Source organism: Limnohabitans sp. Rim8 (genome assembly GCF_945901735.1).
Lineage (GTDB): Bacteria > Pseudomonadota > Gammaproteobacteria > Burkholderiales > Burkholderiaceae_C > Limnohabitans_A.
In genome coordinates, this window is sequence record NZ_CAMDLM010000005.1 from 1 (window position 1) to 57671 (window position 57671).

Consider the following 57671-nt stretch of genomic DNA (forward strand, 5'->3'; position numbering starts at 1 on the left):
CTGGCTGGGCACCAAGCTCACCAAGTAGTTCTTGCCGTTGTTGCCGTCCACAATCTGGTAGCCCGACTGAACGCTCAAGGTTTTGCCAGTGCCCGGGTTGGCATCTGCATAAGCTTCACTCAAATTGATCACCGCATCGGGCCCCTTCAAACCGCTCACCACAGGCACGGCCTGCGCCTGGACATTGCCATCAAAGCTCTTGGTGTTGGTGACTGCCGTCACCGTCAAAGGCGCCGGGGCGACCGACAAACTGCCATCTGTGAAGTTCACCGCGTAGTTGCTGCTGGTCAATCCCGCTGGCCTGATCACATAGCTGCCTGCGTTGCGCGCGCCCTGGCTTGAGCCCGTGTAGGCCAGAGTGCCGCCCAGCACGCCAGCCGTCTCGTTGTTCACAAAGCCGCTGTAGGCCACGCCGTTGCCGCCCGTGTAAGCGGTCCCATCGTAGGTTTTGTTGGCACTGGCCGCGCTCACCGTCAGAGGCGCAGGCGTCACAGCGCCAATGCTGCCGCTGGCCGAAGTGGGCAGTGTGTAGTTGCTCAGCTGCGTTCCGCTGCTCGCTGCAAAGTCGCTGCTGCTCAAAGCCGCGGTCACGGTCTTGCTGGTGCCTACGTTGGCAGTGTCCAAGGTGCCCGAGGTTTTGCTGACGCTGGCGCCCTCTGCGTTGACAAAGCCTGTCAACGCAAAGTTACCTGCGGCCAACGTGGCTGCCGTACCGCCGTCGTAAACCTTGCTGCTGGTGCCTGTGAGCGCTGCGCTCAATGGTGCAGGCGTCACAGCGCCAATGCTGCCGCTGGCCGAAGTGGGCAGTGTGTAGTTGCTCAGCTGCGTTCCGCTGCTCGCTGCAAAATCGCTGCTGCTCAAAGCCGCGGTCACGGTCTTGCTGGTGCCTACGTTGGCAGTGTCCAAGGTGCCCGAGGTTTTGCTGACGCTGGCGCCCTCTGCGTTGACAAAGCCGGTCAAAGCAAAGTTACCTGTGGCCAAAGTGGCAGCTGTGCTTCCGTCATAGACCTTGCTGCTGGTGCCTGTGAGCGCAGCGCTCAATGGCGCAGGCGTCACAGCGCCAATGCTGCCGCTAGCCGAAGTGGGCAGTGTGTAGTTGCTCAGCTGCGTTCCGCTGCTCGCTGCAAAGTCGCTGCTGCCGAGCGTGGTCGTGAGGGCCTTGGTGCTCCCAACGTTCGCGGTGTCCAGCGTGCCACTGGTTTTGCTGACACTGGCGCCTTCTGAGTTCACAAAGCCTGTGACTACAAAGTTGCTTGCCGTCAAAGCGGCAGCTGTTGTGCCGTCATAGACCTTGCTGCTGGTACCTGTGAGGGCAACGGCCAGCGGCGCAGGCGTCACCGTGTGGGTGCTGTCCACGTAATTGAAGTTGTAGTTGCTGACTGTGCCCGTGCTCAGGACCGCTGCCCCGGGCGTGACGGTGAACGTGCCCGCCTGCGCAGCGCCTGAAGCAGAACCGCTCAAGCCGGTCGGGGTTTGGGTGATCGAAGCCACTGCGTCAGGGCCCACCATGGCGCTCACGCTGTACGTCGTGCCCAAAGCCAGCGCAGCGTAGCTTGTGCCGTCATACACATTGCTGCGCGCTGCATTGGTCACGGTCACGGTCTTGGGGCTGATGACGCCCACATTGCCGGAAACGGCTGTGGGCAAGTTGTAGTTGCTCAGCAGCGTGCCGTTGGTGGCGCTGAAGTCGCTGCTGGCCAGCGTGACACTCACCAACTTGTTGGTGCCGGCATTGGCGTTGTCGTAGGTGCCCGTGGTTTGGGTGATGTTGGCGCCATCGCTGCCTTGCCAGCCGGTGATCAGATAGTTACTAGAGGTCAGCGTGGCCACGTTGGTGCCGTCATACTCCTTGCCCACGGTGCCCGTCAGGGCCACGTTGGTGGCGCTGACGCGCACATCCGCCGGGCTGATGTTCAGCGCCCCATCGCCAAAGCTGATGGCGTAGTTGCTGCTGGTCTGCCCACTGGGCGTGATCACGTAATTACCAACGTTGACCGCGCCAATGGCCGTGCCACCAAAAGCCAGCGTGCCGCCTAAATCACTGACCGTCTCGCCGTTGACAAAGCCGCTGTAAGCCACGCCTGCCGTGGCCGCGTAAGCGCTGGCGTCATAGGTCTTGCTGTCGTTGTTGGCCTTGATCAACAAAGGCGCTGTGGTGACCACCCCGTTGGTGGCGCTGAGCGTGTTGGCTGCCAACTTGTAGTTGGTCGCATCCGTTCCGCCCAAGCCGATGCCCGAGACTGTGAACGACTTGGCATTGCCCGCGTTCGCGTCGGCATAGGTGCCCAAGCCAGTGGCCCTGACCGCGTCGGCGCCCACCACACCGGACAGGCCAAAGCCCAGGCTGCTCATGCTGGTCGTGCCGTCGTAGCTTTTGCTCAGGCCAGAAGTGGCCGTTGGCGTCAGCGTCTTTTGTTCCACCGCGAGCGAACCCACAATGTTGACCGTGTTGCTGTAATTGGCACTGGTGTTGGTGATGCTGCTGGCACCCACTTGGTAGCTGCCTGCAGCGACTTGCCCGGCACTGCTCAAGCTGGCCAACTGCGGGCCCAAGTTCAAAGCCGTATTGCCACCTGCGCCATCCGTGAGAGTAAAGGCGGCTGTGTTGATGGCCGCGCGGCTGGTCAAGTCCACCACCGCGTTGCCGGTGCTGCTCTTGTACTGCACAGAACTGACGGTGTAGCTGGGCGCGGTGCCGTAGGTGGTGCTGGCATCGTTCAGGCGAATGAGCAACTGGTCTGCAGGCACGATGGTGTAGCTGCCCGCCTCGTAGATCAGGTTGTAGTTGTTGCTCGACAGTGTCGAGTCCGCAGCACTGAGCACCCCGGCATAGGTGCCCGCCGCGCCTACGCTGGCGTTGCTGCGAGCCACGGTGGCCGAGCCGCTGAGCACGCTGGCCGTCTGCCCTGCCACAAAGCCCGTGTATCTGACCCCAGCGAACCCGCTGACATCGGCTTCACCGATGAACTTGGCATCGTCTTTGGCGGTGACCTTCAGGTCGGCTTTGTTTACCGTGGCCGTGGCGGCCGTGTAGCTGAAGGTGTAATTACTGGTTTTACCCGTGCTCAAGACCACCGAGCCGGGCGTGACCGTGAAACTGCCCGCATTGGCCACCTGGCTGGCCACCAAGCCGTTGCCGCTGGGGGTTTGGGTGAGCGAGCTCACGGCGTCGTACCCCACCAGGCCGCTGACGGTGTAAGTCATGGCGTTGGCCAGGTTGCTGTAAGTGCTCAAGCCATCGTAGGTGGTGGTTTGGGCGGTGTTGGCAATGGTGACGGGTTTGGGGTCCACCACAATGTTCACCGCATTACCCGCTACAAAAAAGTACCCTCTCACATCCGGCGCAGGCGGGGCGATCTGGAGGGGATAGCTTCCCACGTCCGGGGCACCGCTAGCGGCTACAACTTGTGTGGTGGAAGGGACACCTGTCACCGAGACGGGCGAGCAGTTGCTGGCACTGGTGGAATAGCAATAGTTCAGCGATGTGATGGGCGTGCCGTAGGTGAACCGCTGGTTGGGCAAATACAAGGTGTAAAGCGTGGCGGGCGACTCGCGGAAGAGGGTGAAATAAGCCGCTGCAAACGACGTAGGCACGTAGGTGCTGTCCGTGTTGATCGAGTAGTAAGTCAGCTTGGGCGCAAAGCTGGCATTGAGGGTAAGGGCAGCACTTGTGGTCGCATAGCCCGAGTAAATCAAGGCCACACCGCCTGTGCCCACACTCACCGTGGGTGTGCCGCTGAGCACCACGTCGCCACCCGTGGGGGTGCCCGCTGCAGTAAGGCTGCCCGCACCGAGCCTCAAGGCCGGTGTGGTGTAGCTGGTAGCGGCACTGGTAGTGACCACGTTTTGCGACACGGTTAGCTCGCCTGTACGCGTCATGACCGACACCGTGTCTGTGGAATTGATGCCGCTGTAGGTGCTGCCGCCAGCAGTCACCTGCCCAATGGTCATGGCCGCGTTGTTCACCACACTCAACGCACCCACGCCAGTGCCGGTGGCGATGGTGTGGAGGGTGTTGCTGGTGCTGCTGAGGGTTTTAGCACCGGTCCCTAAGATGGCCAAGCCATTGCTGTTGCTGGTGATGGCACCGCTCAGTGTCAAGGCGCCCGCGCCACTCAAAACACTTGCGCTTGTGAGGTTGACAGCACCCGACAAACTGCTGGGGCCGGTGCTGGCGGTCAAAGTGCCGCCGTTGAGGGTGATGGCCTCTGCGCCGACAGCTGCGCCGCGCAAATCAAGCGTAGCACCGTTGGCCACAGATGTGCCCGCGCCCGTTCCGCCCAAACCAGAGGCATGGCTGATGGCCAAGGTGCCGTCCGATACGGTGGTGGCACCGGTATAGGAGTTGGCACCGGTCAATATCAGCGTACCTGTTCCTAATTTGGTCACACTGCCACTGCCACTGATCACGTTTGAAACACTGTGTGTATCGGTCCGATTGAATTCAAGCGTTGCATTGTTGATGACGTTACCTGTACCCAGGGTTCCTGCGCTGGTCGGGCCCACTCTGACTGTGCCGGCGGTGATGGTCGTGGACCCGCTGTAGGTGTTGGCGCCCAACAGATTGGTGGTCACTGTGCCGATGTTATTGATGCCGCCGGGCCCGCTGATCGCGCCCGTGAAGCCAATGCTGTTAGCGCCAGCGATCGACAAATCACCCAGCAGGGACACTGCTCCCGAGTAGGTGCCACCAAAACCATTGTTGTCTCTGACTGTGCCCCCGGAGATGACCATGCTGTTGCTGAATGTTGTGCGTTCGCCAACCAGGGTGCCACCAGAATTGATGGTGATGGTGCCACTTCCGAACGGGTCTGTCCGTTCTGCCACGCCGTCTTTCAAACTTCCGCCGTTGATGGTGGTGCCACCTGTGTAGGTGTTGGTGCCCGACAAAGTCAGGGTATTGGCTGCCATCTTGGTCACCGCCCCTGTGCCGCTGATCGCGCCTGCATACGTCACGTCATCGCTGCGGTTGAAGGCCAGCGTGCCGCTGTTGCTCACATTGCCCTCTATGCTGCCGGTCGCGCCGCCCGCACCCAATTGCAATGTGCCGAGATTGATGGTGGTGCCGCCACTGTAGGTGTTGGTGCCTGTCAGCACCAAGGTACCGAGAGAAGTCTTGGTCAGGACACGGTCTGTGCCGGAGACAACGCCCGACAAGGTCAATTGCGCACCTGAATCCACACTGACGGAACTGTTGGCACCCAAAGTGACTTGACCAGACAAGCTGGTGGTGCCTGATTGAAGTCGAAGTGTGCCGCCATTCAAGGTGATCGCTTCTGCGCCAACGTTGACACTCACGGGGAAAAGCAGTGTGGCACCACTGTCCACAGATGTGCCTGCGCCCGTTCCGCCCAAACCCGATGCATGGCTGATGGACAAGGTGCCAGCTGATACAGCAGTTTCTCCACTGTAGGTGTTGTTGCCAGACAGCACCAAGCTGCCGCTGCCGGTCTTGGTCAGACCGAAACCAGTGCCCGACACCACGCCAGACAAGGTCAATTGTGTACCCGCCACACTGACGGAGCTGTTGGCGGTCATGGTCACACCGCCCGACAAACTGCTGGTGCCCGTGGAGGTGGCCAAGGTGCCGCCTTGGAGCGTGATGGCTTCAGCGCCCACGGCAGCACCTCGAAGGTCGAGCGTGGCGCCGTTGGCCACCGTGACGCCGCCAGCTGTTGTGCCCAAGCCGTTGGCGTGGCTAATGGCCAAGGTGCCTGCGTTGATGGTGGTGCCGCCGGTGTAGGTGTTGTTGCCGCCGAGTATCCAAGTGCCGCTGTCCTGCTTGGTCAGGCTGCCGGTGGTGGTGCCAATGATGGCGGCGATGCTGCCACCCTGGGCGCCGCCCAGTGTCAGTCCAAATGTGGCGCCAGTGATGGTGCCGGTATGGGTCAATTGAATGGGGCCACTGCCTGCGATGATTTTGGTAATACCCGCCAAGACAACTGGCCCAGCGTATGTGGCTGTGGCTGCGGTGGGACTGCTGTTGCGCAATGCACCTAATTCCGAGACACCCGTGCCATTTAAAGTGAGGGTGCCTGTGCTGGTCATGGTTTGACCTCTGAGGTCAAAGGATCCACCTGAGGCCACCGTGATAGCGCCTGAACCCAGAGCAGTGGAGCTGCCGGCCCTTAAAGTACCGCCATTGACCGAGGTCCCCCCTGAATAAGTGTTGGCGCCATACAAGTTCCAAGCGATTGCGTTACCACTCTTGATGACACTGGTGGTGGTGGTGTCAATGACGCTGTAAAGAAAACTGTCTCCACCCGCAGTCGACACACCACCCAAGGTCAGGGTAAAACCACCGCCGACCAGTGCGTCGGTATTGGTCAAGCTGATCGTCGAGGTGATGCTCGTACCACTCATGATGCTGCTGTTGGCACCCAAAGCCAAGGCGCCAGCGTAAGTGGCCGCAGTGCTACCACTGTTGAGCAAAGCACCAGTAGCGCTGACCCCTGTACCCTGAAGAGTCAACACGCCTGTGCTCGTCATGGTTTGGCCATTGAGGTCCAGCGCTGCGCTATCACTCACCGATATGGCACCTGTGCCCAATGCCGTTGCGCTGCCAGCTTTCACCGTTCCTTCCGAAATGGAGGTGCCGCCGCTGTAAGTGTTGTCACCTGTCAAAGTCAGCGAATTGGCTGCCATCTTGGTCACCGACCCTGTTCCGCTGATCACATTGGCATACGTCAAGTCATCGCTGCGGTTGAAGGCCAGCGTGGCGTTGTTGGTCACATTGCCCTCAATGCTGCCGGTCGCGCCGCCCGCGCCCAATTGCAAAGTGCCGGCCGAAACGGTGGTGCCACCGGTGTAAGTGTTGGTGCCCGACAAGGTCAAGGTGCCCGCGCCCGATTTGACCAAGCTGGCAGCATTGGCTCCGTTGTTAGCAATGGCGCCGCTCAAGGTGGCAGCACCCGAGTTGCTGATACTGATTGCTCCGCCTGCCGAAATAGAAGTCGCATTCAAAGTGCCGGTGCTCACTGTTAACGCACCGCTGGCGGTGGCTGCTTGGTTGAACGTGATGGTGCTGGGCGTCAAAGCAGCGCCATACATATTGATGGCATTGAGAGCAAAGCCGGTTCCATACGAGGTGTGTATACCGGTTGCAACATTCATGCCGCCATTGTTAGCGCCGTTGCTTGAGTTAAATACAAGTTCGTAATAACGATAGGTTGCTGAATTTGAAAACGAAATGGTGTTGCTCAGGGTGGGGCTGGAGGTTCCGCCGTTGCTGAAACTGAGGCTGCTGCTGCCAATCAGGCTGAAGTTGCTCTGCTGATAATCCGTTCCGAGAACTGATAAGTTTGAGAAGTAATTAGTACCACTCGGATGGAATTTATTGGCGCTGGTGAATGGCGTATTGGAGCCGTAAACGCTGACGGCCGTGGGCACCCTGTTGGACATGCCATCACCTCGGGTGACAACGGTCAGGCTGTTAAGCAGTGTGCTTTGTCCGGCATCTACCAAAACCGGATAATTGATGCAACACCAATTGTTGTTAGTACCTGCACCGTTCATGGTGCCGGTGTTGTTGTAAAACATGATCCCAAGCTTACTGTTGGTCGCCGATGTGATGGCTGCCGAGCTGCTGCCGCCCGAGACAATGTAATGGTTACTTTCTATGATCGACGAACTGGTCAAGCCCGTGACGCCAAATGCGTAGTAGCTGTCGTTGTTGTTGCCGTTGGTGATGATGCCGGATGTACCCGCTAAAGGGTTGGCTGTCATCGTGACGCCCGCAGCGATGCTCACGGGACCGAAATAACTTTGATTGCCCTTGGTGCTGACGTTGCCCCCAAGGGTGATGGTGCCTGTGCCATTCACGGTCAGTGCGCCGATGGCTTCGGTCGCGCCGATGGCCCCCGTGAAAGTGGTGGCCCCACCTCCGTTGCTCAAGGTCAGCCCATAACTGGTGGCGCTGAGACTGTCCACTGTGGCGCCAAAGGTGATGGCGCTGTTGGTGTTGGCCAGTGTGACGCCAGAGCTGTTCTTGATCACCACCGGGCCGCCATAGGTCTGCGCGCCGACGGTCGTGACGTTGGCACCCAAGGTGGTGGTCCCGGTGCCGGTGCTCAGCGAAGACAGTGCGTAGCTGGCGCCGACAGCGGCGTTGAACACCAGGTTGCCTGCGCTGGTGCTGCTCAAGGCATAAGCGGCAGACGATGCGCTGTTGACCGTCGAGCCGAAGGTGATGGCACCCACGCCACCGTAGCTTGAGTCAGACGCGAGGGTAACGGCGCCGGCGTACGTGCCTGCGCTGCTGCTGGAATTGACCAGTGCACCGCCATTGGCCACACCCGTGCTGTTCAAGGTGAGCGCGCCGGTACTGGTGAGGGTCTGGCCATTGAGGTCCAGCGCCCCGCCAATGCCCACACCGATCGCACCTGATCCGGCCGCCGTGGCAGAGCCCAGTTTGAGGGTGCCTGCACTGATGGTGGTGCCGCCGGAGTATGTGTTGGCGCCGCCGAGTATCCAAGTGCCGCCGTCCTGCTTGGTCAGGCTGCCGGTGGTGGTGCCAATGATGGCAGCGATGCTGCCACCCTGGTCACCGCCCAGTGTCAGTCCAAATGTGGCGCCAGTGATGGTGCCGGTATGGGTCAATTGAATGGCGCCAGTTTGTGCAATGACGTTGGCGTTGCCAGTCAAGACAACCGGCCCAGCATAGGCGGCTGCGGTGGCATTGCTGTTGCGCAACGCACCCAAATTAGCGTAACCCGTACCATTTAAAGAGAGCGTGCCTGTGCTGGTCATGGTTTGACCTCTGAGGTCAAGGGATCCACCAGAGGCCACCGTGATGGCGCCTGAACCTAACGCAGTAGGGCTGCCCGCTCTGATGGTGCCGCCATTGATGTCTGTTCCACCAGAGTAAGTGTTGTTGCCATAAAAGGTCCAAAAGACCGAACTGTTCTTGATGATCTTGGCGGTGGTGTTGTCAATACTGCTGTAGAGATGGTTAGCAGACGACACCTCCGGACCATCCAAGGTCAGGGTAAAACCACCACCGGCCAGTGTGTCGGTGCTGGTCAAGTTGATCGACGTGGTGGTCGAACCACTCATGATGCTGCTGTTGGCACCCAACGCCAAGGCGCCAGCGTATGTGGCCGCAGTGCTACCGCTGTTGAGCAAAGCACCCGTACCACTGACGCCTGTACCCCGAAGAGTCAACACGCCTGTGCTCGTCATGGTTTGGCCATTGAGGTCCAGCGCTGCACCATTACTCACTGATATGACACCTGTGCCCAATGCCGTTGCGCTGCCAGTTTTCAGCGTGCCAGCGGAAATGGTGGTGCCGCCGCTGTAAGTGTTGTCACCTGTGAAAGTCAACGTATTGGCTGCCAACTTGGTCACCGACCCTGTGCCGCTGATCACGTTTGTATACGTCAAGTTATCACTGCGGTTGAAGGCCAGCGTGGCGTTGTTGGTCACATTGCCCTCAATGCTGCCGGTCGCCCCGCCCGCGCCCAATTTCAATGTGCCGAGATTGATGGTGGTGCCGCCACTGTAGGTGTTGGTGCCTGAGAGCGTTAAGGTGTCTGTGCCTATCTTGGTTAAGGCATGGGCACCGCTGATTGCCCCACTTGCGGTGATGTCGCCACTGGAACTGCCCACAGAAGAGGCCATGCCCAAAGTAATATTTCCCGCATAGGTACCGGCGGTGCTGCTGGAGTTCGTCAACGCGCCGCCACTGCTGATACCCGTGCCATTCAAAGTCAGCACACCGGTGCTGGTCATGGTCATGCCATTGAGGTCCAGCGCTGCACCATTACTCACTGATATGGCACCTGTGCCCAATGCCGTTGCGCTGCCCGTTTTCAACGTGCCTGTGCTGATGGAGGTGCCACCGCTGTAAGTGTTGGTGCCTGTGAAAGTCAACGTATTGGCTGCCATCTTGGTCACCGACCCTGTGCCGCTGATCACGTTTGCATACGTCAAGTTATCACTGCGGTTGAAGGCCAGCGTGGCGTTGTTGGTCACATTGCCCTCAATGCTGCCGGTCGCCCCGCCCGCACCCAATTGCAAAGTGCCCGCAGAGATGGTGGTGCCGCCGGTGTAGGTGTTGGCACCCGACAGGGTGACCGTGCCGTTGCCCGCCATGGTCAAACTGCCCGCGCCGCTGATCACGCCGGATAAAGTGACATCGCTTGATCCGGTGAACGAGATGGTGCCGGCATTTCTAATATCAAAGCCAAGACTGCCCACATTGGCGGTGTCGAAATTCACCGTCGAACCGCTGTTGATGATCGCCTCGCTGACCGTCGAGCCTGCCACGGGGGCAATGCCGCCCAGCCAATTGGTGCTTAAAGACCACAAACCCCCAGAAGCACCGTTGTAGGTGGCCGCGACCACGGATGATTCAAAACTGGTGCACAAACTCACAGTACACAGGACCGGCAACCCCCCGTTCACCGAACCGGCATAGCCAAAGCCCGCACTGCCAAAGGTAAAGCCTGCGATATTAGTGGCTGCCTTTAAGTTGGCGGTTGTGATGGAGGACACATTAGATGCAGTGCTACCAGACCCATAGGCCGTATTGGTGTTATTTCTGAGAAGTGAGCCAACACCTGTGATTGTTGGGTTTTTGCTGGAGTCCCAGTACAAATAGGTCAGTGTCGTGCCATTGGCGTACGTGTTCGTATTCAAGCCATTTCCAATCTGCCCGATCAAGCCGCCTGTTGAGTTTTGGCTTGAAAATGCAGGCCCTGTCACCGTGTTAGATGCATACGCATAGGACACTGTTCCGCCACCGTTGTTGTACATGTTGGCTATCAACCCGCCGACAAATCCGGTAGCCGTTGAGGCTTGAACGTTACCGGTTGCATAAACATTGGAATACAGAGAAACGTGAGCTGAGTGACCTACCAAGCCGCCGGTATCCCCGCCACCAGCATTGGTCACATTTCCAGCGGCATACGAATAAGTGATACTGCCGCCATCCAGTTTGCCTACCAAGCCACCAATGCTATTGGTTAAAGTATTGTTGGCATTGACTGCACCGGTTGCATAGGAATAGGAAATGTCGCTGTTTCTGATATATCCGATGAGGCCACCCACAGAATTGTTTCCGTTTGCCACAGAAGTAGCCGTAACTGCGCCCGATGCGTTGGCATAGGACACTGTGGCACGTTCTCCAGCTCTACCGATCAAACCACCTACGCCACCGCTCGCAGTGACTGCACCCGCAGCAGAGACATTCTTAATCGTCACGTATTCAGCATAGCCAATCAGACCCCCCACATAACGTTCATTGGTGGTATTCACAGCAGTGATGACGGTTGTCGAATAGGCATTGAAAACTGAGCCGTAGCTGTCTCCACCCAGTTGGCCTATCAAGCCACCGGTGTGCGAGTTTGTGTTCGTACTGGTGGTCGTAATACTTCCGGCAACGCCGATATTGGAAATATTTGTCGATTCTGCGGATGCATAGCCAAACAAGCCTGTATTGGATGAGGCTGTTGAGTTGTTGATGGACAAGCCACTGATTTCATGGCCAAAACCATTGAAATTACCCTTAAATGGGGTGCTGATTCCAGGGGCAACAACGGCTTGCGAATAAGACGTCGTGAAAGCCAAGTTGCTACCCAAGATGTACCGCACAGCGGTACTGTTAAGGGTCATATTTCGAAAGTCAGTTTCGCTGTTGATCACCGTATAAGTATTGTTATTGATCTTGATGGTTCCGCCAGAGGCCAAATTGACATTGATCTGGCCATTGAATCCGGTGGCAGCACCGGTGCTAAAGGCAGTGCCATTCCAATATCCGGTATTCAATCCGCCCGTTGGCGTGCTGGCCATGCCCATGAGCACGGCGCCGCCCGTGGTGTAGCCCGTGATGGTGCTGGTGCTCGGGTTCAAGGCCAGCGAGCCTGTCCCCGTGACCGTGAGCGAGCCGGTGGCAGACGTGGTGCCCACATAAATGTTGTAGCCCGAGTTCAAGGTCAGGGTGTTGGCGGACCAGCTCACCGCGTCGATGACGTAGATATCACCCATGGTGCCCGTGGACGTGACCGTGCAAGTGATGCCCGCGCAGGTATTGGGCGCGGTGATGGTCACCGAGCCGTTAGCCAACGCGGTCGTCAGCGCGGCCCCGGTGATGTTGCCGCCGTTTGCGCTGATGGTGAAGTCGTAGGGGTCTAGCAGCCAGTTGCCGGCTTGCCCTTGGGGCGCCAGCGTACTGACGCGGGCCGTGTCGGCCACGTTCAAAGTCGCTGCAGACGTATCCACAAACCCGCCATCACCGCCCTGCTCTCCGCCCTTGGCGCTGATGGTGCCGTCCACCTGCGTGATGCCGCTGGCGTTGCCCAAGTCGGTGATGATGTCGATGCGCCCGCCCTTGCCTACACTGTTGGGAGCCGCATCGGCGCTGATGCTGCTGGTTTGCGCCAGTTCAATCTTGTGGCTGGCACTCAGGCGGATGGTGCCGCCGTCGTTCACCAAGCCGGTGGCCGATATCGATCCGCTGTTTTTCACCACACCGCCGAGCAATCCGCTGGCCGCTTGCGCCGACAAGATGATCAAGCCGCCCGGGGCTTGCACCGCTTGGCCGTTGTCCACCAGGGTTTGAAGGGTGGCTGGTGTGACCAGCACATTGGTCAACTGCTTGTTGCTGTTGAACTGCAGCTCAAAACTTTCACCCGCCGCCAAAGCCACCGTGCCGCCCATCTGGGCCAGCACCACGCCAAGGTTGCGCACCTCGGGCGCCAGCAGCGCTATGTAGCCACCCAGGCCTGACGTGATGTGGCCTTCATTGAGGATGCTGCCAGTGGCCCCGTTGCGGTTGAACTGGTGTTTGCCGTTTAAAAAGTCTGCATCGCTGATGCTGTGCGTGCTGGCGGTGAAGCTGCCCACATCCACCCGCGAGCCGGGTGCAAAGTACACGCCGTTGGGGTTGAGCAAGAGCACTTGGCCGTTGGCATTGATCTGCCCAAAGATCTGGCTGGGGTCGCTGCTTTGCACACGGTTGAGCAGCACGCTGGTGCTGTTAGGCTGCGTGATGTTGACCTTGGCGTTGGCCCCCACGTTGAAGCTTTGCCAGTTGACGATGGCCTGGTTGGAGCTTTGCTGCACGGCCATGCTGGCGGCGGTGGCGGTTTGGGTTTTGCTGAAGCTGACGGTGCCTGCAGCGACTTGCGCGCCGGTGGGCAACTGGTTAACGGCAGGCGGCGTGATGAGCGGCGGCGCCGCCAAGGACGGACCGGTGCCCACAGCACCACCGGCCATGAGCGCTGCTGCAGTCACCAAACGCAGGGCGCTTTTTTTGCCGCGGGCACTGACGTGCTCGGCGACCGCCACCCAGGTGTTGAGGATTTCGCTGTAGACCAGTTTGTAGTTGCTGTTCATGATTTAAAACGCCTGTGAGACGGTGATCCAGATGCGGTTGGTTTTCAAGGTGCCGTCTTGGTCTGCACCGCGATTGACTTCGGTGGTGATGGCATTGGGGTTGGTCCCGACGCGCCGGGCATAGGTCGTTTGCACCGAGGTGCCCGAACTGTTGCGCCAGCCCAAGGACAGGCCAGCGCCCTTGAGCGCGTAGGCGTTCAGGGCGGACGCGCCTTCAAAGTCGTTGAGTTTGTTCACACGGATGCGGCCATGGTCATAAAAGCCCGTCAGGCTCAAGCCGTCGGCCACTTGCCAACGCAGTTCCAGGGTGAGCATCTGGCCCGAGGTGCCGCCCCCTTCGCTGCTGGGGTAGGCGCGCACGCCGCTGCTGCCCCCGAGGTAAAACTTTTCTGAAGAGTCCAGGTTTTTGTTGGCCAACTGCCCAGTGAAAGCGGCGTAAAACGACAAGCCAGAGGCGAGTTGTTGCTGTCGGCTGATGGCGTAGCGGATCTTCTTGTAGCCACCCGCGGTTTGGGTGGTGCTGGCATCGCTTGACTGCGTGGGCGAGCCGTCCAGGTTCAGTTTGCCCGCCGTCAAGGTCAAAGAAAACGCGTTGGCGCCACCTTGGCCCAGGCTGTCAAAGCTGTTGCCGCTCAAGGCCAGCGACACCGGTGTGCTTTGGTAGGCCGACGCAGAAACACCGCTGGCGATGTTGTCATAGGTTTTTTTCTCGGCGCTCAAACTGGTGTTCAGGTTCACACTGCGGCTGCGCAACCAGGGGTAGCTCAGCTCCAGGCCGGCCGTGCTGGCATCGCCTTGGGTGGGGTTGCCTTGCCGTTTTTGGCTGGCGTAGGGTTCAGTGATCAACTCGTAATCCAAGCGCGAAGCATTGAGCCCCAAGCGCCAGCCGTCTGTGCCCAGGGGTAAGCCGTAGGCCAATCGGGCGTAGCGCGTGCCTTTGGACGCCATCGCATTGAGGCTCATGGCGTCGCCCCTGAAGGTGGGGCTGTTCAGATTCAACGCGGCCATGACGCGTGAGGTGCCTGTAGAAACGGCGCCTGTGTTGTCGGCCGTGACATTGGCGTTGAGCCATGGCTCATCGGCCAGTTGCAAGACCAGATCGGTTTGCCCCGCTTGCGCGCCTTGGGCCAATGCGCCCGAGACGGTGATGCCTGGCAGGTCGTCGGCCAAGAGCAAAGCGCGGTCCACCGCATGGATGTTGAAGAACTTGCCCACTTGTTGCTGGCGCGCAAAAATCTGCAACACGTCTTCTTTGGGCACCCGGGTCGCTGTATCGCCGGCCACCAGGGTTTGGCCAAAGACCGCCTCGACGATCTCAATGGTCACACTGCCTTGGTCGATTTTTTGCTCGGGCAAAAAGGTTTGCACCACCCAGCCTTTGTCGCGGTAGAGGTCAGCCACCAACACCGGGCTACTTTGCAGCCGCGCAAAGTCAAGCGGGCGGCCCAGCAGCGGGGCCAGTGCGGCGCTCAATGCTTCGCTGCTCAGCAAGGTGTTGCCCTTGAATTTGAATTCTTGGACCACGATGGTCTGGCCCTGCAGCGGTTCTTCTACAGTGGGCTTGGGGGCTTGTTGGATCTGCACACGCTGTTTGTCGGCCTGTTGGTCACGCTCGATTTGCTGCTGCAAGGTGCTTGCACTGGGCAGTGTTTGAGCCACGGAAATGGCGGGAAACAAGCTAAAAGAAAGCAGGGTTGCCACCGCCAAACGGTCTGTAAAACCGAGGTGTTGGGCCGTTGGGCTTGGGGTGCAATGGTTGTTCATAGTTTGGGCGCTTTTGAAGAATTCGATGTTTTTATCAGTCGCATATCTCCAAAACTTGCAGTGCGCTGCAAGGTTTGCAGGCCCCCGCCGCTAAGATGCCTGACATGTTTCGATTGAAGGTTCACTCACCCACCAACCAACCCAGTGCCTGGCGCTGGTTGCTTGGGGCGTGCTTGGTGATGCTTGTTTTTGGGAGTGCCTTGGCCCAAAGTGCTGCGCCCACAGAGGGCATGTCAGCCCAGCGCTTTCAGGTTCAGCGAACCCTCTTTGTGGATGAAAGCGGGCGCTTGGATTTTGAAAGCGTACGCACACAAGATTTCAAGCCTTTCAACCCTCTGGAGCGATTGGCGATTGGTGACAAGGTCGCGTGGCTGCGTCTGCACATTGAGCAAGCCAATGGTGCAGATGCGCCGCTGTTGATGCAACTCATACCACCCCATCTGGGTAACGTGTCTGTGTACTCACCCTCTGGCACTGGTCAATGGCGAGAGAGAAGCTTGACGCCGCAAGACTTCATTTCAAAGACTGAACTTGGGGCAGCGGGCCAGGGTGAGGATTTCTATCTCAGAATCCATTCACGCCACAACGCAGCGGTGATTGCTTTTGTGGGGAGCAAAGAAGAACTGAATTTGCACGACAAGAAAATGGCCGTCATGACGACCATCATCAGCACGTTGGCACTGGTATTTTTTCTGGTCATGTTGTGGCGAACTTTTCACCATTTCAGCTTGTTGAACGCCTTGATCTGCAGCTTGTTGGTGTTATCGCAAATCCAACATTGGCTGACCTCGGGCCTCGCCATCACCCTGTTGGACTTGTCTTTGGCTGTGATCATGGGCCTAGCGACGCCCATCATCATTGCCAACGTTGCCATCGCCGGGGGCATCTTCACCGTGTTCTTGACAACGCTTTTCTCCGAGCAAGGCTGGCTGCGCTGGATGTGGTTGTGGTCTATTTTCCAGCTGGGCATGGTCGTTTATGCCTTTTTTGAGCCCAGCGCAGCCTCCAATTTGAGCATGTTGGCTTGGCGATGCGGCCCCCCGATCTTTTTTGCTTTTCTGCTGACAGCCGCGATTCGGGACCCCCGCACCCTGCGACAGCTTTCCAATAAAGTGGCATTTGGCGTCTTGTCGTTGTCATCTGCGATGTTTGTGGCGGTGTCTTGGAAGTCCGGGGGGGTTTTGGGTGGACATGCTGTCGAGTTGACATCGGATTTGTTTATCCAAAACGTCCTCAGCAGGACGGTCCCGCTTTTGGTGATCATGGGCTTGGCCACTTGGTTTTATGAGCGCCTCAAAGCCAATCAACTTCACGTTATCCAAAATGAACTGCAGTTGTCCCAAGAAAGCTTGGATTTGGAGAGCAAACGCCTGGAGCGTCAACGCAAGTTCACCGCCATGCTGGCACATGAACTCAAAAACCCACTGGCCGTGAGCCACTTGGCGCTGTCGGGCATCAAGGCGCGCATCGGTCAAGATGACCCTTTGCAACAACGGTCGGCGGCCATCGAGCAGTCGCTGCAAGAGATCGACGCCATCATTGACCGCTGCTCTGAAATGGACGGTTTTGAGCAAGGCCAGTTGCCCATGCGCATCGGGGCCTTCACGCTGAACGATTTGATGGCGGCCCTCAAAGCGACGCACCGCAGCGATCGGATTTATATCTTGGTGCAGGGCATTACAAGTGAGACGGTTCTGGTATCAGACATGCATTATCTGAAGATCATTTTCAGCAACTTGCTGACCAATGCACTCAAATACTCACCACCCGACACCTTGGTCGAGCTGGCTGTGCAAGCGGTGCAGCGCGACGGACAAGCGCCCATGGTGTCGTTTTGCGTGTCCAACGAAGTGGGCGAAGCCGGTACGCCCTCGCCCGATTTGGCGTTTGAGCGCTTTTACCGGGCTGAATCTGCGCGCAACCAATCAGGCGCAGGACTTGGCCTGTGGCTTTCCCAATCCTTGGCACACGCTTTGGGCACCGAAGTGGTGATGCAAATCCAATCACAAAAAATCAGTTTCACACTGGTTTTGCCATGCAAATGAAAACTGATGCCGCCAATGCCCCGCTGGGTGATCTGCTGGTGGTCGACGACAACCTGCGACTGAGCGGAGAATTGTCTGTCGTGCTTCATGCCGCGGGCTGGTCTGTGCGCTGTGCCGACGACGGCGAGAGCCTGCGGGCTTGCATGGCGCAGCAAGCGCCCGACATTGTGGTGCTTGACTTGAACTTGCCCGGTGAAGACGGTATCAGCCTGTGCAAGTGGTTGCGCAGCACCCATCCGCGCATTGGCATTGTGATGCTCACGGCCCGAGTCATGGGCATTGACCGCACCGAAGGTTATGTGGCGGGCGCCGATATTTACCTGACCAAGCCCACGCGGGCTGAAGAGTTGCTGGCGGTGGTGCGCAACTTGCGCCGGCGCTCGCAATTTTGTGCACCAGCGGTTGCGCCGCTGCCTGACCAACCTTGGACCTTGCACATCAAAGACCAGCGCTTGCTCTCGCCAAAATTGGACATGCTCAGCCTGACACCCAGTGAATGTTTGCTGCTGGAAACCTTGTCTACGGTCAATGGCCTGTGCACCTATGAGCTGTTGACCGACAAAATGGGCCACACCGGATTGAGCGACAAACAGGCCAAAGCGCGATTGGAAGTCATCGTCAGCCGATTGCGCAGCAAATTGGCCAAGTTCCCAGTCGATCGGCTGGAGATCAAAACCGACCATGGCACCGGCTACAGCCTGCCAAAGCCTTTGGCCATCAAAGCCCAAGAAACCAAATGGGGTCAATGACCCGCTGCGCAGTTCCACCATGCACAGCACGATGGCACCCAAGATAGTCGGTTTTCGGTCAGCGGCAACAGTCCCCGCTTGCCCACCCGCCTGATGGTCTCGCTCCTAAACCTCAAAAACGCCTTCAAAGAAAGCGACGAAGACTTGGTTCAGCGCTCAGATGCTCAGGTCCAGCCGGTTGTAGTCCTTCATCGTCGCGCGCACGGTCTCGTCCCAGCTGAAACGCTCGCCAGATTCGGCGTGCGGCCGATAGACGAAGGGCGTCTCCTGTGTGAAGCGCTGCCGCCGGGCGTCGATACCGTAGCCGATAGCGCGGGCCCGCTCGCGGATGCGGGCGTCGTCGAACACCGCCGGCGTCGCATGGATGCCGCCGCCCATCACGCCGAGCACCGAGCGTCGCCGGTGAAAGCCAAGGTTGAGCGTGATCCGCCAGTCGGGGCTTGTGTTGGCGAACGAGCCGTGCACCGCCTGCCGGTTGGTGATCGCCACGTCTCCGGGCTGGCAGATGATCGGTACCGCCTCGGGCAACCGGTCGGAGCCGGCCCGCGCCACCATCGCCTTGATGTCGACGCGGCGCTGGGCGTGCGACCCGGGCACCACCCACACGCCGTTGGCGGGCGTGCAGCCGTAGACCTGCGCCATGAAGTTGAAGCCGTGCGAGCCGGCGTCCCAATCGGGGCTGTCCCAGTGGGTGAGGCCGTCACGGTGCCAGGCCACCGATGCGCCCAGGCCGGGCTCCTTGATGAACAGCGCCTCGTTGAAGGGCACGAAGTCGTCGCCGTTGACCGCGGCTGCCACGGCGAGCAGGTCGGGATGCCCGTAGACCCGAAGATGTGTCTCGGAGAACTGCAGCGAGCCGAGGATCAAGTAGACGATCTCGTCGGGTGCACCAGCTGCCGCCGTCGGTTCATGCATCTTCACCGGATGGCGGCCCCCGGCAAGCGCGGTGCCGCCAAACGGATCGGCCAGGGGCTTCGACCAGAACAGGGTCGGTGCAGTGTTGTCGACCGCCAGCGCGGGCCGCCCCAGGGCATCCACCGCGGCGCCGCGATGGACGGGCAACCGGCCGAGCACGTTGTCGCGCAGGTCGGCCTCGATGTCGGCCAATTCCTCCGGGCCCAGCACGCCTTCAAGCACGTAGAAGCCGCAGCGCCAGTAGGCGTCGAGAATATTGGGGTGGATTCGGCCGTCCGCGGTGCGGCGAATGGGGCCACGGTTGCCGAGCGCGAAAGCCCGGGCCTCGCCGTCGCGCAGGTAGGACTGCATCGCGGCAGCATGCGCTTCTTGCGTCTCGTCGGCCGCGCTGACCGTGTCGGCGGCAGATGACGTGGATGAAGCGGATACCGCCGTTGTTTCTTGCAGCTTGTTCGGATGTTTCATTGCCTGGTCTCCTGACGATCGCGATCGGTGTCGCGTTGCCGATACCCTGAAGCCGTCCGCAGTTCAGTCCGGCAGAGAAAATCGGTCCTAGCGCGCCAGCGTGACTTGGCGTCTTTGATGCGCTCGCTGGTGCTTATCATAAATTCATTCCACACGAAGTCACTACCGGTAACTCATATAGATTTTGTTGCGCATGCAAAACTGCACCGTGCGATCGGCAACAACCCAGACGGCCAGATGCTGAACAACAAAGTGTTTTCGGGGGTCAAATTACGGCCGAACAGGACATCGATTTAAAAGCAGTTTCCCGTTTGGATTCCGTGCGGCCAAAAAAAAAGCACCGGGCGTTTCCGCCAAGTGCTTGATTTTCCTACCGAATTTGGTAGGCGCGACTAGATTCGAACTAGCGACCCCCACCATGTCAAGGTGGTGCTCTAACCAACTGAGCTACGCGCCTGCTAAGCCTTGAATTATAGCGAGAAAAACCCCCCATTTGGGCGGCGTTTCAATTACGGGTGCTTACCGCCTGCGGGCCGCCCTCACCCCTTTGACGCCGCGCACGCTGCCCAGAACTTTGTTCAAAGTGCCCGCATCGCCAATTTCCACCGTGAAGGTCATCCAGGCCGTGCCCTTGACCGACTGGGTCTGCACGCCGATCACGTTCATCTTCTCTTTGGCAAAAACTTCGGAGATGTCGCGCAGCAAGCCTTGCCGGTCAAAGGCTTCCACCGCCACATCGACCGGGTAAACCGAGGCATCAGAGCCTTTGTGTTCGCCCCAGCGAACATCGATCACGCGCTCGCCGTGGCGCGCAGCCAGTTCGCGGAAGTTGCTGCAGTCTTGGCGGTGGATGCTGACGCCCTTGCCGCGGGTGACAAAGCCACCGATCGCATCGGGTGGCGCGGGTTTGCAGCAGCGCGAGAGTTGCGTGAGCAAGGAGTCCACCCCCACCACCAGCACGCCCGATGCCGACTTGCGGGTGACTGCGCCCTTGAACTTTTTCTGAAAGTACTCATCAGCCTCCAGCGCGGGCTCGGGGGGGTTGAGCAACACCTCGATGTTGCGCAGCGAGTACTCGTCCTTGCCCACCACCTCAAACAAGCCGTCGGCCGATTTGAAGCCCAATTGGCTGGCCAAATCGTCCAAGCGGATCGCGGTGCGGCCCAGGCGCTGCAGGGATTTTTCGACCGCCTCACGGCCACGGGCGATGGTCTCGGCGCTGACTTGCGCATTGAACCAGGCCCGCACTTTGGCGCGTGCGCGTGGGCTGGCCAAAAAGACCAACTCGGCGTTGAGCCAGTCACGAGATGGCCCGCCCTCCTTGATGGCGGTGATCTCCACCGTCTGGCCATTGCTAAGCGGGGTGTTCAGGGGCACCATGGCCCCATCCACTTTGGCACCCCGGCAGCGGTGGCCCAGGTTGGTGTGTACGGTGTAGGCAAAGTCGATGGGCGTGGCGCCTTGCGGCAGCTCGACCACGGCGGCGTCGGGCGTCAGCACATAGATGCGGTCGTCAAACAGGCCACTGCCTTGCGCACTGGCTTGGGCAGCCCCTGACAGGTCGCGCTCCCAGGCCAGCAACTGGCGCAGCACGGCAATCTTGGTGTCGTATTCGCTGGTGGCCGACACCCCCGCGTAGCCTTTGGCCCCGGCTTCCTTGTAGGCCCAATGTGCGGCCACCCCGTTTTCGGCGTGCTCGTGCATGGCCTGGGTGCGGATCTGCACCTCAATCGGGCCCCCATCGGTGTCGCGCACCACAGTGTGCAGCGATTGGTAGCCGTTGGCTTTGGGCTTGGCGATGTAGTCGTCAAATTCTTCGGCAATGGGGGCAAAGTGTTCGTGCACCCAACTGAGCACTTGGTAGCAATCGGCCACGCTGGGCACCACCACACGCAGCGCACGGATGTCAAACACGCGGTCAAACGCCAGCAACTTGCCCCGCATCTTGCGCACGATGCTGTAAATGTGTTTGGGTCGTCCCGCCACCGTGGCCGCAATGCCCTGGCTGGCCAAAGCTTGCTGCAGTCGCTCGCGCAGGGCCACCATGTAACGTTCGCGTTCGGTGCGTTTTTCATCCAGCAGCCGGGCAATGTCCTTGTAGGTGACAGGCTCCAAAAAACGGAAGGACAGGTCTTCCATCTCCCATTTGATTTGCCAGATGCCCAAGCGGTTGGCCAAGGGCGCAAAGACCTGCAGGGATTCGCTGGCCAACTCGGGGGGCACGGTCAATTTGGTGGCGGCGAAGTGGCGCAGGGTTTGCAAGCGCGAGGCCAGGCGCAGCATGACCACCCGCAAGTCGCGGCTGAAGGCCAGCAGCATCTTGCGCACGTTTTCTGTCTGCAAGCGGGGGCTGAGCGGTGCGTTGTCAGTCCCCCGGGTGTGGGCCTCGGCCGCCCGGGACATGCGCTGCACCAGCACCAACTGGTGGGTTTGCATGGCCAGTTGCGCCAGCGGCAGACCAAAGGCCTTGGCCATCACTTCTTCGGGCTTGTTCAGGTGCGGGCAGGCATAAACCAAGTAACTGGCCGCCTGCATGGCCACCGAACCGCCAATGCCGGCCAAGATCGCGGCCACAGCCTCGGCATGCGCCAGGATGTTTTCGCCCGTGTCCAGCGTTTCGCCCGCGATCAACGGCTCGGCAAAAGCGCGGGCTTTGGCCAGGGTTTCGCCGTGTTGGGCACTTTCGGCGGCATCGGCCGTGGCCAGCATGACGGGCGGAAGATGCGCGGCATGCATACGGCTGGAGGCCGACATCGGCCTGGCCGAATGGCTGGAAGTGGGGCTGCCCATGGACTCAATCGCCCAGCAAGAGCTTGGCCACCACCGCAATTTGGGCATCGCCAGTCAAGGTGGGGGCATGGCCAAAACCCGGCCAAGTGTCCAGCTGGGCGCGGGGGCCGCGCTCGGTCATGGCGGTGGCGGTTTCGGGGGTGAGCAAGTCAGAGTCTTGCCCGCGGATGAGCAAAGTTTTGGCCTGAATCTGGTCGTACAAAGCCCACAACAGGGCTTCACCCGCCGCGGCCGCTTCGGGTGTCAGGGCCCGCACCGGCACGCCAATGGCCGGGTCGTAATGCAAGGTCACGGCGCCGTCGGTGCCGGGGCGCAGCATGTGCGCAGACATCTCGCGCCACACATCGGCAGGCACGGGCCCAAAACCGGTTGACAAGGCCCACAAAGCGGCAGCCGCCTCATCCAGATCGCGGTACTGGCCGTATTGGCCCACATAGGTTTGCATGCGCTGCACCGAGCCCCAGACGATGGCTGGCCCCACATCGTTCAGCACCAGACGGCGAATCGGCACAGGCAGCGGCAAACCAGCCTGCCCCGCCAGCACCATGCCGATCAGCCCGCCCATGCTGGTGCCCACCCAATCCAAGGTTTGCAGGGGGTTTTCTGGACCCATTTGCTTTTGGACCTGGGCCAGCAAGGCCAGCATGTCGGCGGCATATTGCGCCATCTGGTAGCCGGCAGGGTCAGCCAGCCAATCGCTGCGGCCACGCCCCACCACATCGGGGCAAATGACCTGCACGGGATGCGGGCTTTGGGCGACCAAGGCCTGGGCCAGTCGGTCAAAATCCCGGCCCTGACGCGTCAGGCCATGCACACACACCACCACATGGGCCGCTTGCGTGTCACCCCAGCGCCAAAAAGCCATGCAGTGCTCGCCTTCGGGATGGGGACAGGCCACAAATTCAAGTTGAGGTCGGGAGTGCGCAGGCATCGTGGCGGTCATGACAAAGGGTAACAATCAAAAAGCGCTGCGGCTCTAACAGAGCTTTGGCAGCGCCATAATGGGTTTTTTGATCATCCTAATTCATCTTTCGGAGTGGACATCATGTTGCAAGGTAAAACAGCGTTGGTCACCGGCTCGACCAGCGGTATTGGTCTGGGCATTGCCAAGTCTTTGGCCAAACAAGGCGCCAATATTGTGCTCAACGGCTTTGGCGATGCCGAAGGCCCCAAGGCCGAAATTGCCGCACTGGGCGTCAAGGTGGTTCACCATGGCGCCGACATGAGCAATGCCTCTGAGATCGAAGCCATGATGAAGTTCGCGGCCGACACCTTTGGCCGCGTGGACATCCTGGTCAACAACGCCGGCATCCAACACGTGGCCAAAATCGAAGATTTTCCGGTCGAGCGCTGGGACGCCATCATTGCCATCAACTTGACAAGCGCTTTCCACGCCACCCGTTTGGCCTTGCCCGCCATGAAAGCGGCCAATTGGGGAAGGATCATCAACGTGGCTTCGACCCATGGTTTGGTCGGCTCTGCCGAAAAATCGGCCTATGTCGCTTCCAAGCACGGCGTGGTGGGTTTGACCAAAGTCACCGCCCTGGAAAACGCCACCACCGGCGTGACTTGCAACGCGATTTGCCCCGGCTGGGTGCTGACCCCCCTGGTACAAAAACAGGTGGACGCCAAAGCCGCCGCCATGGGCCTGTCCAACGAAGAAGCCAAAAAAGTCCTGTTGCTGGAAAAAGAACCGTCCATGCAGTTCACCACCCCCGAAGAGCTGGGCGAACTGGCGGTGTTCTTCTGCTCTGCAGCCGGCAACAACGTGCGCGGCGCAGCCTGGAACATGGACGGCGGCTGGACGGCTCAATAAAACCATGAGCCACTCCCCCCGCTTGGACAAAATTGTCATCGTCGACGATGACGCCCGCATTCGAGACTTGTTGCGCCGATTTTTGTCGCAAGAAGGTTTTGACGTGTTGTTGGCCGAAGACGGCCGGGCCCTTGACCGCATCCTGCTGCGCGAGACCATCGACCTGATGGTGCTGGACCTGATGCTGCCCGGGGAAGACGGCCTGAGCATCTGCAAACGCTTGCGGGCCAGCGGGGTCAAAACGCCCGTGATCATGCTGACCGCCAAAGGCGAAGACGTCGACCGCATCAACGGCCTGGAGATTGGGGCCGACGACTACTTGGGCAAACCCTTCAACCCCCGGGAGTTGCTGGCCCGCATCCATGCGGTGCTGCGCCGCAGGCCGGTCATCGAGCTGCCCGGTGCGCCCTCTGCCGAAAACGAGGTGATCAACTTTGGCCACTTCAAGCTCGACTTGGGGGCCCGAGCCCTGAGCAAAGACGGCGTGGACATGGCGCTGACCACTGGTGAATTTGCCATGCTCAAGGCCTTGGCCAGGCACCCCCGTCAATCGCTCACCCGCGACAAGCTGGCCCAACTGGCGCGTGGCCGCGAGTTCGAGCCCTTTGACCGCAGCCTCGACGTGCAAATTTCCCGTCTGCAAAAAATGATCGAAGTCGACCCCGCCACGCCCAAAATCATCCAGACCGTCTGGGGTGTGGGCTACGTCTTTGTGCCCAATGGACAACCGTGAACCAGCGCCCATTGACGCAGACAAGGTAACGCCCACGACATCCGCTGGCCCCCTGGTCACGCTCAGTCTTTTTTGGCGCACCTTTATTTTGTTGGCCTTGCTGATTTTTTTCAGCAGTGTGGCGTGGTTGCTGATGTTCAAAACGCAGGAATACGAGCCCCGCATCCTGCGCAATGCCCACCAAATCGCCACGGTGGTCAACCTGACCAAAACCGCGCTGAAAAACAGCGATGAAATAGCGCGCTTGTCTCTCATCACCATGCTGGCCGACGAGGAGGATGTCAGCATCCAGCTGCGCGAACCCACGGATCGCATTGCGACCTTCACCGATTCCGGCATGGACAGCCGACTGGTCAATGAGATGATCAACCGACTGGGGCCCGGCACGGTTGTGGCCTCCAGCGTGAACGATGAAGAGGGTTTGTGGATTGGCTTTGCCATAGAAAGCGACAGCTATTGGTTGCAAATGGACCCCTCTCGCCTCAGGCCTCTAGGGGGGACGGCCTGGCTGATCTGGCTGAGCATCACCACATCGCTGTCACTGTTAGGGGCGGCCGTCATGGCTGGCTTGATCAACCGGCCGCTCAAGCGACTGTCCTACGCCGCCAGTCGCGTGCGGGAGGGGCATTTTCATGGCGCAGCCTTGGACGAGGGGGCCGCGACCAGCGAAATACGTGAAGTCAACATCGGCTTCAACCGCATGGCCGAGCGCTTGGCCAAAATCGAAGCCGAACGCGCTTTGATGCTGGCCGGGATCTCGCACGACCTGCGCACGCCCTTGGCCCGCTTGCGCCTAGAAACAGAGTTGAGCGTGAGCGACCCGCAAACCCGCGAACTGATGGTGGCCGACATCGAACAACTGGACGACACCATTGACAAGTTCTTGGACTATGCCCGCCCAGAACCCACCGAGTTGGGGCCTGTCCTATTGACCGGCGTGATCAGCCGATGCATCACCCCGTGGCGTAACAACACACGCTTGCAAATCACGGTGGACGTCGGCGAAGACCTGCAAATTCAAGCCGAACCTGTGGAACTGGGACGGGTGCTGTCAAACCTGCTGGAAAACGCACGGCGCTACGGACAAAGCCCCGCGGACGGCATCACACGCGTCGAAATCGTTGCTCGCGTGCACGAAGGCTGGGTGCTGCTGCGCGTGCGAGACCAAGGCCCAGGGGTGTCTGTCGAAACCCTGAAAAACCTCACCCAACCTTTCTTCAGAGGCGATGCGGCCCGAACATCGGCCACCGGCTCTGGCCTGGGCCTGGCCATCGTCGAGCGCGCCGTTCAGCGCATGGGCGGCACTTTTTCAGTGTTCAACAACAGCGCTGGCGGCTTGATGGCCTTGATGAAATTCAAGCAAGCCGACAACGACTGACCCGTTCCCACGGGGCCAGTTGGCCAAGCCCCATAAAAATTCAGGTAGAATAGTGGGTTTTCGGCAAGCGCGACAGCAGCACCTCCGGCCAGACCACCGCCTTCAGCGCGACGCCCCCAAGCGGGCAGGTCACCGTTCCGCAAGGACTGCATTCCAAATGTTCGCCCAACCTCTTGCCCATGCAGATTCAACGCTCAACTGATACTTTGATCTGTGCCTTAACCCACGCCCGCGCCGGGATGTATTTGGCGCTGACTGTGTCTGTTTCCTTGTCCCTTTTTGTGATCTGAGGTTGTCCATGCCCGCTCAAAAGCCCAAGAAGCCTGCCCAGGCCCCTGCCAAGTCCAAAGCCGTTGCCCAGACCCCTGTCACCGCCAAAGCCAAAGCGCCCGTCGCCAAGGCCCAGGCAGCAGTGAAAGCGCCAGCCAAAGCACCTGCCAAGGTGTCCGCCCCGGCGGCGGCCAAAAAATCTGCCCCACCGGTGGGCAAATTGGCCCCCAAGGCAGCAGCGCCCAAAGTCAAAGCCACGCCACCCCCAGCCGCCTCTGCTCAGCCTGTGAAGAAAGCCGCCTCCGTGCCCGCCAAGAAATCCGAAGTCATCGACAAGAAACCCGCTGCCAAAGCCAAAGAGGCTGCAGCCGACGTACCACTCAAAAAACCAAGCAAAGTTGCCAAAGCCGCAGCGCCCGCCGAAGACAACACGCCGGCGGCCAAAAAAGTCGTGGTTGGCGCCAAACGCGGACCCAAGAAAAAAGGCAGCATTGCCGAGCCAAGCATCGACGATGAATTGGCCGAACTCGAAGCCGAACTCGACGAAGAACCGGTGGCCCAGGCCGATTCGGGCACCACTGAAAAGGTCAAGCCCCTGCGCATGAAGATCAGCAAGGCCAAAGAACGTGCCTTGATGAAAGAATTTGGCCTGGACGAGACCGTCCTGACCGAAGCCGAAATGAAGCAGCGCCGCGACCGTCTGAAAGCGCTGATCAAACTGGGCAAAACCCGCGGCTACCTGACCAACGGCGAAATCAGCGACCACTTGCCCGACAAGCTGGTCGACGCCGAAACCCTGGAAGTGGTGATCGCCACCCTGAACGACCTGGGTGTGGCGGTGTACGAGCAAACGCCCGACGCCGAGAGCCTGATCATCACCGACAACGCGCCTACCGGCTCAACCGAAGAAGAAGCCGAAGAGGCCGCCGAAGCCGCCCTGTCCACCGTGGACAGCGAATTCGGCCGAACCACCGACCCCGTGCGCATGTATATGCGTGAAATGGGCACGGTGGAACTACTCACACGCGAAGGCGAAATCGAAATCGCCAAGCGCATCGAAGGCGGTTTGATGGACATGATGGCCGCGATCAGCGCGTCTCCTGCCACCATCGCTGAAATTCTGCGCCTGGCCAACGAGATCCGCGAAGGAAAAATCGTCATCTCCACCGTGGTGGATGGTTTCGCCAACCTGAACGAGGCTGACGACTACGTGGCCGAAGAAGACTTCGACGAATTCGACGAAGCCGACGACGACGATGGCAAAGGCGGCTCCAAAGCCCTGACCAAGAAGCTCGAAGAGCTGAAAAATCAGGCCTTGGAACGCTTTGACCGCATCACCGATTACTTCGAAAAAGTGCACAAGATTTACGACAAGGAAGGCTGGGGCACCCCCGCCTACGTCAAGGTGCAATCGGTCCTGTCCGAAGAACTGATGACCATCCGTTTCACCGCCAAAACCATCGAAAAATTGTGTGACATGGTGCGCGGCCAAGTGGACGATGTGCGCAAAAAAGAGCGCGAATTGCGCCGCATCATCGTAGACAAATGCGGCTACCCGCAAGACAACTTCATTGCCGACTTCAGCGGCCGCGACAAAAACGGCAAGCGCATCCCCTCCAACTTGCTCAACCTCAAGTGGATCGAAAAACAAGCCGCTGCGGGCAAGAGCTGGAGCGCCGTCATGGGCCGCAACATTCCGCCCGTGCAAGATCTGCAGCAAAAACTGATGGACTTGCAATCGCAAGTGGTGGTGCCGCTCGATGAGCTGAAAGACATCAACAAGCGCATGAACGCCGGTGAGCGCTCGTCTCGCGATGCCAAGAAAGAGATGATCGAGGCCAACTTGCGCTTGGTGATCTCGATCGCCAAGAAGTACACCAACCGCGGCCTGCAATTCCTCGACTTGATCCAGGAAGGCAACATCGGCTTGATGAAAGCCGTGGACAAGTTCGAATACCGCCGAGGCTACAAGTTCTCGACTTACGCCACTTGGTGGATTCGCCAGGCCATCACCCGCTCGATTGCGGACCAGGCCCGAACGATCCGCATCCCGGTGCACATGATCGAGACCATCAACAAGATGAACCGCATCTCGCGCCAGCACTTGCAGGAATTCGGCTTTGAGCCCGATGCCTCGATCTTGGCCGAGAAGATGGAAATTCCGGAAGACAAGATCCGCAAGATCATGAAGATCGCCAAAGAGCCGATCTCCATGGAAACGCCGATCGGTGATGACGACGACAGCCACCTGGGTGATTTCATCGAAGACAGCACGCACACCGCGCCCATCGATGCCGCCCTGCAAGCCGGTCTGCGCGACGTGGTCAAGGACATCCTGGACAGCCTCACGCCCCGCGAAGCCAAAGTGCTGCGCATGCGTTTTGGCATCGAGATGTCCACCGACCACACCCTGGAAGAAGTGGGCAAGCAGTTTGACGTGACCCGCGAACGCATCCGCCAGATCGAAGCCAAGGCGCTGCGCAAGCTCAAGCACCCTAGCCGCTCTGACAAACTGCGCAGCTTCATCGACACGATGTAAACCTGCCGGTCTGTAAAAAAACCAAAGCCTCCCGACTGCAAAGTCGGGAGGCTTTTTTCCGCGCTTCGCTCGCGATGACAACCCGTACCCGTCACTGCAAGGCCGCAGGCCGTGGCAGTCCATTCATAAAAAAAGATCACAAAGCGCTAAAGACAAAAGCTTTGAAATCAAAGCCCGGTTGTGGAACGAATCGGCCTGGTTGCCCGCCATGGCTGCAGGCATTCGTGACCTGGGCGGCACCGGTTTGTTTGGCTCTGAATACCTGGTGGCCAGCAAACGCTGGGGGCGTCTTGATTTCAGCATGGGCATGGCCTGGGGCTATTTGGGCAGTCGGCAAAACTTGTCCAATCCCCTCAGCGTGGTCAGCTCACGCTTTGACCAAAGACAAAACGATGTGGGCTCTGGCGGCACCGTGAGCACCCAAACCTTTTTCAGGGGCCGTACCGCCCTCTTTGGCGGCGTCGAATACCAAACCCCCTGGGGCCCCGTGCTCAAGGCCGAATACGACAGCAACAACTACCAGCACGAACCCTCCGCCAACACCCAAGCACAAAAGACGCCCCTGAACCTGGGCCTGGTGTACCGCTTGGCCCCAGGTCTGGATGTGTCCGTGGGCCGCGAAAGGGGCACCACCTGGTCAGTGGGCTTCACGCTTGACACCGACCTGTCGCGCCTGGCCATACCCAAACTGACCGACACGCCTGCGCCAACCGTCGCACTGCAAGCCCCGTCCGCAGCACCGCACTGGCCAAAAACTGGGCAAGACATTCAAGCCCTGACCCAATGGCAAGTCCAACAAATCCAGCGCCGGGACAACACGCTGATCCTGGAGCTGACGGAATCGGACTCGGCCTACCACCCGCCACGCATCGACAAAGCCATGGCCGTGCTGCAGCGCGATGCCCCGGCCGACATCACGCACATCGAACTGCGCCACCGCGCTTTAGGCGATGTGCTCACCGTGGACCACATCGACCGCTCAGCCTGGCTGCAACCCTTTGCACAACCTGCACGCACCAGCACACCCGCACCGGCCGTGACGCACAGCTACCCGCCAGCGCACAGCCTGACGCCAGGCAGCACCCTGATGACCCACACGCCAAAGCCCTACAGCCTCACGCCGGGCATCCACCTCAATCATTCCATAGGCGGTCCCGACGCCTTTGTGCTGTACCAGCTCAATTTAAAGCTCAACGGTCAACTGGCGCTGCCGGCCGATGTGCAACTGAGCGGCAGCCTCAATGCCGGCCTGCTCAACAACTACGACCGCTTCAAATACACGGCCCCATCGGACCTGCCCCGGGTGCGCACCTACATGCGCGAATACCTGACCGAGTCCAGGATCACCCTGCCCAACCTGTACCTCAGCCGCGTCCAAAGACTCTCTACCCACTGGACCAGCGCCGTCTATGCGGGCTATCTGGAAAGCATGTTTGCCGGTGTGGGCGGCGAAATGCTCTACCGCCAACCCGGCAGCCGCTGGGCAGCAGGCCTGGACATCACCCAGGTCAAGCAACGCGACTTTGCACAAAACTTCTCATTCAGAGACTACAAAGCCAAAACAGGGCATGCCAGCCTTTACTGGCAAACGCCATGGCAAGACGTCAACATGGCCCTCAGCGTGGGGCAATACCTGGCACAAGACCGCGGCATGACCCTGTCCATGAGCCGAACCTTTGACAACGGCGTGACCATGGGCGCATTTGCGACCAAAACGAATGTGTCAGCAGCGCAGTTTGGCGAAGGCTCTTTCAACAAAGGCGTTTTCTGGTCCATCCCGTTTGACGCCTTCATGACCAGCTCAAGCCGGCAAACAGCCTACTTCAACTGGACCCCCCTGACCCGGGATGGCGGCGCCATGTTGAACCGACCGGTGCAACTGATGAACGCCACACGCCTGCTCGACCCCCGCCTGCTCACCCAGCGCCCCGCCGAATTCCCAGAAGACCAACGCATCCCGGATGACCGCAAACACTGAGCTTGGGCACCAGGGTGCAGCCCAGAGGCCACCCCACTAAAAACGCCGCCAACATGGGGCGGCGTTCGTTGCACCGACCGTGCAAAACTCAATCCAATTGATCTGCCAACGCCAACAATTGAACAAAAGCAAATTGGCAGCCAATTGATGTCGTCAGACTCAAGGCCTCACAGCCGGCTCTTCCACATCCAAGCATGGGACACGATGCAGCCAGATCGCTTCGTTCCTCGCGATGACTGGACCGGGGGGCGATGACGCGACCGGTGAAAGCCTGTCACAGCGCCGGCTTAACGCGCAAAGGGCTGGACAGCGGCTGGCTTGTGACTGGTGTCTTGTGGGCTGCGGGCCGTTGTCGCGTGATAGAGCGAAAAATCTCTGTTCAGGCGGGCGCCGCCGTCCCGGGTCAAGGGGCTGTAGACCAAATTGGCAGTGTTGCCGCTTCGGGTGGTGGTCATCACGTCAAAAGGAATTTGCAAGTACAAACCTTTGTCAAAACTGCCTTCGCCAAATTGCTGCGCTGACACATTGGTTTTGGTCGCCCAAACGCCAACTTTGACGCCGTTGCCAAAAGTTCTGCTCAAATCGATGGTCGCGCCGACATCACCCGCCAAATACTGCCCTGCACTCAATCTGACGTGGGTAGACTTCCAGCCCGTGTCCCAATAAGCCGTGACATGGCCTGTGGTCACTTGGTAGCCGGTTTGACTGCCTGCACGGTCAAAGCCGAGCAGTTGGTCAAAACTGCGTTGTTGAACTCGGTTCACATCAATACCCAGCGCAAACGGGCTGTGCCAGGGGCGGTACAACCATTCGCCACCCACCCCGGCGTACATGCTCTCCAAATAGCCCGCGTACATGCTGTAAAACTGGTTGGCCGAGGCCTGTCCAAAGTGCGTGATTTGCAGGTTGGGAATGTTGACGCGCGAAGTCGTCATGTATTCGCGCATGTGCGTGCGGACACGCGGCATCTCACTTGGACCGGTGTATTTGAAGTTGTCGAAATTGTCCACAAGGTTCAGGCTGACAGCACCAGAGATGGACGTGTTTTGGCTGAGCCTGAGCCGCATGGGCAAAGACACACCGGCTCGGAACAAGAAAAACCCATCCGGTCCGCCAATGTTTTGCTGCCAGCTGGGCACCACCGCAAACCCAAATTTGGCGGGTGTGGGCAGCCAAGTGGTTTCCGCTGGCGCGTCGCTCTGACGGCTGACCGGGGCAAAGGCCTGAATGGATGGGGCCGCAGCCGAGGGCGGAACCCGTGACGTTTGCTGCCGAACCCATGAGTCTCGGTCCACCGATCGTCCGGACAACAAGGCCCCTTGTTCGGTGAAGACCAAATCAAAGCGGTCGATGTGCGCAGGGGCATCGCGGTGAAGCACGGCCACCATGCGGTCAATGCGCTCATCCCAATGAGCGCCTGATGCGCTCTCTACAAAAACCTTCATCACTGGACCGTGGGTCTCAACGCGCTGAATGCCCCAGTTGGCCATGGCCTGCAAATCGGCGGCCGTTCCAGTCATGTCGACCGTTGTGCTTGGGCGTGCCGCTTGAACCTTCGGCGTCGCCAAGTCAGACACCTTGGGGGTGCTCATGTTGGCAAGCGACGTGTGCAGAGTCAGGGCGAGCGACAACTGGTTGCCCCGCTGAACACCCAAAGACAGGTCCACCGAAGGGTTGTACCGGTAAACCAAGCCCAGGTTGAATGGCGATCTTTGAACCTGCTGATTGCCTTGAGGCTCGCTTTGGTAGTGGTTGCCATCGTATTCGGCCTTGAGAAGCAAAGACTCCCAAGGCGTCTGGTATTGCACCCCCCCAAACAGCGCCGCAGGACCGCGGAAAAACGACTGCGTGTTGGGCGTTCCGCCCATGGCCACCATGCCACCACGGGTATTGAAGCGCGGGCTGATGGCGGACAAAGGGTTCCGGATGTTGCCACTGGCCCCCAAGTAGCCCCAGCCCACACCCAAACTCCAGTCAAAAGCGCCAAACCGCTTGTTGCCCACCAGATATTCACCAGAAAAAAGACCTGTTCCCCCGGCATCGACTAGACCCACAGCCAATTGCGGTAGGTAAGCACGCTCTTGTAACAGCCTGACTTTCAGATCAATGCTTTTGTCTTTTAGCGTTTGATCACCAGAAAGTTCTTGTGGGCCATACAAACGGTTGAGAACATTGGAGTACCTGAAGCCCGCTTCCAAGCCGTCAAAGGGTTGCACAAAAACGTTGTAGCGCTCGTAGGGGTAGACCCGACTGAAGCTCAAGCGCACATCCCCCGCAGGCGCCATGCGCGCAGTGGGCGTCTGCATCAGCCCTATGACACCCCAGTCGTTGGCACTCAAACCTTGTGAGCGGGCAACTGACAAGGGCTGTGTTGGCGCCGCTTGTGCAAGTCGCGGCAAATCAAACGACGACACCAGTCTGTCGTAAGTCTGTGTGGCCAAAAATTGGGCCACCAGTGCAGATGTCGGTCGGCTCCAGACGCTGCCGCGTGGTGGCGCCCAAACCAGGGCGCCCGGGGCCAACTCGGTTTGTGTCTGCTCGTTCCATGAAGCGATGTTGAATTCAAAAACCTGCCCATCGGGTTGAATCACCCATGCCGTGTCAATCGGGTCAGCGCGCTCAGTGGCGCAAGCCCGCAGGTAATGCCGCGCCTGCGCCCCTGGCGCATGATCGACCAGGCACGGTCCACCTGTCGGGCTGATGACAGCAACCGACGTGGGCCGATGCGGCAACAACAGCACATGATCGGCCTGCAAAACAGGGTCTTGACCGGGGTGGGCCTGCAGCCAACGTGCGTCTGTCATGGGCAAAGCCACCCGGCCTGTCACAGGCAAAGACGTCACCCATTGGAACCATGCCGCATGAACGCCGTTGGGCCCATGGCCTGAATCGTTCAAAGCCGTCAGCACATCGTTTTTTAAACGCAACTGCGCTGGGCGCTCTGCGGGAACCTGCCAGCTCAGGCCAGGGTGATAAGCCCGAGCATCAGAGGGTTGGCGAAGGAGCCAATCGCTTAAACGCTCGTCAGGCCGTGCGGCCAAAGAGGGGGCTGTGAAAGCCGCACGCAGCGGCAAAGGCACCTGCTGCGCCTGGACAGAGGCGACCAAGCTGGCCAAGGTGGCGATCAAAACGCCGGCCCCCATGTGCTTCAAAGACGTGCGGGCCATTTTTGCCATGCGATGCACATGCTTTCTGTGAGGCACTGTTCGCCATAGATGACTTGCGTCACACCGGCATGGGTGTGCAAACCAAAACGCGCTGAGGCCAGGCCATGAGGAGAAGAAACCACTTTTTCTTCAAGCCAGCGCAATTGGGTGGCCGAAAAGCCCGCCAATTTGGCGTCTTTGGGGGCCGCAATCGGGAAGATCGCTATTTGCTCAGTGATGCCAAAGCGGTAGCTCGGCATTTGGTCTCTGACTCGCACAAACACCTGCTGCTGCGAGTTGGTCGAGGCCTCAAGCCAAGTCGGCAAATTTTGGTAGCGCACGTCACGCCAATCCAAGGCCAAACCCACGGTGGACACCATGCGGCCGTTTTGCAACTTCAAGACTTCGCCTTGGCTGCTGTACCAGGTTTCGACAGGACCTTGCTGGGTCTGTTCTCGGTAACCGAGCACCATCAATGCCACTCGCCCATTCAGGCTCACCCTCAGATAGTCGAGTTGGGGGTTGAGTGGGTGCTGGTCAATGTTTTGACCCGAGTCAAAGGCTTGCGCCAAAGTAAGTGTGACAGGGGTGTGACCACAAGCTGCCAGCAGTGTCAGCCCCACCCCATAAAACACCCAGCGTACAGACGAAAATCGCACAAACAACCTCAAAAGAGAAAAAAATGCCCCGGCGCGTAAGCCCGGGGCTGGGGTTTGTCAGGCAGAACTTGACTGTTGATCAACAGATCACAAGGTGCCAGTGGTGCCCGTTGTGCCAGTGGTGCCCGTTGCGGCTGTGATGGTTGTGCCCGTTGTGCCAGTAGCAACAGCGACAGCTTGATAAGCCTGAATGGTCTGGTTGGCAGCCGTTTGCGATGCCAAAGAAGCGACTCGGGCTGTTTCAGTCAAGGTAGCCAACTGAGCAATCACGGCTGGACTGGCCAGGTTGGTGTTGCTGGCCACAAAAGTGCTGATGGCCTGCATGGCCGCAGTGAGATTAAGCGCTGCTTCAGCCGCGTCTTTGGCCGTGGTGGCGGCTTTTAGGCTGAGACCCAAAATTTCGGCATTGGTGCAAACCGATGCCGCGCAAATCACCTTGCCGTTGCTGGTGACCGAGGCAATAGTGCGGGTGGCCACAGTGAGATCAGAAGCAGCTACTTGCGCAGCCTGGTTCGCCGCTGTGGAGGCTGTAATGGCTGCATTCAAACTGCCGGTATCGATCGAAGATCCGGCAAGCAGGGCAGCAAAAGAGGTCGCTGCAGTGAGCGCTGCAGTGGCTTGGGTCGCTGCCGCAGTGGCAGATGTTGCGGCAGTCGTCGAAGATTGATTGGTGGCCGAAGGCGCGGCCACCGCACCGCTGCTACCGCTGTTCAACGCGGCAATGACGGCCAAACCCGCAACCGCACCCAACACCATGTTCTTGGAGATGGCCCCTTGGGCACCTGACGTGGCCGCACCTGCACCAGCGCCGACAGTTTGGGCTTGGACGGAAAAATGCGCGCTTGCAATCAAGGCGGCTGCGACAAGGGTGGAAATTTTCTTGGCTGTCATGGCTGTCCCCGAATCGAGTTTAAAAACATAATAGATTAAAGCATAAAAATGATAGGCTGACAATTTAGATGTATTGTTAATTTTTAAACTAAAAAAATTAAAATAAATGATTCAATTTAAATCCAAATTCAATTGTTTGGTTAGAAGGCTCTATCGCAGTCTGCCCCCTAGGGTCCGATTGATCGATATTCCAGTAGGTCAAAGTGGGCCCCATGGACCAGTTGTCAAAGCGCCAAAGGGCACCGACACGCAGTCCTTGCCCCTTGGGTTGCTTCAATTTCACATCTGAACTGAAAGTATTTGAATCCGAGAACTTGGCCCAGTGGGTACCTTGCACCAGGTGCAAATACTCCAAATGGGTCACCAGCACCGAATCTTTGGACCACTTCTGTTTGTGCATCACCCCCAACGGCAGGGTGACGTAGCGGGTGATACGCCTGTACCCCAGGGTATTTTCTGCGCGCAAATCATGGTGCAGTTGCCTCAAACCCAAGCCAATGTAGGGGGACAACACCGATGGCCCGAGCTGCACATCGCGCCCCACCAAAGCGCGGGCTTCCCCATACCAATTGTCGGTGCCGTCAATAGACGTTCGAGGGCTTGTGTAATCGGCCCTGCCTGTTTTGTAGGCAAGTTCGCCGCGCACAAACCAGGTTTGTTGTGTTTGAGGCCATTGGGATGCAAAAGCGTAGGTGCCAGCGTAATCGACTCCCATCACCTTGCCCTGGAGCGACATGAAGCCAGGCTCTTTGTATTTGTAATGCGACAGCGACACACCCACACTGTTTTCGGTTTGGGTGTTCAGGCTCAGGCCTTGGGCCAATGTGCTTGTGGCACACCATAAACCCACACTAAAGACCAAGAGATGTTGATTGGCTGAATTTTTCATGGTCGATTTATTGAAATTTACCAAATGGCTTGATTGGCTTTTCACCCTGAAATTTTGACTTACATAGATTATTTACAAGCTTAACTTATAAAACTGTCAAATCAAAAGATGCATTTGTGGCAATCCAATGCGTGCGATGTGCAGCGCAGCAGCGCCATGTTGCACCGGCCAGTGCAACGGTCGAACGCAACAAAGGCGGCTGCCAACCTGGCTTTTCTCGAAAGAGACTGGCGTCAGCCCCCACTTTTATTGACCCGCACCCGCTGGAACCCGCTCACCAGCAGCCATGCACCCACCACCCCCACGGTATCCGCAGCCAGGTCGGCCCATTCGGCAAAACGCCAGCCCACGGCCCACTGGGCCCATTCAATGCCGGCGCCGTACGTGATCATGCCGATCACCACCCGCGCAGAGGCACCGGGCCAAAACAACAATGCGCCACCCGTCAGCACCACAAAAGCAAAAACATGTTGCGCTTTGTCCCACCAATCAAAAACCGGCAATTCCAAATGCTGTATGGGCAGCAAGGCCAGCACCGTGACGGTCCCCATGGCCAAGGCCCAAATGACAAGAGCAATTTTTCTGTACGGCATTGAAACTCCAAAAAAAAGCCGCCCGAAGGCGGCTCTGACAAAACAATGGGGATCTGACCCCAATTTACTGGCAATAACGGTGGCCATGGATTGCCGCGGCGCTGCGCTCTCGCAATGACAGGCCTCACTCTCGTCATTGCGAGCAACGAAGCACTGCGGCCAAGGGCTCCAAGCTCAGAGCCGAGGCGCTGTTGCGGCCAGTGGGTTGCCCAACAAAAACGAAATGGGTGAACACCAATGGTGTTTGACCATGCGGGCATAAATGGCCACATAGCCCAAAGCCAAACACACAAACGCAGCAACAGACCAAGCCAATGAGTCATGCGTGAGGCGGGCCAAAACAACGGCCGTCAAGGTCATGCAACCCATCATTGCGCCCGTGATGGAGTTGCGCACGTCGTTGGAATATTGGCCAAACCAACGGGCCACATAGCGGCGCTTGAACAAGCTGTGAAAATGCAGGCGGTCGGGCATGCCGGGGTGGTCTTTGCGGACTTTGCGGCGGAAGATGCTGAACAGCACTTCGGTCACTGGGTGCACACAAATTGTGAGGGCGGCAAAGGGTGAAACGCCGGGGTTGCGTTCAATCAGCAGCACCGCCACCCAGGCCAAGGCAAAGCCAATGAAGTACGAACCGCCGTCGCCCAAAAACAGTTTGCCAAAAGGCCAGTTAACCCAAAAGAAACCCCACACGCAGGCCGCCAAAATGAGCGCCACACTGGCCAGTGTGGTGTCGCCCACCTGCCAAGCAATGAGCGCATAGCCCACAAAGCCCAGGGTGACCATGGTGCTGGCCAGGCCATTGAAGCCGTCGATGATGTTGATGGCGTTGGCCACCCCCCCCAACGCAAGGGCCGTGAAAATGACCGATGCCACAGTAAAACCCAGCAACCAGTCAAAGCCCCAGACGCTGACTTGGGTGATGGCGTAGCCGGTGATGGCCCAAGCCAGCAGGCCCGAAGCCATGGTGGCCAGCAGGCGCTGCATGACGCCCACGCGTTTGGTGATGTCTTCGACCACGCCAAACACAAAGGCCGGCATGCCCGCCACCAGAATGGGAAACAGCATGGCTTGCAGATCTTCTGTGGCCACCCAACAGGCCACACACACCGCCAACACAATCGGGATGCCGCCCACACGCGGGGTGGGTGAGGTGTGAAATTTCTGGATGCCGTCGGTAAAGTCCATCGTCAATGCACCGTGCCAGCGCTTGGTGATGACCAGCAACACGCACAGGGCAAAGCTGGCGGCAAAGCCCCAAGTGGCGGCTTGCAGTGCAGGTGATTGGAAAACGCCTTGCAGGGCGTAGACGAGGTTCACGGCTTTGGGGGGATGGATCCCGGATCAGGTCAGGGTTGACATGGACTACCGACCCAGGGCTTTGCGCCAGCTGGCTTGAAGCCGCGCGAGTTTGCTGGCGGATTCTGGGTCTTGGCCTGCGTTGCGCAGGGCCTGGCGGATGAAGACGAACAAAAGCAGAGCAAAGCCCGCGGCCAAAGTGGCGATGATCGCGATCAGGGCTTTTTTGGGTTTGGATTTGCGCTCGGGCGGCTGTGCGGCGTCGAGCACCTGGATGACGGCGCCTTCGCGCGATTCGTCGACCTTGGCCATCTCAAACTGGCGGGCAAAGAGTTCAAACAAGGTTTCTTGGTATTTGAATTCGCGGAACTTGGCGACATAGTCGCCCTGCCCTGCTGCGGTGGCGGGTTCGTCTTTTTCTTGTTTGGCCAATTGGGCGCGCAGGCTGGCCAGCTCGGTCATGGCTTGCTTGAAGTCGGGCGCGGTGTCGGCCAAATAGCCGCGCATGGCGCCCACTTTGACTTCTTGGGCCGTGACTTGGGCCTTGAGGCCCGCCACGGCAACCAATGCCGAAGTGGGGTTGGACTTGAGGACGCTGCTGCTGACACCGGTGGCGCGCAGGGCTTGTTCTGCCTCGGTTAATTTTTCTTTGACTTGGAACAGTTGCTTTTCAAAGAACATGCGGCGTTGCTGCGCCTCGGTCACGGCCAGTTTGGCCAGCAGTTTTTGCAGCTCTTCGACATAGCCGTTGGCCAGTTCGGCGGCAAACTTCGGGTCTTTGTCGTCAATCTCAACGCTGATCAGGCCGTCTTTGCCACTGGATGCGCGTGTGCTGTCCGTCAGCGCTGTGCGGGTGTCGGTTTTGAATTTCGTTTCGTAGCGCTCTTGCAATTGAAAGCGCTCGATCAGCGCGTCTTGCACGCTGTTGCTTTTCATGAAGGCCAGATATTGGTCAGCGGGGTTTTTCAGGCCCGCTGCGGCACCGGCCAAACCACCCAGCCCACCCAGGCTGGCCAGCATGCTGGCGGCAGCGCTTTGTTGCTGCTGGGGTGGCAAAAACTTGACGCTGGCGGTGTAGATGGGGGCCATGGCAAAGCTGATGCCCAAAGCGGCCAAGCCCACAACCAAGGGGCCCAGGATGAGCAAACGCAAGTTGTCGACGATGGTTTGCAGCAGGTCGAGCAGGCTGATCTCGTCGTCTTCTGGTTCGCTGGGGATGTGGGTGTTGTCGGTCATGCGGGGGGGGTGTGCAATTGTCGGGGCTGAAGCCGCCGACCTACGGGGTCAATGGGTGGCGGGGGCGTTGTTCGTTTTGTAGGTCGGTGGCTTTAGCCCCGACATGGGGTCAATGCGCCATCAATCGTTGGGCTTCGGCCATCATTTTTTGGCCTGCATTCGCCAGGGCGGCAACGTGTTGGTGTCCCGCTTGAAGGGCGCTGGTCAGAAGCGCCAAGTTTTCGATGTATTCGTGCACCATTGGGTTGCGGAGTTTGCTTATGTCGAACCAGGTTTCGGCCGACTCGATCAAACCCAGACGTTCTGCTCGGTCAAAGTTGTGTAGGGCTGCACCGGGCTTTTCTGCCAAAACCAAGAGGAGTTGGGGCAAAAGGCAGTGCTATTGCTGGTGTCGATTTGGGCGGGGGTCAGGCGCATGGCGGGTGGGGTGCGTCAGTTGCGCAGGGTTTTGAAGGCGGCGGCGCCAATGCCAAACTGGTAAAGGATGGCGGTCCAGTCTTTGGCGCCTTGGATGAACTGGGTGTAGGCGGTGCGGCGGTCCAGCACCTCGGGGATGAAGATGGAGTCGCCCGGTTGCAGACGGGTGCCCATGAAGCCCGTGTTGCCCAAGCCGAGCCAGCTGCGCTGGGCGCGGTTGGCCAGCACGGTGCCGTCGCTGCGGATGAGCATGGCCGCTTGCAGGTCGGCTTCGCGGGTGGGGCCGGCTTTGTCGATGTAGTCGCCCACGGTCGCCGTGTCGCGGTGGATGAAAGAGTTCTCGGCAAGCACAGCGCCAAACACGGCCACAAAGCTGGGCTTGCTGGGCACGGTGATGCTGTCGCCGTCTTGCAGAGCCAGGGGGGGCAGCTCGGGGCGGTTGACGTCCATCTCCAGGGCGATGCGGCCGCTGGCTTTCAGGCCGCGCAGGCGCTCGAGCATCATGCGTTGTCCGGCCAGTTGGGCTTGCACACTGGCCCCCTTTTCTTGGTCGTAGACGTTTTGCAGGGACGTGGCGGTCTCGGCGGTGATTTGCGCTTCCATGCGGCGAACGGCTTGGTTGAGGTTGTCTTGCTGCTGGACGCGGGTGCTTTCGCGGCTGAAGACGGTGCCGTACAGGTATGCATCGCGGCTCAGGCCGCCCGCACGCTGCAGCAGTTGGGGCAGTGTTTCGCCGGGGCTGAGTTGGTAGATGCCGGGCACTTTGACTTCGCCGCCCAGGCGCACAAACTGGGTGCGCTTTTCCAGCGGCACGGGGATGTCGTCCACACCAAAGATGGTGACCACGTCACCGGGCATGAGCTCGATGTTGTGGGCGAGGTCTTTGTCTTTGATGGCCTTGCCCAAGTTGAAGGGGATCAGGATGGTTTTGACGGCTTTGGGGTCCAGGCGTTCGATGGAAGCGTAATCCCAGTTGATTTCGGTCAGCTGGGTTTTGACGTCGTTCACCACACGTTCACCCGTCACGCTGCGGCCGGTTTCGAACTGGACCGAGCTGTTTTTGCGGCTGTAATAGTCGGGCAAGATCAAGGCGGCGGCTTCGGGCACCAGGTCGGACACGCGCATGCCGGGTTTGAATGAATAACGCAGGGGCGATGCCACGTTGCCGCGCAGGGTGACGGCGTTGGCAAACTGGCTGCTGATTTTGAACAAGATGAGCAAGTCGCCGTCACGCACGGTGGATTTCAGTCCGGCGGCGTCCAAGGTGCGTTCTTGCACTTCGCGGGGGGTTTTGGCGTCTTGTTTGTTGACGCGCTCGAGCAGGGCTTTGTAAGGGGTGGTCAGGGTTTGCGATCCGGCGCTGTAGCTCAGCAGTTGGCCGACGCTTTCTTCGGCGCTGGCCAGCTCAAAAATGGCCGGGGTGTCGGTGGCGCCGGTGACGGCCACGCGAGGGCCTGCGGGGGGCACAACGATGACGTCGCCGGGCAACAAGCGGGCGTCGTCACTGGTCACGCCGGCGTGGATGAATTTGTACAGGTCGAGGGTGGTGACGGTTTTGCCGCCGCGCACCAGTTGCACAGCGCGCATGCTGCCGTTGGCGGCAGGCCCACCGCTTTCAAACAGGGCGCTGATCAGCGTTGACATACTGGACACGGTGTAGGCGCCGGGGTTGCGGGCCTGGCCAACCACAAAGATTTGCATGGAGCGCAGGCGGCCCATGGTGGCACTGAGCTCGAAGTTGTTGAACACGCGGCTGACTTGCTTCTTCAGGTGCGCGTCAAGCCCGCTGGCGGGGGTGCCGGCCACGGTGATGGGGCCAACTTTGGGCACGGTGATTTGGCCGTTGCGGTCCACCGGCAGGCGCATGGCCACATCCACTGACCCCCAGATTTTGAGGTCGATTTCGTCACCTGGGCCCACCGCGTAGTTGGCGGGCACGGGCACGTCGGTCAGGCTGGGAAAGCGGCCACGGTCAAACAGGTTGTAGCCATACAGCGGCAGGGCTCTGCCGGTGGCGTCTTGCACAAAGCGCTGAAACTGGGTTTGGGCCAAGGCAGGCGACGCGCCCAAATCGGCTGTGGTGTTTTGGCTTTGTGCGCCTGCCCCCACTTGGCCCGGCGTGCCCTGCAGTGCGGGTCGGCCACCCAGGCCTGGGATGCCCGTGCTGCCCATCCCACCGGCCAGGCCGGCTGCCGCTGCCGCTGCGCCGCCGCCCATGGCGGGGGCTTCTGCGACACCCAATGAGGGGGCTGCCAACGCAGGGGCCGCTGCCTGAAACTGCGCCTGCGATTGAAAGCTCAGGACCGCCATGCCGGCAAGCATCAAAGCGTTGAGCACGTGGCGGACGGTCAGCAATGGGGTCTTGTGCATCATGTGGAATAGAGGTCGTGGGCAGGTGCCGGGCAGGCTACCGCGATGTTTGCTGTCGAAAATGGACAAAACATCGTCAGGGAAAACCATGAAAAACGCCCTGACCCGCAAAAAAGCGGAGGGCGTTTGAAGATAAATAGTGTAACCGCATGTCGGTGACAAAGCAGTGAAGGGCTGCTCAGCGCGACTGCCCTTTGTGGCCATAAGGGCAGTGGTTGGGACGCGGCCCAATCTGGGGATGCAATCGGCAGGTGTTGGGGCGTTGGGCATACACCGTGCAGCGCCGGGTGTTCGCATCCAAAAACTGGCAGTCGCCACTGGCGCGGCGGGCCAAGCTGAAAATGCTGCTCTTGAAATTGAAGTGCTCGATCAGGCCGGCTTTGCTTAGGCGTTTGGCAATGTGTTTGGGGTCTTCGTGCTCGGCCTCAAACGGGTCGACCAAGCCCAGGCGCACCAAATCGGCCAACTTGACCTCCACCGGCATGGTGCAACAGTTGGCGGCGCAGGTGTCGCACAGCCCGGCTTTGTAGCGGGTCCAGGTTTCACAGCGGTCAACGTCAACAACGGCAATGGGGGATCTCATGGGGCCTTCAGACCGAAGAAAACTGCAAAGGCACCACGCGGTTCATGTCCACGTTTTGGCGGGCGATCCACAGATCATGGGCATCTTGCAGGCTCAACCAACTCTCGGGCGTGCGGCCCAAAGCCTTCGACAAACGCAGCGCCATCTCAGGCGTGACCCGGCAGCTGCCTTTGAGAATGCGGCTCAGCGTGGACGGTGCCACATCCAGTTTTTCAGCCAGTTCACGGCCGGAAATCCCGTGCGGGTCAAGGTAAATGTCCTGAATGAACTCACCAGGATGAGGGGGGGTGTGCATGGCCATCAGTGACAGTCCTCGTTATCCAGTAGCCAACTGTTGACGCAAGCCTTTGTGGCGAAACGACTTTGTCGTGGCTGGACTTTAGCAGGTTGCGCACCACGCAACAAAGCAGCTGCATACACCTTTGGGCAACCAGGCCAGTGAATCCAGGCTTCACGCAGCCTGCGCATGACCCCAGTAGTGAAAAGTCATGGGTCGTGGCCCAGCCAGGTAGGCCGATTGCGTGTGGGCAACAAAGCCTGCATCTTCTAGCAATGCGGGTATGTCTCGCCCCAACTGGCAACCGCCGGCCAGCGGACCCCACAACGGCTGCAAGCGGTCTTGCCAACGACGGACACCCTCATCAGGTGCTCGGCCGTGCTCGCAAAACAAGAGCTTGCCGCCCGGCACCAGCACCCGGCGCATCTCGCGCAAGGCCTGCGCCGCATCGGGGATGCTGCACAGGGTGTAGGTGCAGACCACGGTGTCAAAGCTGGCGTCTTCGGTGGGCAGTTGTTCGGCCGAGAGGCCCATCAGCTCTACGGTGATGCCCGCCTCGCGGCTGCGCTTTTGGGCCAGGTGGTGCATTTGCAGGGCCGGGTCCACGCCCACCAGGCGGGTGATGCGGGTGCGGTCATAAAAAGGCAGGTTAAGGCCGGTGCCCATGCCGATCTCCAGCACACGGCCTTGCGCTTGGGGCACCAGCTGGCGGCGCTGCGCCTGCACCATGGCCAGGCCGCAGGCAAAGTCAATCAGGTAAGGCAGGATGTGGCGGTCGTACGGGTTCATGGTGGGTCATTCTGTCACGGCCCATCCTATGAAAAACAAACGTCGGACCTGAAGGCGCCGACCTACAAATTCCGACATCCCCCGCAGGTCGTGGCCTTCAGGTCCGACAGCCATCCCTTCGCGCAGCGACGCATCAGCCCTTCTTGGCCACCAGCGTCAAGATGTCGTAACTGGCCACCACCTCGCCCAACTGGTTGGTGACTTCCACGTCCCAGGCCACCACGCCTTGGCCCACGCCGTTGGCGTCTTTCTTTTGGCGGTCGATCTTGCGCTTGGCCGTCAGGCGCGCCTGGATGGTGTCGCCAATGCCCACAGGCTTCACAAAGCGCAGCGTGTCCAGGCCGTAGTTGGCCAGCACCGGGCCAGGTGCGGGCGAGACAAACAAGCCCGCCGCGGCCGACAACACAAAGTAGCCGTGCGCGATGCGTTTGCCAAAAGGCGAATCCTTGGCCGCAATCTCGTCGAAGTGCATATAAAAGTAGTCGCCCGACAGGCCGCCAAAGGCCACGATGTCGGCCTCGCCCACGGTGCGGCGGTGGGTCAGCAGGCTTTCGCCAATCTGCAACTCTTCAAAGTAGCGGCGGAAGGGGTGGACCTCGGTCTCGATCAGCTTGGCACCGCGCATGTATTCGCCCGTGACGGCGGCGATCATGGTGGGACTGCCCTGCAGCGCAGTGCGTTGCATCAGGTGCTTGACGGCGCGGATGCCACCCAACTCTTCACCGCCGCCCGCGCGGCCGGGGCCACCGTGCTTGAGCTGGGGCAAGGGCGAGCCGTGGCCAGTGGATTCAACCGCCGATTCGCGGTCGAGGATGTGCAGGCGGCCATGCAGAGCGGCCGCCACCGGGATGATGCGGGCAGCGATGTGTGGGTCTTTGGTGACCAGCGTGCCCACCAAACTGCCCTGCCCGCGTGCGGCCAGTTGCAGGGCTTCGTCGATGCCGTCGTAAGGCATGAGTGTGCTCACCGGGCCAAAAGCCTCCACATCGTGCACGCTGTCGGTGTGCAAAGGTTTTTGGCACAGCAGCAGGGTGGGCTGGAAAAAAGCACCTTGTGTCACGCCCTCGCCCACCGGACTGAAACCAGCACCGCCGCCGAACACCAGTTCGGCGCTTTGGCGCAGCAGGGCCACACGCTCGGCCACGTCGGCCTGCTGCGCATGCGACGCCAAAGCCCCCATCTTCACGCCTTCTACCGACGGGTCGCCCACCACCACCTTGGCCAATCGGGCCTTGAGCTTTTCAACCACGGCGTCCAGGTGCTGGCGCGGCACGATGGCGCGGCGAATCGCGGTGCACTTCTGGCCCGCTTTGACGGTCATCTCGCGGGCGACTTCTTTCACGAACAGATCAAACTCTTCGTCATCGGGCGTCACGTCTGGCGCGAGGATGGCGCAGTTGAGCGAGTCGGCCTCGGCGTTGAAGGGGATGCTGTGCTTGACCAGATTGGGGTGCACACGCAGCATGGCGGCGGTGTCGGCCGAACCCGTGAAGGTCACCACATCCTGGCCGTTCAGCCGGTCCAGCAGGTCGCCGGTGGGGCCGATCACCAACTGCAAAGCGCCTGCGGGCAAAATGCCCGATTGCGCCACCAAGCGCACCATGGCTTCGGTCAGGTAACTGGTGGACGAAGCGGGTTTGCCGATGCAAGGCATGCCCGCCAAAAAGCTGGGCGCGAACTTTTCCAAGAGGCCCCAGATGGGGAAGTTGAAGGCGTTGATGTGCACCGCGATGCCGCCGCGTGGCACCAAAATGTGTGTGCCCGCAAAGCCGCCTTTTTTACCCAGCGGGAAAGCTGGGCCTTCGTGGATCAGGTTGCCGCTGGGCAACTCGTAGCTGCCGATGCCAGCGTACGCAAACAAAGTGCCCGCACCGCCTTCGATGTCCACCCAACTGTCGGCGCGCGTGGCACCGGTGTGGGCCGAAATGGCGTAGAGCTGCTCTTTGTGCTCACCCAGGTACTTGGCCAAGGCTTTCAGGCGCTGGGCGCGCTCCTGAAAATCGAGCTTGAGCAAATTGGGCAGGCCCACGGTGCGGGCATGGTGCACCGCATCACCAAAATCGATGGCCTCGGCGTGGGTTTGGTAAAGCGTTTGGCCGTTGAGGGCGCTGCGCAGGTTTTGCGCGCCTTGCTGGCCAATCCATTGGCCACCGATGAAACTTTGCAGGACTTGGGACATGTGTGTGCTTTCCTTGAAGAGGTCAAAAACCCGGTGCCATGGCAAGCCCTTGTGCTGCCAATGCGTTAACCAACCGGGCGGTCGGTTAATTTTAGTCGCAATGACAGGGAGGGAATGGATCCCAAATGCAGACTGTCCGACTTGGGATTTGATAAGTATACTTATCGAATGACTCTTTTCTCTTCGTCTGTACCCACACAAGGAACAACCATGAGCCCCTCGCACAACCCCCTTCCCGTCATCGTTGCCGGTGGCGGCATTGGTGGTCTGGCAGCCGCATTGGCGCTGGTGCGTCAAGGCTTTCAGGTCACCGTACTGGAACAAGCCCCCGAGATCGGCGAAATCGGGGCAGGCATCCAAATCGGTCCCAACGGGTTTCATGCGTTTGACGCTTTGGGCGTCGGCGACAAAGCCCGTGGCCGTGCGGTCTACACCGACTTCATGGTGATGCACGACGCGATCGACGAGTACCAAGTCGGCAAGATCCCCACCGACGAAAAATTCCGCGAGCGTTTCGGCAACCCCTACGCCGTGATCCACCGCGCCGATGTGCATTTGTCCTTGCTCGAGGCCGCGCAAGAAACCGGGCAAGTGCAATTTCACACCAGCACCCGAGTCGAGCGCATCGAACAAAACGACAGCAGCGTGACGGTGTGGGACCAAAACGGCAAGGCCTTCCAGGGCTGCGCCTTGATCGGGGCCGATGGCGTCAAGTCGGTGGTGCGTGAACAATTTGTGGCGGACCCGGCCCGTGTCACCGGCCATGTGGTGTACCGCGCCGTGGTGGACAAAAAAGACTTTCCAGCCGACCTGCAATGGAACGCCGCCGCCATCTGGGTGGGCCCCAATTGCCACCTGGTGCACTACCCACTGCGTGGCGGTGAGCAGTACAACGTGGTCGTGACTTTCCACAGCCGCGAGCAAGAAGAGTGGGGCGTCAAAGACGGCAGCAAAGAAGAAGTGCAAAGCTACTTCCAGGGCATTTGCCCCAAAGCCCGCCAGCTGATCGACCTGCCCAAAACCTGGAAGCGCTGGGCCACGGCCGACCGCGAACCGATTGGCCAATGGACTTTTGGCCGCGTCACCTTGCTGGGCGACGCCGCCCACCCCACCACCCAATACATGGCCCAAGGCGCTTGCATGGCGATGGAAGACGCTGTCACTTTGGGCGAAGCGCTGCGCGTGCACAGCAACGATTGGACTCAAGCGCTGGACATGTACCAGCGCGCCCGCGTCGCCCGCACCGCCCGCATCGTGCTGTCGAGCCGCGAAATGGGCCGCATCTACCACGCCAAAGGGGTCGAGCGTCTGGTGCGCAATGACCTGTGGCGCGGCCGCAGCCCCGAGCGCTTTTATGATGCGATGGCATGGCTGTACGGCTGGAACGTGGGCAACTGCCTCAATGCGGCGCAACACAACGCTTAAACAGGAGACACAACATGAACGATCTCGGACGAATCGAAGACTTGCCCCCAGACTATGTGCAGGACCTGCGCAATGTGAACCTGGTACCGCTGTGGCCCAGCCTGCGCGGTGTGCTGCCGCCCAAGGTGCCCACGCGCCAGACCCAGCCCACCTGCTGGGCCTACAAAGACATCAAGCCCCTGCTGCTCAAGGCGGGCGAGCTGACCCCGATTGAAAAAGCCGAGCGCCGCGTGCTGGTGCTGGCCAACCCCGGCCACGGTCTGGACAAAATGCAGGCCTCAGCGGCCATGTACTTGGGCATGCAACTGCTGATGCCCGGCGAGTGGGCGCCCAGCCACCGCCACACGCCCAACGCGGTGCGCATGGTGGTGGAAGGCGAAGGCGCATGGACCACGGTGGACGGTGAGAAATGCCCCATGAGCCGGGGCGATTTGATCCTGACGCCCACCGGGCTGTGGCACGAACACGGCCACGACGGCACCGACCCCGTCATCTGGCTCGATGTGCTGGACTTGCCCCTGGTCTATTACATGGAGGCCAGCTACCACATCAACGGCGAGCGCCAAACGGCGCAGCCTGGCCGCAGCGACAAGCAATACGCCCGAGGCGGTGTGGTGCCCAGCCATGTGTTTGACCGCAGCAAAAAGGCCTACCCCATGCTGCGCTACGCCTGGCAAGACGCCAAAGCCGCGCTCGAATCGCTGGCGGCTGACAGTGTGAATTTGGAGCAGGTGCAAGTGACCTACACCAACCCCGAAACCGGTGGTGACGCCGAAAACATCTTGGGCTTTTACGCCCTGATGCTGCGCCCCGGCCAGACCCTGCGATTGCCAGCACGCTCACCCGCCCAGGTGTTCCACGTCATCGAAGGCGCGGTGCAAGCGCAGATCGTGGCCAGCACCTTCACCCTGGCCGAAGCCGACACCTGCTGCGCGCCGGGTTATGAGGCCGTGACGCTGAAGAACCTTCAAGCAGATCAGCCAGCCTTCCTCTTCATCGCCGACGAATCGCCCTTGCACCGCAAGCTCGGCGTCTACGAAAACCGCGGTTGAACCACCTCTCTGTAGGAGCGATCGCAGGCCGCGAACAATCCATCGCGGTCAGAAACCGCTACTACACCACACACATCTGCACACACACATCACTAACCCATGACCACTTACCTTTTTACCCCGCCCGCCGTTCCCTCCCTGCCCGTCCGTGGCCATCCAGAACGTTTCCCCGTGAACCGCATCTTCTGCGTGGGCCGCAATTACCATGCACACGCCGTCGAGATGGGCCGCCCCGTGGACAAGAGCGTTGAGCAGGCTTTCTACTTCACCAAGTCGCCCCAGACCCTGGTGGAAAGCGGCCTGGACTCTGCTGCCGTGGTCGCCTACCCACCCCGCACGAACAATTACCACTTCGAGATGGAACTGGTTCTGGCCATTGGCAAAGTGGGTTTTCGCGTGAGCGAAGCCAACGCGCATGAGCTGGTTTATGGCTTCGCCGCAGGCCTGGACATGACGCGCCGTGACCTGCAGCTGGTGGCGCGCGACAAAGGCCGCCCTTGGGACACGGGCAAAGACATCGAGCAAGGCTCGGTGTGCTCCGAGATCGTGCCCATGCCCGGCGTGGTGATCGAGAACGGCGCGATTGCTTTGGAAGTCAACGGCGTCACCAAGCAGTCGTCCAACGTGGACAAGCTGATCTGGAACATCCGCGAGATCATCGCCGACCTGTCGACCTACTACCACCTGCAGCCCGGCGATTTGATTTACACCGGCACGCCCGAAGGCGTGGGGGCCGTGGTGCCTGGCGACAAAATCACTGGCCTTGTGGAAGGCGTGGCCGAACTGGCGCTCACCATCGGCGCTGCGGAATAATGCAATCTCCCACAGACGCTTTTTTTCTGACGTTTGCCCGCCCGTGAACAGGACCTCACCATGAAGCTCTATAACTTTTTCCGCAGCGGCACCAGCCATCGCCTGCGCATTGCCCTGAACCTCAAAGGCATCGCCACCGAGTACGTGGCGGTGGACCTGCGGGTCGATGAACAACAAAACGACACTTTCAAAGCGGTCAACCCCCAGCAACTGGTGCCCGCCCTGGACACCGGCGACAAGGTCATGATCCAGTCACCCGCCATCATCGAATGGCTCGAAGAAAAGTATCCCAAACCCGCCCTGCTGCCCTTAGGCGCTGACGAACGTGCCCATGTGCGCGCACTCGCGGCCATCGTGGGCTGCGACGTTCACCCCATCAACAATCGCCGAATTTTGCAAACCCTGCGCAAGCAGTTTGGGGCCAACGAAGACGCGATCAACGCTTGGTGCGGCCACTGGATGAGTGAAGGCTTTGACGCCTACGAAGCCTTGATTGGTGCCGACAAAACACGCGGCCGTTTCAGCTTTGGCGACACGCCCACCCTGGCCGACCTGTACTTGATTCCACAAGTGGAAAGCGCCCGCCGCTTCAAGGTGGACATGAACCGCTGGCCCTTGATCAGCGCCATCGACAAGGCTTGCGGCGAGTTGGAGGCGTTCAAAAAGGCCGCGCCCATGGCACAGCCAGACGCCTGATCAACCAAACACCTCGGTGTCCACCTCGCTGTTGGACTGGGCGCTGTAGCGGTTACCGGCCACCGTGTTGTGGTTGATCAGGGCATCCAGGCGGGCCAGCAAGTTCGCATCCAGTTTCACATCCACCGCCGCCAGATCGTCCAACAGGTGATCCACCGAGGTGGTGCCGGGGATAGGGACGATGTGTTCGCCTTGGTGAAGCAACCATGCCAAGGCCAGCTGCGAAGGGCTGCAGCCCGCCTCTTGCGCGAGCGCGTGGTAGGCGGGCAAGAGCTTCAAATTGGCGGCGTAGTTCTCGGGGGTGAAGCGCGGCATGCCACGGCGGATGTCTTTGGGGTCAAACCTGGCCACATCCAGCGGCGCACCGCACAAAAACCCACGTGCCACCGGGCTGAAGGCCACAAAGGCCGCGCCCAGTTCTCGGCAGGCCTGCAGCACCGCGATCTCGGGGTTTCGTGTCCACAGCGAATACTCGGTTTGCACCGCGGCAATCGGGTGCACCGCGTGGGCTTTGCGCAGCGTGCTGGCCGACACCTCGGATAAGCCAATGGCCTGAATCTTGCCCTGGCGCACCAAGTCACTCAATGCGCCCACGCTGTCTTCGATGGGTACTTTTTTGTCCCAACGGTGCAGGTAATACAGGTCGATCACCTCGGTCTGCAAACGGCGCAAGGAATCCTCACAGGTCTTCTTGATCGTCTCGGGGCGACCATCGATCACCTTCACCTTGCTGCCGTCGCTTTGTTCCACGCCTTGCATGCCGCATTTGCTGGCCAGCGTGAACTTCTGGCGATGTGGTTTCATGACTCTGCCTACCAGCGTCTCGTTGGCGCCAAAACCATACAAGGCGGCCGTGTCGAAAAAGTTCACACCCTGGTCGAAGGCAGTCAATAACACACGTTCGCCCTGTTGGGCTGAAACGGGCGCGCCATAAGCGTGGCTGAGGTTCATGCAGCCCAAGCCGATGGCGCTGACGGAAAAGGAGGCGATTTGGCGGTTTTTCATGGCGATATCTTATCCAACCCATTTCACATGCGCCGCACGCCACACCAGCGCAGCAGCGCTTTTCCGAGTTTGATCAAAAGGAACAAGGCGCAGGCCAGTGTGATCACCCCAGCTAAGGCCCCGTTAACATCACGCCTTTACGCTACAAGTCCCAACCCGATCCTGCCCCACACATGAACGACCACACCTCCGTAGAGCCCAAACGCCAGGGCCTGTCCCGTGTCTGGCACGCGTTTTTTTATTCGCTTGAAGGTTTGCGGGCCGGATGGCTCGAGCCCGCGTTTCGGCAAGAGGCGATATTGGCGATTCTGATTTTGCCGGGCGCTTGGTGGCTGGGCCAAAGCTGGGTGGAGGTGGTCTTGCTGGTTGGCGTGGTCGTTGCGGTGCTGGTGGTGGAGTTGCTCAACACCGCGGTCGAATATCAGTGCTCATCTCAATGTGCCCGTCGCGCGTCATCCGTGTGATCAGGCCTGAGAGGTTTTGTCGGCTGACCATCAAGTAGCGAGCCAGTTCGCCCACCCCCATGCCTTGCGCCGCCTCGGGTCGAGACAAGGCCCCCAGCACCGCCCACTGCTGCGTGGTCAGTCCTTCGTCCTGCACCGCCCTGCTGCCCGTTTTGTGCAACATATTGGCGCATTGATACAACTTGAAAAAAATACGGTTGGCCAGTTCCATTCGAGACGTCAAATCAGTACGCCGCATGTGCAGCAACTGCGAACTCACAGATCACTTTGGCGAAGGTGCTCAGAAATGCGTCTTAACATCAATGCCCATTTGCGCCAAAGACTTGGCACGGTAAGCCTTGGGGGTCATGCCGATGTGCTTGCGAAAGAAACGGCTGAAGTAAGCGTCGTCCTCAAAGCCGAGTTCGGAGGCCAGTTGTTTGATGGGCAAAGCGGTGTAGACCAGTTCGCGTTGCGCTTCCTGAATCAAGCGGTCATTCATGACCTGCAGGCTCGATTTGCCCAAGACCTCACGACACAGGCGCGAGAGTTGCCCCACCGTCACGCCGACCTGGTTGGCATAGGTTTGCAAGGAATGCTCGGAGCGGAAATTTTTGTCGATCAAGCTGCGGAATTTTTCGATTTGCCGCGCCTTGCGCGAGATACTGTAGTGGGTTTGGGTGCCCGACTGATCTGACAATTTGCAAATGCGGTGCACTTGCACCATCAGGGCCAACAACAAAGACGTGCCTGCAGCCACCTGACCTTCAGCCGGTGTGTGCGACTCTTGCTCCAGCGCCAAAAACAAGGGCATGAGCTGGTCGATGTAGCGCATCTCCGACTGCAAGGAGAGCAAACGCGGGGTGCGTATGGTGTCCAGCAAGGGCGGCATCATCAACGCCGCCGCCGATTCCAGCGCCTTTTGCATGGCCGTGACCACCGGGCCATTGGTGTCCTGAGAAAACCGGAACCCGTGCACATGACCTGCCGGGATCAACATCACGCAGGGCGCATGCAGTGTTTGCTGAACATGCTCAATCTGTACATCCACATGCCCCTCTGTGAGGTAAAGCACCTGGATGAACGAATCGTGTCGATGGGGATGGATCAGCCAGTTGTACAAGGTCGAACGCTGCGGAATCCATTCGAAATTAAAAGCAGCCGAATCTTCATGGCGGCTCGAATCGCCATACAAATCGTAATTCGGGATTACCCTAGAAACCACCATTTTTGCGCTCCAATTCGCACGAATTGTCCTGTTATTCGATCGAATCGTCAAAATTATTTTTGCCTCTTATTCCAACAATGTTTAGTAGGAAACAGGATCAAGGACATGACCATGAGTGGAGACAAAAGCTGGCTTGAGTTGGACGACCGCGTGTGTGTGGTCACCGGCGCCGCCAGCGGCATCGGCGCATCGGTCGCCGAGCGTTTGACGCAAGTGGGCGCGCGCGTGGTGCTGCTTGATCGCGATGCACAGGGCTTGAGGCGCATGCAAGATCAGCTGCAAGCGAAAGGCGCGAAGACCTTGGCCGTGACCTGTGACATCAGCGATGCGGCCAGCGTGCAGGCCGCCGCAGAAAAAGTCCTGTCCACATGGGGCACCGCCTATGCGCTGATCAACAACGCGGGACTGCTGCGTTCTGGCGGTTTGGCCGATGTGAGCCTGGACGAGTGGAATGAAGTGCTGGCGGTCAACCTGACTGGCTACCTGCTGTGCGCCCGCGCCTTCGGTGAGGCCATGCGTGCTGCCGGTGAAGGCTGCATCGTCAACGTGGCGTCCATCTCGGGCCTGTTCCCGCAAAGCCACAGCGGTGCCTACAGCGCCAGCAAGGCCGGCGTGCTGCTGATGTCACGTCAGATGGCCGTCGAATGGGGCCCGCAAGGCGTGCGCAGCAACGCGATTTGCCCCGGCATGATCCGCACCGCTTTGTCGGCCAAGTTTTACGAAGAGCCTGGCTTTGAAGCCAAGCGTTCAGCCGTCACAGCCAGCCGCCGCATCGGCGAGCCGCAAGACATCGCCGATGTGGCGATGTTTCTGGCCAGCCCACGCTCGGGCTATGTCAATGGCGCCGAACTGTTGGTCGATGGCGGCATGTCCTGCATGTTGATGGACATGGTGCCGCGTCCTGGCTACAACCAAACCGCTTGAGGAGACAAAGATGACAAGCCATTTCGATTGTGATTTGTTGGTGGTGGGCTCTGGAGCCGCAGGTTTGTCTTGCGCGATCACAGCCAAAAAACGTGGCCTGGATGTGCTGGTCATCGAAAAAGAACCCGTGTTCGGCGGCACCACCGCCCTGTCGGGTGGCGTGCTCTGGATCCCCCTGAACGCGCATGGCCGCAAGCAAAACCCACAAGACACGTTGGATGCCGTGCGGACTTACATGATGCAAGAGACCGGCACTTACTACGACGAAGCGGCTGTCGCCGCTTTCATGGATCAAGGTCCGAAGATGGTGGACTTTTTCGAGCGCGAGACCGAGATGAAATTTATTCCGACGCTCTACCCGGACTACCACCCCGACGTGCCAGGCGGCGCTGCCATTGGTCGCTCGATCCTGGCGCAGGCCTATGACATCCGAGGTCTGGGCAAAGACATGCCGCGCTTGAAGCCCCCGCTCAAGACCATCACCTTCATCGGCATGATGTTCAATTCCTCCAATGCGGATCTCAAGCATTTTTTCCAGTTCACGAAGTCACTGACGTCCTTTTTGTATGTGGCCAAACGCCTGGTCAATCACATCAAGGAACTGGCGCTGTACCAACGCGCCATCAACGTGACCAGCGGCAATGCGCTGGCAGCGCGCCTGGCCAAATCAACGCTGGACTTGGGCATTCCCATCCTGACCTCGACACCGGCCAAGCGAGTTTTGACCGAGAACGGCCAAGTGGTCGGCATGCTGGTCGGCGGCGAAGGGGGTGACCGCGAAATCCGCGCACGCCGTGGCGTGGTACTCGCTTGCGGTGGCTTTCCGCAAGACGTACAACGCATCGCCAAGGCTTATCCGCACCTGCAAAGTGGCGGGGAACACCTCTCCCCTACCCCCGAAACCAACACAGGCGATGGCGTGCGCATGGCCGAGACCGCCGGTGCCGATGTGGACTTGCGCTTGAAGGATGCAGCCGCCTGGATGCCAGTGTCCAAAGTGCCATTTGGAAACGGCGAATTTGGTGTCTTTCCCCACTTGCTGGACCGCTATAAACCCGGCGTGATTGGCGTGCTGCGCAACGGCAAGCGTTTCACGAATGAATCGAACTCGTACCACGATGTGGGCGTGGCCATGATCAAGGCCTGCAAGGGTCAAAAGGAAACCGTGATGTGGCTGGTCTGTGACAAGACCACCTTGGGCAAGTACGGGTTGGGCTTCGTCAAACCCGCGCCCATGCCTTTTGGCAAATACATCCGCAATGGTTACCTCTTTGAGGGCAAGACATTGGCCGATCTGGCGCAGGTCACCGGCATCGATGCGGCCGGCCTGGAAGCCACCGTGCACGAATACAACACCGGTGCCGTCAAAGGTGTGGACGAACAACACGCCCGCGGCACCACCGCCTTCAACCGCTATCTGGCCGACCCCAACCACCAACCCAACCCCTGTGTGGCACCGGTTGAAAGAGGTCCGTTCTATGCGGTCAAACTGATGATGGGCGACCTCGGCAGCTTCGATGGCATCCAGACCAGCGTGGTGGGTGAAGTCAAGAAAAGCGATGGCTCGGTGATCCCTGGTCTGTACGCCGTCGGCAATGACCGTGCCAGCATCATGGGCGGCAACTACCCGGCCGCAGGCATCACACACGGCCCCAACATGGTGTTTGCCTATGTGACGGCCAACCACATCGCGGACAAGGTAGGTGCCTGAAATGAACACGCTCATCAAGCCGGTAGGGAGCGCAGCATGAGCGGTGCACCTGTGGCCGTTGTCACCGGCGCGGCCGATGGCATTGGCTGGGCCACGGCACAGCAACTGGCCCATGCGGGATGGACCGTGGCCTTGTTCGATTTGAACGGTGCGCTCGCGCTTGAACGTGCGCAGGCCCTGGGTGCCCAGCACTCGGGCTGGTCCTGCGATGTGACCGATGCGGACGCGGTGCAAACGCGGGTGAGCGATGTGGTGTCACGCCATGGCCGCATCGATGGACTGGTCAACAACGCCGGGATCGCCGACCAAACTGCGCCGACTTTGCAGCAAGACATCGTCGCTTTTGACAAGGTGTTGTCGGTGCATTTGCGGGGTGTGTTTCTCATGTCCCAACAAGTGATCGCGCAGATGACCCAGCAGCCGCGTGATGCTCGCGGCAACCGGGGCGCCATCGTGAACATTGGCTCCATCGCCAGCTTTGGCGGCATTCCCGGTCGCAATGCTTACTGCGCGGCCAAGGCCGGCGTGCTCGGCATGACCCGGGCTCTGGCCAGCGAATGGGCGCGCCGTGGCATACGCGTGAACGCCGTGGCACCCGGTTATGTGAAAACCGCCTTGGTGGCCAGCCTGGTCGATCGCGGCGCCATCGATGCCCAGGCGATTGCACGCCGAACCCCCATGGGGCGCATGGCCGCCCCCGAAGAAATTGCCCAAGTGATCGCCTTTTTGGCCTCACCCCTTGCCAGCTACATCACCGGTGCGGTGTTGCCGGTGGACGGTGGCTGGACCGCCTTGGGTGCGCCCGAGACGGCACTTGGCCCCCTTGAAGAAGATTAAAAAGGAGACAACCCAGATGTTGACGATCAATTTATTCAACGGGCTGGTCTACGGCGCATGGCTCATCGTGATGTGCTTGGGCCTAGGCGGCTTTTTTACTCGAGATCAGACATGCATATTTTAGTAACGGGCGCGACTGGGGGAATTGGCCGAGGCATCTGCGAGGTGCTGGCCTCGCAGACGACACAAGAACTGAAGCTGACTGTGGCCAGCACACAAAACGGCGAACGCCTGTCGGCCTTGCTTGAGGCCCTGCGTGACATGGGCGTGCAGGCAAATGGCGTGGTGGGCGATGTGACCCGCCCCGAAGATGCAAGGCGTATGGTGCAAGAGGCCCTGATGGTCCATGGCGATCTGGACGCCTTGGTCTGCGTGGCGGGCGCATCAGGGCCTGGCAAATTGGCCGAATTGTCGGTCGAGCAATGGGACTTGACCTTCAACCTCAACACCCGCTCGGTGTTCCTGATGGCACAAGCGGCATACCCGTCGCTCAAGCGCTCAAGCGGCAGCATCACCGCCATTGCTTCCATGTCGGGCTTGCATCCGCATCCGGGCTATGGCGCTTACTCGCCGGCCAAAGCAGCACTCATCATGCTTTGTCGTCAATTGGCGCAAGAGTGGGGGCCAGATGGCATTCGAACCAATACGGTATGTCCGGGCATGGTCCGAACCCCGCTGACCGAGGCGGTCTACCAAGACGCGGACACCAAAGCGCGGCGCGAAGCCCTGGTGCCCATGGGACGCATCGGTCGGCCCGATGACATTGGGCAAGCCGTGCATTACCTGATCAGCGCGGGCGCAAGCTACGTCAATGGTCAAAACCTGGTGGTCGATGGTGGTGTTGCCGACCACATGCTGACCATGATCCCGGGACGCCCCGGCAAACCACCCACGAAAGATTGACATGAATCCAACTTATCTCTCGCAATCGTTTGGCCTGCAAGGTCGGACCGCTTTGATCACCGGCTCGGCCAGAGGCATTGGCTTGGCCATCGGCACGGCACTTGGGCATGCAGGAGCGCGCGTGCTGATCAATGACCTGCACGCGCAAGCCGCAGACGATGCCGTGCACACTCTGCAAGCACAAGGCATTGAGGCGCGTGCAGCCTGCTTTGATGTCGCTGATATGACTGCTGTTCATACTGCAGCGCAAGCGCTGGACACCGCGGGCTGGTCGGTCGACATCCTGGTGAACAATGCAGGCAACCAAAATCGCAAAGCCCTGGTGGAGATGAGCCGGCAAGAGTGGCAACAGATCCAGGACGTGCATGTGGGCGGTGCGTTCAACTGTTCTCGCGTGTTTTTGCCCGGCATGTGCACACGGGGGTTTGGCCGGGTCGTCATGACCTCATCGGTTTCGGGCCAGTCCACCATGCCGCTCATTGGCGCTTACTCCACAGCCAAGGCCGCCTTGGGGGCCATGGCCCGCGCC

36 protein-coding genes, 1 tRNA gene and 2 pseudogenes (1 of these 39 running past the window's edge) are annotated in these 57671 nt (G+C 59.7%); 17 read left to right on the plus strand and 22 right to left on the minus strand.

From position 1 onward, the window contains the following. The coding region (locus tag Q0O99_RS03705; protein WP_293748682.1) for an autotransporter-associated beta strand repeat-containing protein at positions 1 to 13335 on the minus strand (13335 nt) is incomplete at its 3' end. 3 nt (positions 13336 to 13338) lie between these two features. Then, complete coding sequence (locus Q0O99_RS03710; RefSeq protein WP_293748684.1) at positions 13339 to 14964, minus strand: ShlB/FhaC/HecB family hemolysin secretion/activation protein; 1626 nt, start codon at positions 14962 to 14964, stop codon at positions 13339 to 13341. Between the two features lie 314 nt (positions 14965 to 15278). Between Q0O99_RS03710 and Q0O99_RS03715 the strand changes: the two genes are divergently transcribed. Both Q0O99_RS03715 and Q0O99_RS03720 read left to right on the plus strand, forming a co-directional pair. Further along, complete coding sequence (locus Q0O99_RS03715) at positions 15279 to 17144, plus strand: ATP-binding protein (protein WP_293748686.1); 1866 nt, start codon at positions 15279 to 15281, stop codon at positions 17142 to 17144. Beyond that, complete coding sequence (locus Q0O99_RS03720; RefSeq protein WP_293748688.1) at positions 17135 to 17893, plus strand: response regulator transcription factor; 759 nt, start codon at positions 17135 to 17137, stop codon at positions 17891 to 17893. The genes Q0O99_RS03715 and Q0O99_RS03720 overlap by 10 nt, the downstream gene beginning before the upstream one ends. 156 nt (positions 17894 to 18049) lie before the next feature. Here the strand turns inward: Q0O99_RS03720 and Q0O99_RS03725 are convergent, their stop codons facing one another. From Q0O99_RS03725 to Q0O99_RS03740, 4 genes are all read right to left on the minus strand, one after another. Continuing rightward, on the minus strand, positions 18050 to 19273 hold the full coding sequence (locus tag Q0O99_RS03725) for a phytanoyl-CoA dioxygenase family protein (protein ID WP_293748690.1): 1224 nt from the start codon (positions 19271 to 19273) through the stop codon (positions 18050 to 18052). A 380-nt stretch (positions 19274 to 19653) separates the two neighbouring features. Continuing rightward, positions 19654 to 19730: transfer RNA gene (locus tag Q0O99_RS03730), tRNA-Val, on the minus strand. Between the two features lie 62 nt (positions 19731 to 19792). Beyond that, positions 19793 to 21982 (minus strand): bifunctional (p)ppGpp synthetase/guanosine-3',5'-bis(diphosphate) 3'-pyrophosphohydrolase, encoded by a 2190-nt coding sequence (locus Q0O99_RS03735; RefSeq protein WP_293748894.1) that lies wholly within the window; start codon positions 21980 to 21982, stop codon positions 19793 to 19795. Positions 21983 to 22067: 85 nt separating this feature from the next. Then, the gene (locus Q0O99_RS03740) at positions 22068 to 22994 is read right to left on the minus strand and encodes an alpha/beta hydrolase (RefSeq protein WP_293748896.1); all 927 of its coding nucleotides are present in this window, start codon (positions 22992 to 22994) and stop codon (positions 22068 to 22070) included. Positions 22995 to 23108: 114 nt separating this feature from the next. Between Q0O99_RS03740 and Q0O99_RS03745 the strand changes: the two genes are divergently transcribed. From Q0O99_RS03745 to Q0O99_RS03765, 5 genes are all read left to right on the plus strand, one after another. Then, positions 23109 to 23879 carry a 3-hydroxybutyrate dehydrogenase gene (locus tag Q0O99_RS03745; protein WP_293748692.1) on the plus strand — a complete coding sequence of 257 codons (771 nt, stop codon included), beginning with the start codon at positions 23109 to 23111 and terminating at the stop codon, positions 23877 to 23879. 4 nt (positions 23880 to 23883) lie between these two features. Then, positions 23884 to 24612 (plus strand): two-component system response regulator OmpR, encoded by a 729-nt coding sequence (gene ompR, locus Q0O99_RS03750; protein ID WP_293748694.1) that lies wholly within the window; start codon positions 23884 to 23886, stop codon positions 24610 to 24612. Further along, complete coding sequence (locus Q0O99_RS03755; protein WP_293748696.1) at positions 24599 to 25990, plus strand: ATP-binding protein; 1392 nt, start codon at positions 24599 to 24601, stop codon at positions 25988 to 25990. The genes ompR and Q0O99_RS03755 overlap by 14 nt, the downstream gene beginning before the upstream one ends. 298 nt (positions 25991 to 26288) lie before the next feature. After that, positions 26289 to 28799, plus strand: a complete 2511-nt coding sequence (gene rpoD, locus Q0O99_RS03760) for an RNA polymerase sigma factor RpoD (RefSeq protein WP_293748698.1) — start codon at positions 26289 to 26291, stop codon at positions 28797 to 28799. Between the two features lie 121 nt (positions 28800 to 28920). Further along, a complete protein-coding gene (locus Q0O99_RS03765) occupies positions 28921 to 30777 on the plus strand; it encodes a YjbH domain-containing protein (protein WP_293748898.1) in 1857 nt (618 codons plus the stop codon). Positions 30778 to 31064: 287 nt separating this feature from the next. Here the strand turns inward: Q0O99_RS03765 and Q0O99_RS03770 are convergent, their stop codons facing one another. The 13 genes from Q0O99_RS03770 to paaZ form a co-directional block, all read right to left on the minus strand. Then, a complete protein-coding gene (locus Q0O99_RS03770) occupies positions 31065 to 33953 on the minus strand; it encodes a YjbH domain-containing protein (protein WP_293748700.1) in 2889 nt (962 codons plus the stop codon). After that, on the minus strand, positions 33926 to 34582 hold the full coding sequence (locus Q0O99_RS03775; protein ID WP_293748702.1) for a YjbF family lipoprotein: 657 nt from the start codon (positions 34580 to 34582) through the stop codon (positions 33926 to 33928). The genes Q0O99_RS03770 and Q0O99_RS03775 overlap by 28 nt, the downstream gene beginning before the upstream one ends. 87 nt (positions 34583 to 34669) lie before the next feature. Continuing rightward, complete coding sequence (locus Q0O99_RS03780; protein ID WP_293748704.1) at positions 34670 to 35473, minus strand: hypothetical protein; 804 nt, start codon at positions 35471 to 35473, stop codon at positions 34670 to 34672. A gap of 97 nt (positions 35474 to 35570) precedes the next feature. Continuing rightward, on the minus strand, positions 35571 to 36209 hold the full coding sequence (locus tag Q0O99_RS03785; protein ID WP_293748706.1) for a hypothetical protein: 639 nt from the start codon (positions 36207 to 36209) through the stop codon (positions 35571 to 35573). A gap of 386 nt (positions 36210 to 36595) precedes the next feature. Then, on the minus strand, positions 36596 to 36955 hold the full coding sequence (locus Q0O99_RS03790; RefSeq protein ID WP_293748707.1) for a VanZ family protein: 360 nt from the start codon (positions 36953 to 36955) through the stop codon (positions 36596 to 36598). 174 nt (positions 36956 to 37129) lie between these two features. Next, positions 37130 to 38275, minus strand: a complete 1146-nt coding sequence (locus tag Q0O99_RS03795; RefSeq protein WP_293748709.1) for a glycosyltransferase — start codon at positions 38273 to 38275, stop codon at positions 37130 to 37132. A gap of 45 nt (positions 38276 to 38320) precedes the next feature. Next, on the minus strand, positions 38321 to 39490 hold the full coding sequence (locus tag Q0O99_RS03800; protein WP_293748711.1) for a Wzz/FepE/Etk N-terminal domain-containing protein: 1170 nt from the start codon (positions 39488 to 39490) through the stop codon (positions 38321 to 38323). A 109-nt stretch (positions 39491 to 39599) separates the two neighbouring features. Beyond that, positions 39600 to 39860 carry a hypothetical protein gene (locus Q0O99_RS03805; RefSeq protein ID WP_293748713.1) on the minus strand — a complete coding sequence of 87 codons (261 nt, stop codon included), beginning with the start codon at positions 39858 to 39860 and terminating at the stop codon, positions 39600 to 39602. 62 nt (positions 39861 to 39922) lie between these two features. Further along, positions 39923 to 42280: an SLBB domain-containing protein gene (locus Q0O99_RS03810; RefSeq protein WP_293748715.1), complete on the minus strand. Its 2358-nt coding sequence runs from the start codon at positions 42278 to 42280 to the stop codon at positions 39923 to 39925. Between the two features lie 175 nt (positions 42281 to 42455). After that, the gene (locus Q0O99_RS03815; protein ID WP_293748717.1) at positions 42456 to 42860 is read right to left on the minus strand and encodes a YkgJ family cysteine cluster protein; all 405 of its coding nucleotides are present in this window, start codon (positions 42858 to 42860) and stop codon (positions 42456 to 42458) included. 7 nt (positions 42861 to 42867) lie between these two features. Then, positions 42868 to 43155 (minus strand): HigA family addiction module antitoxin, encoded by a 288-nt coding sequence (locus Q0O99_RS03820; protein ID WP_293748719.1) that lies wholly within the window; start codon positions 43153 to 43155, stop codon positions 42868 to 42870. A gap of 156 nt (positions 43156 to 43311) precedes the next feature. After that, on the minus strand, positions 43312 to 43926 hold the full coding sequence (locus Q0O99_RS03825) for a class I SAM-dependent methyltransferase (protein ID WP_293748721.1): 615 nt from the start codon (positions 43924 to 43926) through the stop codon (positions 43312 to 43314). A gap of 133 nt (positions 43927 to 44059) precedes the next feature. Further along, positions 44060 to 46105, minus strand: a complete 2046-nt coding sequence (paaZ, locus tag Q0O99_RS03830; RefSeq protein WP_293748723.1) for a phenylacetic acid degradation bifunctional protein PaaZ — start codon at positions 46103 to 46105, stop codon at positions 44060 to 44062. A 210-nt stretch (positions 46106 to 46315) separates the two neighbouring features. Here paaZ and Q0O99_RS03835 point away from each other — a divergent pair, with 210 nt between their 5' ends. The 4 genes from Q0O99_RS03835 (at position 46316) to maiA (ending at position 50091) form a co-directional block, all read left to right on the plus strand. Further along, on the plus strand, positions 46316 to 47530 hold the full coding sequence (locus Q0O99_RS03835; RefSeq protein WP_293748725.1) for a 3-hydroxybenzoate 6-monooxygenase: 1215 nt from the start codon (positions 46316 to 46318) through the stop codon (positions 47528 to 47530). A 14-nt stretch (positions 47531 to 47544) separates the two neighbouring features. Next, entirely contained in the window at positions 47545 to 48582 is a 1038-nt protein-coding gene (locus Q0O99_RS03840) for a cupin domain-containing protein (RefSeq protein ID WP_293748727.1), read from the plus strand. Positions 48583 to 48681: 99 nt separating this feature from the next. Next, positions 48682 to 49395 carry a fumarylacetoacetate hydrolase family protein gene (locus Q0O99_RS03845; RefSeq protein ID WP_293748729.1) on the plus strand — a complete coding sequence of 238 codons (714 nt, stop codon included), beginning with the start codon at positions 48682 to 48684 and terminating at the stop codon, positions 49393 to 49395. 60 nt (positions 49396 to 49455) lie between these two features. Continuing rightward, entirely contained in the window at positions 49456 to 50091 is a 636-nt protein-coding gene (maiA, locus tag Q0O99_RS03850; protein WP_293748731.1) for a maleylacetoacetate isomerase, read from the plus strand. Here maiA and Q0O99_RS03855 read toward each other — a convergent pair whose 3' ends face one another. After that, positions 50092 to 51096 carry an aldo/keto reductase gene (locus Q0O99_RS03855; RefSeq protein WP_293748733.1) on the minus strand — a complete coding sequence of 335 codons (1005 nt, stop codon included), beginning with the start codon at positions 51094 to 51096 and terminating at the stop codon, positions 50092 to 50094. It abuts the gene before it with no gap. Between the two features lie 173 nt (positions 51097 to 51269). Between Q0O99_RS03855 and Q0O99_RS03860 the strand changes: the two are divergent. Continuing rightward, positions 51270 to 51515, plus strand: a pseudogene (locus Q0O99_RS03860) (diacylglycerol kinase); the annotation flags it as partial. Between the two features lie 7 nt (positions 51516 to 51522). Here Q0O99_RS03860 and Q0O99_RS03865 read toward each other — a convergent pair. Then, a pseudogene (locus tag Q0O99_RS03865) lies at positions 51523 to 51798 on the minus strand (MarR family winged helix-turn-helix transcriptional regulator); the annotation flags it as partial. Between the two features lie 42 nt (positions 51799 to 51840). Next, complete coding sequence (locus tag Q0O99_RS03870; RefSeq protein ID WP_293748735.1) at positions 51841 to 52767, minus strand: helix-turn-helix domain-containing protein; 927 nt, start codon at positions 52765 to 52767, stop codon at positions 51841 to 51843. 105 nt (positions 52768 to 52872) lie between these two features. Between Q0O99_RS03870 and Q0O99_RS03875 the strand changes: the two genes are divergently transcribed. The 5 genes from Q0O99_RS03875 to Q0O99_RS03895 form a co-directional block, all read left to right on the plus strand. Beyond that, positions 52873 to 53691 carry an SDR family NAD(P)-dependent oxidoreductase gene (locus Q0O99_RS03875; protein ID WP_293748737.1) on the plus strand — a complete coding sequence of 273 codons (819 nt, stop codon included), beginning with the start codon at positions 52873 to 52875 and terminating at the stop codon, positions 53689 to 53691. Positions 53692 to 53701: 10 nt separating this feature from the next. Continuing rightward, complete coding sequence (locus Q0O99_RS03880; protein WP_293748739.1) at positions 53702 to 55402, plus strand: FAD-dependent oxidoreductase; 1701 nt, start codon at positions 53702 to 53704, stop codon at positions 55400 to 55402. A 36-nt stretch (positions 55403 to 55438) separates the two neighbouring features. Further along, positions 55439 to 56239 (plus strand): SDR family NAD(P)-dependent oxidoreductase, encoded by an 801-nt coding sequence (locus tag Q0O99_RS03885; RefSeq protein WP_293748741.1) that lies wholly within the window; start codon positions 55439 to 55441, stop codon positions 56237 to 56239. A 111-nt stretch (positions 56240 to 56350) separates the two neighbouring features. Then, a complete protein-coding gene (locus Q0O99_RS03890; protein WP_293748743.1) occupies positions 56351 to 57142 on the plus strand; it encodes an SDR family NAD(P)-dependent oxidoreductase in 792 nt (263 codons plus the stop codon). 1 nt (position 57143) lies between these two features. Continuing rightward, positions 57144 to 57671: the 5' portion of an SDR family NAD(P)-dependent oxidoreductase gene (locus tag Q0O99_RS03895; protein ID WP_293748745.1), read on the plus strand. 252 nt of this gene lie beyond the right edge of the window; 528 of the gene's 780 nt are visible here — the first part of the coding sequence; the start codon lies at positions 57144 to 57146; its stop codon lies off the right edge, out of view.

What these genes read in the sequence shown, in the direction of transcription:
- Q0O99_RS03785 (WP_293748706.1), bottom strand. Translation starts at nt 36,209, where the DNA reads ATGTCGCTCCAGGGCAAGGTGATGGGAGTCGATTACGCTGGCACCTAC.
- Q0O99_RS03715 (WP_293748686.1), top strand. Translation starts at nt 15,279, where the DNA reads ATGCTTGTTTTTGGGAGTGCCTTGGCCCAAAGTGCTGCGCCCACAGAG.
- Q0O99_RS03845 (WP_293748729.1), top strand. Translation starts at nt 48,682, where the DNA reads ATGACCACTTACCTTTTTACCCCGCCCGCCGTTCCCTCCCTGCCCGTC.
- Q0O99_RS03820 (WP_293748719.1), bottom strand. Translation starts at nt 43,155, where the DNA reads ATGCACACCCCCCCTCATCCTGGTGAGTTCATTCAGGACATTTACCTT.
- Q0O99_RS03810 (WP_293748715.1), bottom strand. Translation starts at nt 42,280, where the DNA reads ATGATGCACAAGACCCCATTGCTGACCGTCCGCCACGTGCTCAACGCT.
- rpoD (WP_293748698.1), top strand. Translation starts at nt 26,289, where the DNA reads ATGCCCGCTCAAAAGCCCAAGAAGCCTGCCCAGGCCCCTGCCAAGTCC.
- Q0O99_RS03780 (WP_293748704.1), bottom strand. Translation starts at nt 35,473, where the DNA reads ATGACAGCCAAGAAAATTTCCACCCTTGTCGCAGCCGCCTTGATTGCA.
- Q0O99_RS03870 (WP_293748735.1), bottom strand. Translation starts at nt 52,767, where the DNA reads ATGGTGGTTTCTAGGGTAATCCCGAATTACGATTTGTATGGCGATTCG.
- Q0O99_RS03725 (WP_293748690.1), bottom strand. Translation starts at nt 19,273, where the DNA reads ATGAAACATCCGAACAAGCTGCAAGAAACAACGGCGGTATCCGCTTCA.
- Q0O99_RS03885 (WP_293748741.1), top strand. Translation starts at nt 55,439, where the DNA reads ATGAGCGGTGCACCTGTGGCCGTTGTCACCGGCGCGGCCGATGGCATT.
- Q0O99_RS03735 (WP_293748894.1), bottom strand. Translation starts at nt 21,982, where the DNA reads ATGCTGGCCACGGCCGATGCCGCCGAAAGTGCCCAACACGGCGAAACC.
- Q0O99_RS03755 (WP_293748696.1), top strand. Translation starts at nt 24,599, where the DNA reads ATGGACAACCGTGAACCAGCGCCCATTGACGCAGACAAGGTAACGCCC.
- Q0O99_RS03855 (WP_293748733.1), bottom strand. Translation starts at nt 51,096, where the DNA reads ATGAAAAACCGCCAAATCGCCTCCTTTTCCGTCAGCGCCATCGGCTTG.
- Q0O99_RS03880 (WP_293748739.1), top strand. Translation starts at nt 53,702, where the DNA reads ATGACAAGCCATTTCGATTGTGATTTGTTGGTGGTGGGCTCTGGAGCC.
- maiA (WP_293748731.1), top strand. Translation starts at nt 49,456, where the DNA reads ATGAAGCTCTATAACTTTTTCCGCAGCGGCACCAGCCATCGCCTGCGC.
- Q0O99_RS03875 (WP_293748737.1), top strand. Translation starts at nt 52,873, where the DNA reads ATGACCATGAGTGGAGACAAAAGCTGGCTTGAGTTGGACGACCGCGTG.
- Q0O99_RS03840 (WP_293748727.1), top strand. Translation starts at nt 47,545, where the DNA reads ATGAACGATCTCGGACGAATCGAAGACTTGCCCCCAGACTATGTGCAG.
- Q0O99_RS03745 (WP_293748692.1), top strand. Translation starts at nt 23,109, where the DNA reads ATGTTGCAAGGTAAAACAGCGTTGGTCACCGGCTCGACCAGCGGTATT.
- Q0O99_RS03790 (WP_293748707.1), bottom strand. Translation starts at nt 36,955, where the DNA reads ATGCCGTACAGAAAAATTGCTCTTGTCATTTGGGCCTTGGCCATGGGG.
- Q0O99_RS03720 (WP_293748688.1), top strand. Translation starts at nt 17,135, where the DNA reads ATGCAAATGAAAACTGATGCCGCCAATGCCCCGCTGGGTGATCTGCTG.
- Q0O99_RS03890 (WP_293748743.1), top strand. Translation starts at nt 56,351, where the DNA reads ATGCATATTTTAGTAACGGGCGCGACTGGGGGAATTGGCCGAGGCATC.
- Q0O99_RS03825 (WP_293748721.1), bottom strand. Translation starts at nt 43,926, where the DNA reads ATGAACCCGTACGACCGCCACATCCTGCCTTACCTGATTGACTTTGCC.
- Q0O99_RS03770 (WP_293748700.1), bottom strand. Translation starts at nt 33,953, where the DNA reads ATGGCAAAAATGGCCCGCACGTCTTTGAAGCACATGGGGGCCGGCGTT.
- Q0O99_RS03800 (WP_293748711.1), bottom strand. Translation starts at nt 39,490, where the DNA reads ATGACCGACAACACCCACATCCCCAGCGAACCAGAAGACGACGAGATC.
- Q0O99_RS03835 (WP_293748725.1), top strand. Translation starts at nt 46,316, where the DNA reads ATGAGCCCCTCGCACAACCCCCTTCCCGTCATCGTTGCCGGTGGCGGC.
- paaZ (WP_293748723.1), bottom strand. Translation starts at nt 46,105, where the DNA reads ATGTCCCAAGTCCTGCAAAGTTTCATCGGTGGCCAATGGATTGGCCAG.
- ompR (WP_293748694.1), top strand. Translation starts at nt 23,884, where the DNA reads ATGAGCCACTCCCCCCGCTTGGACAAAATTGTCATCGTCGACGATGAC.
- Q0O99_RS03815 (WP_293748717.1), bottom strand. Translation starts at nt 42,860, where the DNA reads ATGAGATCCCCCATTGCCGTTGTTGACGTTGACCGCTGTGAAACCTGG.
- Q0O99_RS03740 (WP_293748896.1), bottom strand. Translation starts at nt 22,994, where the DNA reads ATGCCTGCGCACTCCCGACCTCAACTTGAATTTGTGGCCTGTCCCCAT.